General features: G+C 60.8%; 51 protein-coding genes, 4 tRNA genes and 1 pseudogene (1 of these 56 cut by a window edge). 26 read left to right on the forward strand and 30 right to left on the reverse strand.

What is annotated here, in order from left to right; translation table 11 throughout:
• Positions 1-112, forward strand: a pseudogene (locus K5E37_RS29430) (IS110 family transposase); the annotation flags it as partial.
• Between the two features lie 79 nt (positions 113-191).
• On the opposite strand, the gene K5E37_RS14080 reads toward K5E37_RS29430, so the two are convergent.
• Together K5E37_RS14080 and K5E37_RS14085 are read right to left on the reverse strand one after the other, a co-directional pair.
• Positions 192-1,364, reverse strand: a complete 1,173-nt coding sequence (locus K5E37_RS14080; protein WP_085608812.1) for a patatin-like phospholipase family protein — start codon at positions 1,362-1,364, stop codon at positions 192-194.
• A gap of 36 nt (positions 1,365-1,400) precedes the next feature.
• Positions 1,401-2,333: a lipid A biosynthesis lauroyl acyltransferase gene (locus K5E37_RS14085; RefSeq protein WP_007960061.1), complete on the reverse strand. Its 933-nt coding sequence runs from the start codon at positions 2,331-2,333 to the stop codon at positions 1,401-1,403.
• 117 nt (positions 2,334-2,450) lie between these two features.
• Between K5E37_RS14085 and minC the strand changes: the two genes are divergently transcribed.
• The 7 genes from minC to K5E37_RS14120 all read left to right on the forward strand — a co-directional run bounded on the left by minC (position 2,451) and on the right by K5E37_RS14120 (position 9,054).
• Entirely contained in the window at positions 2,451-3,188 is a 738-nt protein-coding gene (gene minC, locus K5E37_RS14090; RefSeq protein WP_007960063.1) for a septum site-determining protein MinC, read from the forward strand.
• Between the two features lie 169 nt (positions 3,189-3,357).
• Positions 3,358-4,170 carry a septum site-determining protein MinD gene (gene minD, locus K5E37_RS14095; RefSeq protein WP_007960065.1) on the forward strand — a complete coding sequence of 271 codons (813 nt, stop codon included), beginning with the start codon at positions 3,358-3,360 and terminating at the stop codon, positions 4,168-4,170.
• Positions 4,170-4,424, forward strand: coding sequence for a cell division topological specificity factor MinE (minE, locus tag K5E37_RS14100; protein ID WP_007960071.1), 255 nt, complete (start codon positions 4,170-4,172; stop codon positions 4,422-4,424). Before minD ends, minE begins: the two co-directional genes overlap by 1 nt.
• A 91-nt stretch (positions 4,425-4,515) precedes the next feature.
• Positions 4,516-5,151 (forward strand): RluA family pseudouridine synthase, encoded by a 636-nt coding sequence (locus tag K5E37_RS14105; protein WP_007960072.1) that lies wholly within the window; start codon positions 4,516-4,518, stop codon positions 5,149-5,151.
• A 68-nt stretch (positions 5,152-5,219) separates the two neighbouring features.
• Positions 5,220-6,509 (forward strand): M18 family aminopeptidase, encoded by a 1,290-nt coding sequence (locus K5E37_RS14110; RefSeq protein WP_085608813.1) that lies wholly within the window; start codon positions 5,220-5,222, stop codon positions 6,507-6,509.
• A 132-nt stretch (positions 6,510-6,641) separates the two neighbouring features.
• A complete protein-coding gene (locus K5E37_RS14115) occupies positions 6,642-6,818 on the forward strand; it encodes a hypothetical protein (RefSeq protein WP_165369545.1) in 177 nt (58 codons plus the stop codon).
• A gap of 76 nt (positions 6,819-6,894) precedes the next feature.
• Positions 6,895-9,054, forward strand: coding sequence for a mechanosensitive ion channel family protein (locus K5E37_RS14120; RefSeq protein ID WP_221534147.1), 2,160 nt, complete (start codon positions 6,895-6,897; stop codon positions 9,052-9,054).
• 367 nt (positions 9,055-9,421) lie between these two features.
• Here the strand turns inward: K5E37_RS14120 and K5E37_RS14125 are convergent, their stop codons facing one another.
• Positions 9,422-10,135 carry a UTRA domain-containing protein gene (locus K5E37_RS14125; RefSeq protein ID WP_007960207.1) on the reverse strand — a complete coding sequence of 238 codons (714 nt, stop codon included), beginning with the start codon at positions 10,133-10,135 and terminating at the stop codon, positions 9,422-9,424.
• Positions 10,136-10,486: 351 nt separating this feature from the next.
• Here K5E37_RS14125 and K5E37_RS14130 point away from each other — a divergent pair, with 351 nt between their 5' ends.
• The 6 genes from K5E37_RS14130 (at position 10,487) to K5E37_RS14155 (ending at position 15,842) form a co-directional block, all read left to right on the forward strand.
• Positions 10,487-11,551 (forward strand): ABC transporter substrate-binding protein, encoded by a 1,065-nt coding sequence (locus K5E37_RS14130; RefSeq protein WP_221534149.1) that lies wholly within the window; start codon positions 10,487-10,489, stop codon positions 11,549-11,551.
• Positions 11,552-11,732: 181 nt separating this feature from the next.
• A complete protein-coding gene (locus tag K5E37_RS14135) occupies positions 11,733-12,539 on the forward strand; it encodes an alkaline phosphatase family protein (RefSeq protein WP_221534151.1) in 807 nt (268 codons plus the stop codon).
• Positions 12,540-12,544: 5 nt separating this feature from the next.
• Positions 12,545-13,381, forward strand: coding sequence for an ABC transporter permease subunit (locus K5E37_RS14140; RefSeq protein WP_162130491.1), 837 nt, complete (start codon positions 12,545-12,547; stop codon positions 13,379-13,381).
• A complete protein-coding gene (locus K5E37_RS14145) occupies positions 13,368-14,168 on the forward strand; it encodes an ABC transporter permease (RefSeq protein WP_096822924.1) in 801 nt (266 codons plus the stop codon). Before K5E37_RS14140 ends, K5E37_RS14145 begins: the two co-directional genes overlap by 14 nt.
• Entirely contained in the window at positions 14,165-15,154 is a 990-nt protein-coding gene (locus tag K5E37_RS14150) for an ABC transporter ATP-binding protein (RefSeq protein WP_007960200.1), read from the forward strand. Before K5E37_RS14145 ends, K5E37_RS14150 begins: the two co-directional genes overlap by 4 nt.
• 34 nt (positions 15,155-15,188) lie before the next feature.
• Positions 15,189-15,842, forward strand: a complete 654-nt coding sequence (locus tag K5E37_RS14155; RefSeq protein ID WP_221534153.1) for an HAD family phosphatase — start codon at positions 15,189-15,191, stop codon at positions 15,840-15,842.
• A 45-nt stretch (positions 15,843-15,887) separates the two neighbouring features.
• On the opposite strand, the gene K5E37_RS14160 is transcribed toward K5E37_RS14155, so the two are convergent.
• A complete protein-coding gene (locus tag K5E37_RS14160) occupies positions 15,888-16,850 on the reverse strand; it encodes a zinc-binding dehydrogenase (protein ID WP_221534155.1) in 963 nt (320 codons plus the stop codon).
• Between the two features lie 181 nt (positions 16,851-17,031).
• On the opposite strand from K5E37_RS14160, the gene K5E37_RS14165 reads away from it, so the two are divergent.
• Positions 17,032-19,116, forward strand: coding sequence for a carboxy terminal-processing peptidase (locus K5E37_RS14165; protein ID WP_221534157.1), 2,085 nt, complete (start codon positions 17,032-17,034; stop codon positions 19,114-19,116).
• Positions 19,117-19,250: 134 nt separating this feature from the next.
• Positions 19,251-21,041, forward strand: coding sequence for a bifunctional diguanylate cyclase/phosphodiesterase (locus tag K5E37_RS14170; protein ID WP_221534159.1), 1,791 nt, complete (start codon positions 19,251-19,253; stop codon positions 21,039-21,041).
• Positions 21,042-21,167: 126 nt separating this feature from the next.
• Here the strand turns inward: K5E37_RS14170 and K5E37_RS14175 are convergent, their stop codons facing one another.
• From K5E37_RS14175 to K5E37_RS14205, 7 genes are all read right to left on the reverse strand, one after another.
• The gene (locus tag K5E37_RS14175) at positions 21,168-21,587 is read right to left on the reverse strand and encodes a hypothetical protein (protein ID WP_221534161.1); all 420 of its coding nucleotides are present in this window, start codon (positions 21,585-21,587) and stop codon (positions 21,168-21,170) included.
• Entirely contained in the window at positions 21,584-26,365 is a 4,782-nt protein-coding gene (locus K5E37_RS14180) for an RHS repeat-associated core domain-containing protein (RefSeq protein ID WP_221534163.1), read from the reverse strand. Before K5E37_RS14180 ends, K5E37_RS14175 begins: the two co-directional genes overlap by 4 nt.
• A gap of 225 nt (positions 26,366-26,590) precedes the next feature.
• The gene (locus tag K5E37_RS14185) at positions 26,591-26,998 is read right to left on the reverse strand and encodes an SEL1-like repeat protein (RefSeq protein WP_085608825.1); all 408 of its coding nucleotides are present in this window, start codon (positions 26,996-26,998) and stop codon (positions 26,591-26,593) included.
• Entirely contained in the window at positions 26,999-27,370 is a 372-nt protein-coding gene (locus K5E37_RS14190) for a hypothetical protein (protein WP_003223109.1), read from the reverse strand.
• A complete protein-coding gene (locus K5E37_RS14195; protein ID WP_007950435.1) occupies positions 27,367-27,708 on the reverse strand; it encodes a helix-turn-helix transcriptional regulator in 342 nt (113 codons plus the stop codon). Before K5E37_RS14195 ends, K5E37_RS14190 begins: the two co-directional genes overlap by 4 nt.
• A gap of 114 nt (positions 27,709-27,822) precedes the next feature.
• Positions 27,823-28,278: a YkvA family protein gene (locus K5E37_RS14200; protein ID WP_007950434.1), complete on the reverse strand. Its 456-nt coding sequence runs from the start codon at positions 28,276-28,278 to the stop codon at positions 27,823-27,825.
• A 294-nt stretch (positions 28,279-28,572) separates the two neighbouring features.
• Positions 28,573-29,289 (reverse strand): FKBP-type peptidyl-prolyl cis-trans isomerase, encoded by a 717-nt coding sequence (locus tag K5E37_RS14205; protein WP_007950433.1) that lies wholly within the window; start codon positions 29,287-29,289, stop codon positions 28,573-28,575.
• Positions 29,290-29,559: 270 nt separating this feature from the next.
• On the opposite strand from K5E37_RS14205, the gene K5E37_RS14210 reads away from it, so the two are divergent.
• Complete coding sequence (locus K5E37_RS14210) at positions 29,560-31,368, forward strand: di-heme-cytochrome C peroxidase (RefSeq protein WP_221534165.1); 1,809 nt, start codon at positions 29,560-29,562, stop codon at positions 31,366-31,368.
• A 26-nt stretch (positions 31,369-31,394) separates the two neighbouring features.
• Positions 31,395-32,531 (forward strand): catalase family protein, encoded by a 1,137-nt coding sequence (locus tag K5E37_RS14215; RefSeq protein ID WP_221534232.1) that lies wholly within the window; start codon positions 31,395-31,397, stop codon positions 32,529-32,531.
• 145 nt (positions 32,532-32,676) lie between these two features.
• On the opposite strand, the gene K5E37_RS14220 is transcribed toward K5E37_RS14215, so the two are convergent.
• From K5E37_RS14220 to K5E37_RS14235, 4 genes are all read right to left on the reverse strand, one after another.
• Positions 32,677-32,753, reverse strand: a tRNA-Asp gene (locus tag K5E37_RS14220).
• 19 nt (positions 32,754-32,772) lie between these two features.
• Positions 32,773-32,848, reverse strand: a tRNA-Val gene (locus K5E37_RS14225).
• A 190-nt stretch (positions 32,849-33,038) separates the two neighbouring features.
• A tRNA-Asp gene (locus K5E37_RS14230) sits at positions 33,039-33,115 on the reverse strand.
• 19 nt (positions 33,116-33,134) lie between these two features.
• Positions 33,135-33,210, reverse strand: a tRNA-Val gene (locus K5E37_RS14235).
• Between the two features lie 159 nt (positions 33,211-33,369).
• Here K5E37_RS14235 and rdgC point away from each other — a divergent pair.
• The 3 genes from rdgC to sugE all read left to right on the forward strand — a co-directional run bounded on the left by rdgC (position 33,370) and on the right by sugE (position 35,763).
• Positions 33,370-34,290, forward strand: a complete 921-nt coding sequence (rdgC, locus tag K5E37_RS14240) for a recombination-associated protein RdgC (RefSeq protein WP_007950430.1) — start codon at positions 33,370-33,372, stop codon at positions 34,288-34,290.
• A gap of 74 nt (positions 34,291-34,364) precedes the next feature.
• Positions 34,365-35,330 carry a bile acid:sodium symporter family protein gene (locus K5E37_RS14245; protein ID WP_085608827.1) on the forward strand — a complete coding sequence of 322 codons (966 nt, stop codon included), beginning with the start codon at positions 34,365-34,367 and terminating at the stop codon, positions 35,328-35,330.
• Between the two features lie 118 nt (positions 35,331-35,448).
• Complete coding sequence (gene sugE, locus K5E37_RS14250) at positions 35,449-35,763, forward strand: quaternary ammonium compound efflux SMR transporter SugE (protein WP_039769847.1); 315 nt, start codon at positions 35,449-35,451, stop codon at positions 35,761-35,763.
• A gap of 42 nt (positions 35,764-35,805) precedes the next feature.
• On the opposite strand, the gene K5E37_RS14255 is transcribed toward sugE, so the two are convergent.
• The 4 genes from K5E37_RS14255 to K5E37_RS14270 all read right to left on the reverse strand — a co-directional run bounded on the left by K5E37_RS14255 (position 35,806) and on the right by K5E37_RS14270 (position 40,600).
• Positions 35,806-37,680: an MFS transporter gene (locus K5E37_RS14255; protein WP_221534168.1), complete on the reverse strand. Its 1,875-nt coding sequence runs from the start codon at positions 37,678-37,680 to the stop codon at positions 35,806-35,808.
• 110 nt (positions 37,681-37,790) lie between these two features.
• Entirely contained in the window at positions 37,791-38,942 is a 1,152-nt protein-coding gene (locus tag K5E37_RS14260) for a TDT family transporter (RefSeq protein ID WP_221534170.1), read from the reverse strand.
• A 105-nt stretch (positions 38,943-39,047) separates the two neighbouring features.
• A complete protein-coding gene (locus K5E37_RS14265) occupies positions 39,048-39,359 on the reverse strand; it encodes a cupin domain-containing protein (RefSeq protein WP_115077071.1) in 312 nt (103 codons plus the stop codon).
• Positions 39,360-39,412: 53 nt separating this feature from the next.
• Positions 39,413-40,600 carry an MFS transporter gene (locus tag K5E37_RS14270; RefSeq protein WP_221534172.1) on the reverse strand — a complete coding sequence of 396 codons (1,188 nt, stop codon included), beginning with the start codon at positions 40,598-40,600 and terminating at the stop codon, positions 39,413-39,415.
• Between the two features lie 91 nt (positions 40,601-40,691).
• On the opposite strand from K5E37_RS14270, the gene K5E37_RS14275 reads away from it, so the two are divergent.
• Together K5E37_RS14275 and K5E37_RS14280 are read left to right on the forward strand one after the other, a co-directional pair.
• Positions 40,692-41,234 (forward strand): TetR/AcrR family transcriptional regulator, encoded by a 543-nt coding sequence (locus tag K5E37_RS14275; RefSeq protein WP_134825943.1) that lies wholly within the window; start codon positions 40,692-40,694, stop codon positions 41,232-41,234.
• Positions 41,235-41,368: 134 nt separating this feature from the next.
• Entirely contained in the window at positions 41,369-44,839 is a 3,471-nt protein-coding gene (locus K5E37_RS14280) for a hybrid sensor histidine kinase/response regulator (RefSeq protein ID WP_221534174.1), read from the forward strand.
• A gap of 9 nt (positions 44,840-44,848) precedes the next feature.
• Here K5E37_RS14280 and rmuC read toward each other — a convergent pair whose 3' ends face one another.
• Positions 44,849-46,213 (reverse strand): DNA recombination protein RmuC, encoded by a 1,365-nt coding sequence (rmuC, locus tag K5E37_RS14285; protein WP_221534233.1) that lies wholly within the window; start codon positions 46,211-46,213, stop codon positions 44,849-44,851.
• A 175-nt stretch (positions 46,214-46,388) separates the two neighbouring features.
• Entirely contained in the window at positions 46,389-46,712 is a 324-nt protein-coding gene (locus tag K5E37_RS14290; protein ID WP_081493545.1) for a hypothetical protein, read from the reverse strand.
• A 941-nt stretch (positions 46,713-47,653) separates the two neighbouring features.
• Between K5E37_RS14290 and K5E37_RS14295 the strand changes: the two genes are divergently transcribed.
• From K5E37_RS14295 to K5E37_RS14305, 3 genes are all read left to right on the forward strand, one after another.
• Positions 47,654-47,878: a hypothetical protein gene (locus K5E37_RS14295; RefSeq protein ID WP_007950419.1), complete on the forward strand. Its 225-nt coding sequence runs from the start codon at positions 47,654-47,656 to the stop codon at positions 47,876-47,878.
• 276 nt (positions 47,879-48,154) lie between these two features.
• Positions 48,155-48,637, forward strand: a complete 483-nt coding sequence (locus K5E37_RS14300; protein WP_007950418.1) for a hypothetical protein — start codon at positions 48,155-48,157, stop codon at positions 48,635-48,637.
• Between the two features lie 146 nt (positions 48,638-48,783).
• Positions 48,784-50,055 carry an OmpP1/FadL family transporter gene (locus K5E37_RS14305; RefSeq protein WP_221534175.1) on the forward strand — a complete coding sequence of 424 codons (1,272 nt, stop codon included), beginning with the start codon at positions 48,784-48,786 and terminating at the stop codon, positions 50,053-50,055.
• A gap of 97 nt (positions 50,056-50,152) precedes the next feature.
• Here K5E37_RS14305 and K5E37_RS14310 read toward each other — a convergent pair whose 3' ends face one another.
• The 9 genes from K5E37_RS14310 to K5E37_RS14345 all read right to left on the reverse strand — a co-directional run.
• Entirely contained in the window at positions 50,153-50,713 is a 561-nt protein-coding gene (locus K5E37_RS14310; RefSeq protein WP_039769833.1) for a glutathione peroxidase, read from the reverse strand.
• Positions 50,714-50,768: 55 nt separating this feature from the next.
• On the reverse strand, positions 50,769-50,891 hold the full coding sequence (locus K5E37_RS29435) for a hypothetical protein (RefSeq protein ID WP_007950415.1): 123 nt from the start codon (positions 50,889-50,891) through the stop codon (positions 50,769-50,771).
• On the reverse strand, positions 50,888-52,096 hold the full coding sequence (locus tag K5E37_RS14315; RefSeq protein ID WP_221534177.1) for an MFS transporter: 1,209 nt from the start codon (positions 52,094-52,096) through the stop codon (positions 50,888-50,890). Before K5E37_RS14315 ends, K5E37_RS29435 begins: the two co-directional genes overlap by 4 nt.
• Positions 52,097-52,150: 54 nt before the next feature.
• On the reverse strand, positions 52,151-52,555 hold the full coding sequence (locus K5E37_RS14320; protein WP_007950413.1) for a MarR family winged helix-turn-helix transcriptional regulator: 405 nt from the start codon (positions 52,553-52,555) through the stop codon (positions 52,151-52,153).
• A gap of 56 nt (positions 52,556-52,611) precedes the next feature.
• Positions 52,612-53,343 carry an adenosylcobinamide-GDP ribazoletransferase gene (locus K5E37_RS14325; RefSeq protein WP_221534179.1) on the reverse strand — a complete coding sequence of 244 codons (732 nt, stop codon included), beginning with the start codon at positions 53,341-53,343 and terminating at the stop codon, positions 52,612-52,614.
• Position 53,344: 1 nt separating this feature from the next.
• Complete coding sequence (gene cobC / locus K5E37_RS14330) at positions 53,345-53,920, reverse strand: alpha-ribazole phosphatase family protein (protein ID WP_221534181.1); 576 nt, start codon at positions 53,918-53,920, stop codon at positions 53,345-53,347.
• Positions 53,917-54,972, reverse strand: coding sequence for a nicotinate-nucleotide--dimethylbenzimidazole phosphoribosyltransferase (gene cobT, locus K5E37_RS14335; RefSeq protein ID WP_221534183.1), 1,056 nt, complete (start codon positions 54,970-54,972; stop codon positions 53,917-53,919). Before cobT ends, cobC begins: the two co-directional genes overlap by 4 nt.
• The gene (gene cobU, locus K5E37_RS14340) at positions 54,969-55,490 is read right to left on the reverse strand and encodes a bifunctional adenosylcobinamide kinase/adenosylcobinamide-phosphate guanylyltransferase (protein ID WP_085655475.1); all 522 of its coding nucleotides are present in this window, start codon (positions 55,488-55,490) and stop codon (positions 54,969-54,971) included. Before cobU ends, cobT begins: the two co-directional genes overlap by 4 nt.
• 99 nt (positions 55,491-55,589) lie before the next feature.
• Positions 55,590-56,983, reverse strand: the 3' portion of a protein-coding gene (locus tag K5E37_RS14345; protein ID WP_221534185.1) for a cobyric acid synthase. Its footprint extends 109 nt past the window's final position; 1,394 of the gene's 1,503 nt are visible here — the last part of the coding sequence; its start codon lies off the right edge, out of view; its stop codon occupies positions 55,590-55,592.

Consider the following 56,983-nt stretch of genomic DNA (forward strand, 5'->3'; position numbering starts at 1 on the left):
CCAGGCTTTGGTCATCCTCGCCCGTAAGCTTTGCCGGGTGGCATTCGCCCTTATGAAAAATCAGAGCGAATACCAACCCAATTTAAGGTTGCAGGGTTCCCCTGCAACATAGAATCTCCCACATTCGGTTTGTGTCGTTCACAAAACCAATGTGGGAGCGGGCTTGCTCGCGAATGGCGGCACCCCAAATCTCAAGCGGGAGCCACCGCCTCGTTAATCCCCAAAAACCGGCACAGTTCATCGCGCTTGGCCAGGGCATCGCGCCGCCCGAGGTCGATCAATTCGCTGCAATACCCCGCCTCGAACAGCAAGTAACTCAATACCCCTGCCCCGCTCGTCTTGGTCGCTCCCGGCCCACGCAGAAACAACCGCAACGCCGCCGGCAGTTCCTGGCGATGCCGCGCCGCGATTTCATCGATCGGCTGACTCGGCGAGATCACCAGCACTTCCACCGGCGCCACCCCCAGCGCACGGGTCGGCGTGCCTTCGGGCATCAGATGACTGAACTGGTTCAGACGCTGAAGCAACTCGATATCGCTTTCCAGGCTATCAATGAACGTACTGTTGAGCATGTGCCCGCCGATCTGCGCCAGCGTCGGCTGCTGCCCGGTGTAGGTGCGTTCCAGCGGTTGCGCCGGATCGAAACCACGCGGGTTGCCGCTGACGCCCACCACCAGCACCCGACTCGCGCCCAGGTGCAGTGCCGGGCTGATCGGTGCCGACTGCCGCACCGCGCCATCACCGAAATATTCATCGCCGATCTTCACCGGCGCGAACAACAGCGGGATCGCCGAACTGGCCAGCAAGTGCTCCACCGACAACTGCGTCGGCACACCGATGCGCCGATGACGCAGCCAGGAATCGATGGTGCCGCCGCCCTGATAGAAAGTCACGGCTTGCCCCGACTCGTAACCAAACGCCGTCACTGCCACCGCATGCAACTGCTTGCGCGCGATAGACTCGGCGATGCCGGGCATGTGCAGTTTTTCGTTGAGAAGATGACGCAGCGGCGAACTGTTGAGCAGCGCCACCGGCATTTGCCGGCCCATGCCCAACAGGCTGTGACTGACGAAACGGCTGGCCTGGCGGATCACCCCCGGCCAGTCGCTGCGCAACACGCGATGGCTGCGAAAGCCTTGCCAGAACAGCGTCAGGCGTTCGATGGCCGCGCGAAAATCCGTAGCACCGCTGGCCAGGCTGACCGCGTTGATCGCCCCGGCCGAGGTGCCGACAATCACCGGAAACGGATTGTCCGCCCCCAATGGCAGCAATTCGGCAATCGCCGCCAGCACCCCCACCTGATACGCCGCCCGAGCCCCGCCGCCGGAAAGAATCAAACCTGTGACCGGTTCAGCTGGGCTCATCGCAACGCTCCGTGGTGCTTATGGGGATGGGTCAAATCAACCGCGTTTGGCGTACAGCTTCGGCTCGCCCGGTGGCCGGCTCTTGAAGCGCCGGTGTGCCCACAGGTATTGCTCGGGGCACTCCCGCAACACGCCTTCGACCCACTGATTGATGCGGATGCAATCTTCTTCTTCGGTCTCACCCGGGAAACCTTCCAGCGGCGGATGAATCACCAGACGATAACCGCTGCCGTCGGCTAGACGCTCCTGGGTGAACGGCACCACCAGTGCCTTGCCCAGACGGGCGAACTTGCTGGTGGCGGTGACGGTCGCGGCCTGAATGCCGAACAGCGGCACGAAGATGCTTTGCTTGGCGCCATAGTCCTGATCCGGCGCGTACCAGATCGCCCGGCCTGCGCGCAGCAATTTGAGCATGCCGCGCACGTCGTCACGTTCCACCGCCAGGGAATCGAGGTTGTGCCGCTCGCGGCCCTGACGCTGGACGAAGTCGAACAGCGGGTTCTTGTGTTCGCGGTACATGCCGTCGATGGTGTGCTGCTGGCCGAGCAGCGCCGCGCCGATTTCCAGGGTGGTGAAATGCACCGCCATCAGAATCACGCCCTTGCCTTCGCGCTGGGCCTTTTGCAGGTGCTCCAGGCCTTCGACGTGGGCCAGTTTCGCCAGGCGCTGACGCGACCACCACCAGCTCATCGCCATTTCAAAGAAGGCGATACCGGTGGAGGCAAAGTTTTCCTTGAGCAGGCGTTTGCGTTCGGCGGCGGATTTTTCCGGGAAACACAGTTCCAGATTGCGCTTGGCAATGCGCCGCCGGTCGCCGGCGAAGCGATACATCAAGGCACCAAGAAAACGACCGATGGCCAGCAAGGCCGGATAGGGCAGCTGCACGATCAGCCACAACAGCCCGAGGCCGCACCAGAGCGGCCAGAAGCGTGGGGCAAGAAATGCTTTTCGAAAACGCGGGCGATCCATTAAAGCTTCCGTAAATACAGTGGCCGCGCATTCTACATCGTTCGACCCGGCTTGCGGCCTGCGGGCGTTCTCGTTATAAGTCTCGGCACTTTTAGTGACAAGCCGTTGTATGCCGACATGAGCCAAACCGAACCGAAAGACCAAGATCCCGTGTTCCAGCTGAAGGGCAGCATGCTCGCCATTACAGTGCTGGAGCTGTCCCGCAACGACCTGGACAGCCTCGATCGGCAATTGGCCGCCAAAGTCGCCCAGGCACCGAATTTCTTCAGCAACGCGCCGCTGGTTCTGGCGCTGGACAAACTGCCGCCAAGCGAAGGCGCCGTCGACCTGCCGGGCCTGATGCGCGTGTGCCGCCAGCACGGCCTGCGCACCCTGGCGATCCGTGCCAGCCGCATCGAAGACATCGCCGCCGCCATCGCCATCGACATCCCGGTGCTGCCGCCATCCGGCGCCCGCGAGCGACCTCTGGAAAGCGCCGAACCCGTCGCCCCGAAGAAACCGGAAAAACCGCCGGAGCCGGCCGTAAAACCGACCCGCGTCATCACAACGCCAGTACGTGGTGGCCAACAGATATATGCGCAAGGTGGCGATCTGGTGGTGGTTTCCTCGGTCAGCCCGGGGGCGGAACTTCTCGCCGATGGCAACATCCATGTATACGGCCCGATGCGCGGTCGTGCGCTGGCCGGGGTCAAGGGCGACACCAAGGCGCGGATTTTCTGTCAGCAATTGAGCGCTGAACTGATCTCCATAGCAGGCCATTACAAGGTTTCCGAGGACCTGCGTCGCGATCCGATGTGGGGTTCGGGCGTACAGGTCAGCCTGTCGGGCGACGTGTTGAACATCATTCGGCTTTAACGGATACTGCCGCATTTTCCAAGCATCTCTAAAACGTAGCGAAAACGGCTCAAACGAAGTAGGAAAAAGGCCAAAAGCCGAATTCCAGCCAAGGCTGTCCGACTGCAGTAGTTTTCTAGAGATGTTTTTCAGGGGCTGAACAGTCCTTCTTCCTTAGGGGTGAAACACCTTGGCCAAGATTCTCGTGGTTACATCCGGCAAGGGTGGTGTGGGTAAGACCACCACCAGCGCCGCTATCGGTACCGGCCTCGCTCTGCGCGGCCACAAAACAGTGATCGTCGACTTCGACGTGGGCTTGCGTAACCTTGACCTGATCATGGGTTGCGAGCGCCGCGTGGTGTATGACTTCGTCAACGTCGTGAACGGCGAAGCCAACCTGCAACAGGCCCTGATCAAAGACAAGCGCCTGGAAAACCTCTATGTACTGGCCGCCAGCCAGACCCGCGACAAAGACGCACTGACCGTCGAAGGCGTGGAAAAAGTCCTGATGGAGCTCAAGGAACAATTCGAGTTCGTCGTCTGCGACTCCCCGGCGGGTATCGAAAAAGGCGCCCACCTGGCCATGTACTTCGCTGACGAAGCGATCGTCGTGACCAACCCGGAAGTGTCCTCGGTACGTGACTCGGACCGCATGCTCGGCCTGCTGGCCAGCAAGTCCCGTCGCGCCGAACGCGGCGAAGAGCCGATCCAGGAACACCTGCTGATCACCCGCTACCACCCGGAGCGCGTAGAGAAAGGCGAAATGCTCGGCGTCGAAGACGTCAAGGAAATCCTCGCCGTACGCCTGCTGGGCGTCATCCCGGAATCCCAGGCCGTACTCAAGGCCTCCAACCAGGGCGTACCTGTGATCCTCGATGATCAAAGCGACGCCGGCCAGGCCTACAGCGATACCGTTGATCGCCTGCTGGGCAAGGAAAAAGAACACCGGTTCCTGAATGTCGAGAAGAAGGGATTCTTCGAGCGTCTGTTTGGAGGTAGGTAATGAACCTTTTTGACTTCTTTCGTGCCAACAAAAAGCCAAGTACCGCCTCGGTCGCGAAAGAGCGTCTACAGATCATCGTGGCGCATGAACGCGGCCAGCGCAGCACCCCTGACTACCTGCCATCCTTGCAGAAGGAACTGGTGGAAGTGATCCGCAAGTATGTCAACATCGGTAACGACGACGTACACGTGGCACTGGAGAGCCAGGGCAGCTGCTCGATTCTGGAACTCAACATCACCCTGCCAGACCGCTGAGTCGATCCGGCAGGAACGACGGCGGCTCAGGGCCCTTCCGACACCGGAGGGGCCCTGAGCCGCCGTTGGCATTTGTTACGAGGCTGTTTTAATGCCGTTGTCCAACGTCCAAATCATTCATCAGGACGCCGCCGTTCTGGTGGTGAACAAACCCACCCTGTTGCTCTCCGTGCCCGGCCGGGCCGACGACAACAAGGACTGCCTGATCACCCGCCTGCAGGAAAACGGCTACCCGGAAGCGCGTATCGTCCATCGCCTGGACTGGGAAACGTCGGGGATCATTCTGCTGGCCCGTGACGCCGACACCCATCGCGAACTGTCACGCCAGTTTCACGACCGTGAAACAGAGAAAGCCTACACTGCGCTCTGCTGGGGTCAGCCGGAACTGGACAGCGGCAGCATCGACCTGCCCTTGCGCTACGACCCACCGACCAAACCGCGCCACGTGGTCGATCACGAACTCGGCAAACACGCGCTGACCTTCTGGCGCGTGCTGGAGCGTTGTGGCGATTGGTGCCGCGTCGAGCTCACGCCGATCACCGGCCGGTCGCACCAGTTGCGCGTGCACATGCTGTCGATCGGTCATCCGTTGCTCGGTGACGGCCTCTACGCTCATGAACAAGCCCTCGCCGCCTGGCCTCGTTTGTGCCTGCACGCGAGCATGCTCAGCTTCACGCACCCTCAATCCGGTGAGCGTTTGCGCTTCGAATGTCCGGCGCCTTTCTGACGCGCCACAATGTCCCAAGCATCAGGCCGATGCGTTAAACTCCCGCCCATTGCTGTCTGGAGCTTCTTATGCGAGAAGAGTTGAACCAAGGCCTGATCGACTTCCTCAAGGCCTCCCCTACCCCGTTCCACGCCACCGCCAGCCTTGTTCAACGCCTGGAGGCCGCCGGTTATGTGCGACTCGACGAGCGCGAAACCTGGCACACCGAAGCCAATGGTCGTTACTACGTCACCCGTAACGATTCCTCGATTGTCGCGATCAAGATGGGCCGCAACTCGCCGCTGCACGACGGCATCCGTCTGGTTGGCGCCCACACCGACAGCCCGTGCCTGCGGGTCAAGCCACAACCTGAACTGCAACGCCAGGGTTTCTGGCAGCTCGGCGTCGAAGTCTACGGCGGCGCGCTGCTGGCACCGTGGTTCGACCGCGACCTGTCGCTGGCCGGGCGCGTCACCTTCCGCCGCGACGGCAAGGTCGAAAGCCAACTGATCGACTTCAAGGCCCCGATCGCGATCATTCCCAACCTGGCCATTCACCTCAACCGTGAAGCCAATCAGGGCTGGCCGATCAATGCCCAGACCGAACTGCCGCCGATTCTCGCGCAGTTCGCCGGTGACGAGCGCGTGGACTTCCGCGCGGTACTGACCGATCAACTGGCTCGCGAACACGGCCTCAATGCCGACGTGGTGCTGGATTACGAGCTGAGCTTCTACGACACCCAGAGCGCTGCGGTCATCGGCCTGCACGGTGATTTCATCGCCGGCGCGCGTCTCGACAACCTGCTGTCGTGCTACGCCGGCCTGCAAGCCCTGCTGACCGCCGACACCGAAGAAACCTGCGTGCTGGTGTGCAACGACCACGAAGAAGTCGGCTCCTGCTCGGCGTGTGGCGCCGACGGCCCGATGCTGGAACAGACCCTGCGCCGTCTGCTGCCGGAAGGCGACGAATTCGTACGCACCATCCAGAAATCCCTGCTGGTCTCGGCCGACAACGCCCACGGCGTGCACCCGAACTATGCCGAGAAGCACGACGCCAACCACGGCCCGAAACTCAACGCCGGCCCGGTGATCAAGGTCAACAGCAACCAGCGCTACGCCACCAACAGCGAAACCGCCGGCTTCTTCCGCCATCTGTGCATGGCCGAAGAAGTGCCGGTGCAAAGCTTCGTGGTACGCAGCGACATGGGCTGCGGCTCGACCATCGGCCCGATCACCGCCAGCCACCTGGGCGTGCGCACGGTCGACATCGGCCTGCCGACCTTCGCCATGCACTCGATCCGCGAACTGTGCGGCAGCCACGACCTGGCGCACCTGGTCAAAGTGCTGAGCGCGTTCTACGCCAGCCGCGAATTGCCGTAGGAAACAGCCGGGATCGCAGCGTGGAGCTGCGATCCTCCGGCCTGTAGAACCGGCTCATTTCTGATACACATCAGCACCGTCCATCGAAAACCCACCTAGACTTAAATCATTCCCTTCGACAAGGCTGTCGCCATGATCTCGATGTCTGCGTTCCACTCCATGCTCATTCCCATCCTCGGCGGAATGATTCTGCTGGCCATCGGTTTCAACTTCCGTGACAAGAACGCCGGTGTGTTCGCCATGTGGATCGGCATGCTGATGATCCTGGCCACCGTGGTCTACAAGATCCTTGCCAAACTCAACGAATAAATCCGCGCCCGGCTCGCATTGAATCTGGCGGGCTCGTACACTCGCCCGATCCGCCCCTTGCGAGGTTGACCGCCTAGTGTTCGCTCGTCTTTTTGCCCTGCCCTGCCTGCTCCTCATCTGCCTGATGACCCTGATGTCGCCGGCACCTGCCGACGCCGCCGGTCTGCCGGGACTGCTCACGGGCTCCGGCAAGGCTCAGCCCGAAGCTCAGGAACCGCTTGGCCAGTCGCTGGACGAAGTCATCAAGTCGCTGGAAAACGACAAGCAACGCGCCCAGTTGCTGAGCGACCTGAAAAAACTCCGCGACGCCACGAAAAAAGCCCAGGCCAGCCCGGAAGAAGGTGTGCTGGGACTGATCGGCGGCACCCTCGCCACTTTCGAAAAACAGTTCACCGGCGCCGACAGCCCGCTCAATCGCTGGTCCGCCGAATTCGACATGGCCCAGGATGAATTGAAAGGCCTGATGCTGCCGGCCAGCGAATGGCTGCCGATCATCTTTGCCTTCGCCGTGATCCTCGCGGTCTGGAGCCTGCTCGCCGCCGCGCTGATCTGGCTCGGCCACCGGGTACGCATGCGCTTCGGCCTGACCGAAGAACTGCCGCAAAATCCCCGGGCCCTCGACATGCTGCGCTTCGCCCTGCGCAAGCTCGGCCCCTGGCTGATCGCGTTGGTGATCACGGTCTACATGAGCTACGCACTACCCTCGTCACTGGGCAAAAGCCTGGCGATGGTGCTGGCTTACGCGCTGGTGGTCGGCACCTGTTTCTCGGCGATCTGCGTGATCGCCTTCTCCGTACTCGACGGCCCGCACCGCCACCGCGCGCTGTACATCCTGCGTCACCAGGCCTTCCGCCCGTTGTGGCTGATCGGCAGCTTCGCCGCCTTCGGTGAAGCTCTGAGCGATCCAAAACTGGTGGCCGCCCTCGGCGTACACCTGGCCCACACCGCCGCCACGGTTGCCAATGTCCTCGCGGCGCTGTCGACCGGCCTGTTCATCCTGCGCTTCCGCCGGCCGATCGCCCACCTGATCCGCAACCAGCCACTGTCCCGCCGCCTGACCCGCCGCGCCCTCAGCGACACCATCGAAATCCTCGGCACCTTCTGGTACATCCCGGCGCTGGTGCTGGTGGGCATCTCCCTGTTCGCCACCTTCGTCTCCGCCGGCGACACCAGCACCGCCCTGCGCCAGTCGCTGATCTGCACCGTGCTGCTGGTGTTGTGCATGGTCATCAACGGCCTCGTCCGCCGCCACGCCCTCAAACCGCAACGCGGGCCGAAACGTCATGCGCTGTATTCCGAACGCCTGAAAAGCTTCTTCTACACCCTCGCCCATTTGCTGGTGTGGCTGGCCTTCATCGAACTCGGCCTGCGGGTCTGGGGCATGTCACTGATCGGCTTCACCGAAGGCGAAGGCCACGACGTCAGCGTCAAACTGTTCAGCCTGATCGGCACGCTGATCTTCGCCTGGCTGATCTGGATCCTCAGCGACACCGCCGTCCACCACGCCCTCACCCGCTCCCGCAAAGGCCTGGCCAACGCCCGCGCGCAAACCATGATGCCGCTGATCCGCAACGTACTGTTCGTGGCGATCTTCATCATCGCCCTGATCGTCGCCCTCGCAAACATGGGCATGAACGTCACGCCCCTGCTGGCCGGTGCCGGCGTAATCGGCCTGGCCATCGGCTTCGGCGCCCAGTCACTCGTAGCAGACCTGATCACCGGCCTGTTCATCATCATCGAAGACTCCCTTGCCATCGACGACTACGTCGACGTCGGCGGCCATCTCGGCACCGTCGAAGGCCTGACCATCCGCACCGTCCGCCTGCGGGACATCGACGGCATCGTCCACACCATCCCGTTCAGCGAAATCAAAAGCATCAAAAACTACTCCCGCGAATTCGGCTACGCCATCTTCCGAGTGGCCGTGCCGTTCAACATGAGCATCGACGAAGCCATCAAACTGATGCGCGACGTCGGCCAGAAAATGCGCACCGACCCTCTGCAACGACGCAACATCTGGTCACCACTGGAATTTCAAGGCGTGGAAAGCTTCGAATCCGGCAACGCGATATTGCGCGCAAGATTCAAAACCGCACCGATCAAACAGTGGGAAGTTTCACGGGCGTTCAACCTGTCGCTCAAACGACACCTGGATGAAGCCGGACTGGACCTAGCGACGCCGAGAATGAATGTGCAAGTGATCACCGCAGGCGGTGGTGGCCAAACTCAAGAATAGGGCCACCGTCAAAGTCCTCTTCGCTGGCAAGCCAACTCCCACCACTCAACACGATGAGCGTTAGCTCGAGTACCGCTTTTGACGTGCCGGCCCCATCGGAAGGCTGAGTGGAGGGATTTATCCGGGGGTGGGAGCGCAGCGACCGTGCGGCGCAGCCGCATGCATCGAGAGGAGGTGCAGCGAAGCAAACCGTAGGCGATGCCCCCGGATGAATCCCGGAGCGAAGGGACGCCGAGCCAAAGCGAGGTGCCGAACGCCGGGGCCCAGACCTTTTGGTTACTTTTGGGGCGTTTGCCAAAAGTGACCCGCCGTAAGGGCGGAACCATAAGCCGCAACACCCGAAGAAACGGATATTCACCCAAAAAAATCAAACTACATCCACACCTACGTGAATCGCATCATGCCGCCAAAACTCCAGATCACAATCAATCAACCGCCCAAACTGATCATAATTAACCCGAGCAATCCTCAACCCCGGACTCCCCACCGAAACCCGTAACCCCGCCGCCGCCTCCACCGACAACGACGTCGGAACAATCTCGAACCGCACCCGCCCATAATGCAAATCGTAATGCCGCGCATACAGCTCGGTAATCGACTGATTCAAATCAAACTCCAGAATCCCCGGAAAAAACTGCGGATTCAGATAATGCTCCACATACAACACCAGCCGCCCATCGATCCGCCGCGACCGGCAAATCTGAATCACGCTCGACAACGCCGGCAACTGCAACCACGCACACACCGCCGCTGACGCCGGCTGCAAGCGCGCCGAAATCACCTCGGTCGACGGCACCCGCCCCTGCGCACTGACCATCGCGTGAAAATGACTACGCTGCATCAGGTTGTAAGCCAGACGCGGCGGCGACACGAACCAGCCCCGCCGCTCCTCGCGATAAATCTGCCCTTGCGCCTCCAGCTGCAACAAGGCTTCCCGTACCGTAATCCGCGTCGTACCGAACAGCTCACTGAGCTTGCGCTCGGCCGGCAACTTGCTCCCCGCCGCCAGCAACCCATGGTCGAGCTGCTCCTGAAGTATCTGGCCAATCGCTGTCACCGCTTTTGTTGCCTCATCGCGCATCAACGTTACCTATCTGGACTAGACCAGCACTGTTTCGGGGCAAAACCGCACAGCTATTGCGCCGTTTGGTCGTGTTGCAAGCCTAGGCAGTGCAGATGACCGAGAGATGACAAAACTACCGAACGGTCGCCCTGACAACTTGCAATACATCGGCCAAGTCCCTTGCCCACCGGGACTTTACGGGTGGTCTACGCTTAGCGGGCAGCCGTCGATACCGGGGAAATAAAACGCGGCCCTGGTATCCGCCGACATCAAAGTGTCATCCAGCCCCCCTACATTGGCTCAGGTATTGCTGACCTAGACCAACACAAACCGCAATCGCAGCGTTGAACGCGACCAAGGAGCTTCGGAATGAAACAGCTTTTCCTGGCAACACTGTTAGGCTCGACCATTGCCATGTGCACCGCCGCCATGGCGGCTGATGATCTGAAAACCCTCGAAGCCGCTGCGAAAGCGGAAGGCGCCGTCAACAGCGTCGGCATGCCCGATGACTGGGCCAACTGGAAAGGCACCTGGGAAGACCTGGCCAAGAAATACGGCCTGAAACACATCGACACCGACATGAGCTCGGCCCAGGAAATCGCCAAGTTCGCCGCAGAGAAAGACAATGCCACCGCCGACATCGGCGACGTCGGCGCGGCCTTCGGCCCGATCGCGGTCAAGCAAGGCGTGGTGCAACCGTACAAGCCGACCACCTGGGATCAAGTGCCAGACTGGGCCAAGGACAAGGATGGCAACTGGGCACTGGCCTACACCGGCACCATCGCCTTCATCGTCAACAAGAAGCTGCTGCACGGCTCCGAAGTACCGACCAAATGGGCTGACCTCAAAGGCGGCAAATACAAGGTTTCCATCGGTGACGTGAGCACCGCTGCACAGGCTGCCAACGGCGTACTCGCTGCTGCGCTGGCCAACGGCGGAGACGAGAAAAATATCCAGCCTGCCCTGCTGCTGTTCGCAGACATCGCCAAGCAGGGTCGCCTGTCGATGGCCAACCCGACCATCGCCACCATGGAAAAAGGCGAGATCGAAGTCGGCGTGGTATGGGACTTCAACGGCCTGAGCTACAAAGCCAAGATGGCCAACCCGGATGACTACGTGGTGCTGATCCCGTCCGACGGCTCGGTGATTTCCGGCTACACCACCATCATCAACAAATACGCGAAGAACCCGAACGCCGCCAAGCTGACCCGCGAATACATCTTCAGCGACGCCGGCCAGACCAACCTCGCCCGCGGCAACGCCCGCCCGATCCGCGCCGAGCATCTGCAACTGCCGGAAGACGTGAAAGCCAAGCTGCTGCCAAACGAGCAGTACAAGAAGGTCACGCCGATCAAGGACGCCGATGCGTGGGAAAAAACCTCCAAGGCCCTGCCGCAGAGGTGGAACGAAGAAGTCATCGTCGAGATGAAATAAAGCGGCTGATCACCCTTTTATGATCTGTTGAAGATCCAAATGTGGGAGCGGGCTTGCTCGCGAATGCGGAGTGTCAGTCAATCATTTTTCGACTGATCCACCGCTTTCGCGAGCAAGCCCGCTCCCACAGGGGGATCCGGGTTGAATCTGAAATTTATTGTTTCGCGGAGTTTTTGCCCCTATGAAGCACACCGTCATCCTTGTCGTGCTCGACGGCCTCAACTACGAGGTTGCGCGTCACGCCATGGGGCATCTGCAGGCTTACGTTGGCGCAGGACGCGCCGCGCTCTATCAGTTGGAGTGCGAGCTGCCGGCCCTGTCCCGACCGCTTTACGAATGCATCCTCACGGGCGTGCCGCCGATCGACAGCGGCATCGTCCACAACAACGTCTCGCGCCTGTCCAGCCAGCGCAGCATCTATCACTACGCCCGCGATGCCGGTCTGAAAACCGCCGCTGCGGCGTACCACTGGGTCAGCGAGCTCTACAACCGCTCGCCGTTCGTGGCAGCACGGGATCGGCATACCGATGACCCGACGCTACCGATCCAGCACGGCCACTTCTACTGGAACGATCACTACCCGGACTCGCACCTGTTCGCCGACGCCGAAAACCTGCGCCTGCGTCATGCCCCGGATTTTCTGCTGATCCACCCGATGAACATTGACGACGCAGGGCACAAGCACGGCCTCGACACCCCGCAATATCGCAACAGCGCGCGCAGCGCCGACATCATCCTCGCCGACTACCTGCAAGGCTGGCTCGACGCCGGCTGCCAGGTGCTGGTGACCGCCGACCACGGCATGAACAACGACCGCTCGCACAACGGCCTGCTGCCGGAAGAACGTCAGGTGCCGCTGTTCGTACTCGGTGATGCCTTCAGCCTGAACAGTGACGCTGCACCGAAGCAGACCGACATCTGCGGCACCGTCTGCGAACTGCTCGGCGTGCCCCACGACAAACCTGTGTGCAGGGAGTTGCTCAAGTGAACTCAATGACTCGCGGCAAATGGCTGGCGGCCCTGTGCCTGGTGCCTTTCGCACTGTTCTTTATCGTGTTCGAAATCGCCCCGCTGATCTGGGTGATGATCAACAGCCTGCAATCGGAAGAGTTCGGTTGGGGCTTCGCCAACTTCAGCAAGATCTTCAGTTCGAAGTTCTATCTGCAGGCGATCCAGTACAGCCTCGAAATCAGTTTCTGGTCGAGTGTGTTTGGCATCATCATCGCGGTGCTGGGTGCGTACTCCCTGCGCCGGGTCGATTCGAAACTGCGCAACTTCGTCAACGCCTTCGCCAACATGACCAGCAACTTCGCCGGCGTGCCGCTGGCGTTTGCGTTCATCATCCTGCTCGGCTTCAACGGCAGCATCACCATCATGTTGAAGCAGGCCGGGATCATCGAGGACTTCAACCTGTACTCGAAAACCGGGTTGATCATCCTCTACACCTACTTCCAGATTCCGCTCGGCGTGTTGCTGCTGTACCCGGCGTTCGACGCCCTGCGTGAAGACTGGCGCGAATCCGCCGCGCTACTCGGCGCTGACGGCTGGCAGTTCTGGCGCCACATTGGCCTGCCGGTTCTGACCCCGGCCCTGCTCGGCACCTTCGTGATCCTGCTCGCCAACGCCCTCGGCGCTTACGCCACGGTCTACGCGCTGACCACCGGCAACTTCAACGTATTGCCGATCCGGATTGCGGCGATGGTCTCTGGCGACATTTCCCTCGACCCGAACCTGGCCAGCGCCCTGGCCGTGGTGCTGGTGGCGCTGATGACCCTGGTGACCGTCGTGCATCAACTGCTGTTGAAGAGGAGCTACCATGTCTCGCGCTGAATCCGGCCCGGCCGGCGTCTACCACCGCGTCGTGGTCTATCTGCTGTTCGCCATCCTGCTGCTGCCGCTGGTGGGCACGCTGGTCTACTCGATCGCCAGCAGTTGGTCGGCCACCATCCTGCCCAGCGGTTTCACCTTCAAGTGGTACATCCAGTTGTGGAGCGATCCGCGCTTCCTGCACGCCTTCGGCCAGTCGCTGCTGGTGTGCGTCGGGGCGCTGATTCTGTCGGTGGTGCTGATCCTGCCGCTGCTGTTCGTGGTGCATTACCACTTCCCGAAACTCGATGCGCTGATGAACATCCTGATCCTGCTGCCCTTCGCGGTGCCGCCGGTGGTGTCGTCGGTGGGCCTGTTGCAGCTCTACGGTTCCGGGCCGTTCGCGATGGTCGGCACACCGTGGATCCTGATCGGTTGCTACTTCACTGTGGCGCTGCCGTTCATGTACCGGGCAATCACCAACAACCTGCAAGCGATCAACCTGCGCGACCTGATGGACGCCGCCCAACTGCTCGGCGCCAGCACTTTTCAGGCGGCCTTCCTGGTGGTGCTGCCAAACCTGCGCAAAGGCCTGATGGTCGCGTTGCTGCTGTCGTTCTCTTTCCTGTTCGGTGAATTCGTGTTCGCCAACATCCTGGTCGGCACTCGCTACGAAACCCTGCAGGTTTATCTGAACAACATGCGCAACAGCAGCGGCCACTTCACCAGTGCGCTGGTGATCTCCTACTTCTTTTTCGTGCTGGTCCTGACCTGGGTCGCCAACATCTTGAACAAGGACAAAAGCGAATGAGCTATGTCAGCGTCCAACACCTGCAAAAAAACTACGCGGGCACCACGGTGTTCAGCGACATCAACTGCGAAATCCAGAAGGGTGAATTCGTCACCCTGCTCGGCCCGTCCGGTTGCGGCAAATCCACCTTGCTGCGTTGCATCGCCGGGCTGACGCCAGTGGATGGCGGCAAGATTCTGCTTGATGGCGTCGACATCGTGCCGCTCACCCCGCAGAAACGCGGGATCGGCATGGTGTTCCAGAGCTATGCGCTATTCCCCAACATGACAGTCGAGCAAAACGTCGCCTTCGGCCTGCGCATGCAAAAGGTCAATGCCGACGACAGCCACAAGCGGGTTGCCGAAGTGTTGAAACTGGTTGAACTCAACGACTTCGCCAGCCGCTATCCGCATCAGCTCTCCGGCGGTCAATGTCAGCGTGTCGCCCTTGCCCGCTCGCTGGTCACCCGTCCGCGCCTGTTGCTGCTGGATGAACCGCTGTCGGCCCTCGACGCGCGGATTCGCAAACACCTGCGCGAACAGATCCGTCAGATCCAGCGCGAACTCGGCCTGACCACGATCTTCGTCACACACGACCAGGAAGAAGCCCTGACCATGTCTGACCGGATTTTCCTGATGAATCAGGGAAAGATCGTACAAAGCGGCGACGCCGAAACCCTCTACACCGCGCCGGTCGACGTGTTCGCCGCCGGCTTCATCGGCAACTACAACCTGCTGGATGCCGAGAGTGCCTCGAAGCTGTTGCAGCGGCCGATCAACCACCGCATCGCGATTCGCCCGGAGGCCATCGAGCTGAGCCTCAACGGCGAACCCGACGCGCAAATCCGCAGCCACAGCCTGCTGGGCAACGTGATCCGCTATCGCGTCGAAGCCCGGGGCGTGGAACTGGTGGTGGATGTGCTCAACCGTTCGGCGGCGGATCTGCATCCAGACGGCCAGCGCCTGTCACTTTCCATCGATCCCACCGCCCTGTGTGAGGTAGCCTGATGACTTTGCTGACACCCAAGAGGGAACTGAACTGATGGCCCTGGCAATTTTTGATCTGGACGAAACCCTGATCCACGGCGACTGTGCCACTCTCTGGAGCGAGCAGATGGGGCGCCTGGGCTGGGTCGATCCCGAGTCGTTCATGCGCAGGAACAACGAGCTGATGGACGCCTACAGCCATGGCAAGTTGCGCATGGAAGATTACATGGACTTCAGCCTCGAGCCGCTGATCGGCCGCACCCCGGAAGAAGTCGAGCATCTGGTCGGCCCATGGGTTGAAGACTTCATCGAACCGATCATCTTCAGCGACGCCACCAAGACCATCGCCGCCCACCGCAAGGCCGGCGACCGGATTCTGGTGATCTCGGCCTCGGGCACGCACCTGGTCAAACCGATTGCCGAACGGCTGGGCATCGACGAGGTGCTGGGCATCGAACTGGAAGTGGCGCATGGCGTGTACAGCGGCCACACCGTGGGCACCCTGACCTACCGCGAAGGCAAGATCACCCGCTTGCTGGAATGGCTGGATGCCGAAGAGGAAAACCTTGAGGGCGCGAGTTTCTATTCCGACTCACGCAATGATCTGCCGCTGCTGCTGAAAGTGGATTTCCCGCATGTGGTCAATCCGGATCCGGTGCTGCTTGCAGAGGCCGAGAAGTCCGGCTGGCCGATCCACCTCTGGAAATAAGCGATGGTCTTGTGGGAGCGAGCCTGCTCCCACAAGCATCGATGATCAGCTCAGGCTTTCGTCGATCACCAGCACCAGCTTCCCCGCCACCGTGTTGCTCGCCAGTTCGGCGAACGCTGCCTCGGCATCCTTGATCGGGAATGCCTTGGCCAGTTGCGGCTTTAGCCGACCTTCGGAAAACAGCGGCCACACGTGCTGGCTCAGATCGCTGAACAGATCGGCCTTGAACTGATCGTCACGGCTGCGCAGGGTCGAGCCCAGCAGTTGCACGCGCTTGGCCAACACCTGGGCCAGATCCAGTTTCGCCTCGCGGCCGCCCATCAGGCCGATCAGCACCCAACGGCCGTCCTGAGCCATCAGCTTGAGGTTCAACGCCGAATAGTTGCCGCCCACCGGATCCAGAATCACATCGAACGGCCCGAAATCCCGCAGGCTATCCAGATCGTCGGTGCGAACCACCCCGCCCTGGGCACCCAGCGATTCGCAGTAGGCCAGCCGCTCAGCCGAGCCAACGCTGACCCAGCAGGGATTGCCGAAAGCCTTGCACAGTTGAATGGCGGCTGAACCGATGCCACTGGCCCCGGCATGCAAAAGAACTTTCTCACCCGGTTTGAGCGCCGCAAGTTGAAACACATTCAGCCAGACGGTCGCGTACACCTCGGGCAACGCCGCAGCTTCGATCAGCGATACACCTTCCGGAACCGGCAGCACATGCCGTCCGTCGACGACCACCTCTTGCGCCATCCCGCCCCCGGCCAGCAAGGCGCAGACCCGGTCACCGACCTGCCAGGACGAACCTGCGCCGACCTCGCTGATCACCCCGGAACACTCAAGACCCAGCACCTGGCTGGCACCCGGAGGGGGTGGATAAAGTCCGGCTTTCTGTAATAAATCCGCGCGATTGAGGCCCGCTGCCGCCACCCGGATGCGAACTTGTCCTACATCACATGTAGGACTTGGTTCATCAACCCATGCCACTTGACCTTCAACGCCTTGCAATGCCTTCACAGTGCCTCCATAGTGAGTCTGGACTGAGCCCGAAGCTGTAGCGCCGGGCTTTTTGCATTATGCGACCGGCCCTGGGGTCTGAACGAACGCTGAACAGCAGTTATCGTACAGAGCGTAGAGGTACCGGCGACTTCAAAGACGGCCTAATATGCGTTATCAATTGTCCCCGCGTCGAATCAGCATGAAGCATCTGCTCCCCAGCACCGCCCTCGCTCTTTTCATCGGTATCGGTCTGTTGCCGGTGTCGGGCACCACATTCGCAGCCAACAGCTGGGACAAGTTGCAGCCTGATCGCGACGAAGTGATCGCCAGTCTGAACGTCGTCGAGTTGCTCAAGCGTCACCACTACAGCAAGCCGCCGCTCGACGATGCGCGCTCGGTGATCATCTACGACAGCTACATCAAGCTGCTCGACCCGTCGCGCAGCTACTTCATGGCCAGCGACATCGCCGAATTCGACAAGTGGAAGACCCAGTTCGACGACTTCCTCAAGAGCGGCGACCTCAACGCCGGGTTCACCATCTACAAGCGCTACCTGGACCGCGTGAAAGCGCGTCTGGACTTCGCCCTTGCCGAGCTGAACAAAGGCGTCGACAAGATGGACTTCACCACCAAGGAAACCTTGCTGATCGATCGCAAGGACGCTCCGTGGCTCAAGTCCACCGCCGAACTCGATGACCTGTGGCGCAAACGCGTCAAGGACGAAGTGCTGCGGCAGAAGATCGCCGGCAAAGAGCCGAAGCAGATCCAGGAAACCCTGACCAAGCGCTACAAGAATCAACTGGCGCGTCTGGACCAGACCCGCGCCGAAGACATCTTCCAGGCGTACATCAACACCTTCGCCATGTCTTACGATCCGCACACCAACTATCTGTCGCCGGATAATGCGGAGAACTTCGACATCAACATGAGCCTGTCCCTCGAGGGCATCGGCGCCGTGTTGCAGAGCGACAACGACCAGGTGAAAGTCGTGCGTCTGGTGCCGGCAGGCCCGGCCGACAAGACCAAGCAGGTTGCTCCGGCCGATAAGATCATCGGCGTTGCCCAGGGCAACAAAGAGATGGTCGACGTGGTCGGCTGGCGCCTGGACGAAGTGGTCAAACTGATCCGTGGTCCGAAAGGCACCGTCGTGCGTCTGGAAGTCATCCCGGCCAGCAATGCGCCGAACGATCAGACCAGCAAGATCGTGCCGATCACCCGTGAAGCGGTGAAGCTCGAAGACCAGGCCGTGAAGAAGTCCGTGCTGAACCTGAAACAAGACGGCCGCGACTACAAGCTCGGCGTAATCGAGATTCCGGCGTTCTACCTCGACTTCAAGGCCTTCCGTGCCGGCGATCCTGACTACAAGAGCACCACGCGCGACGTCAAGAAGCTGCTGACCGAACTGCAGAAAGAGAAAGTCGACGGCGTGGTCATCGACCTGCGCAACAACGGCGGCGGTTCCCTGCAGGAAGCCACCGAGCTGACCAGCCTGTTCATCGACAAGGGCCCTACCGTGCTCGTGCGTAACGCCGATGGCCGGGTCGATGTGCTTGAAGATGAAAACCCGGGCGCGTTCTACAAAGGCCCGATGGCGCTGCTGGTCAACCGCCTGTCCGCCTCGGCTTCGGAGATCTTCGCCGGCGCCATGCAGGACTACCATCGCGCGCTGATCATCGGTGGCCAGACCTTCGGCAAAGGCACCGTGCAGACCATCCAGCCGCTGAACCATGGCGAACTGAAACTGACCCTGGCCAAGTTCTACCGGGTTTCCGGTCAGAGCACCCAGCATCAGGGCGTACTGCCGGACATCGATTACCCGTCGATCATCGACACCAAGGAAATCGGCGAAAGCGCCCTGCCGGAAGCCATGCCGTGGGACACCATCCGCGCGGCGATCAAACCGGCGAGCGATCCGTTCAAGCCGTACCTGGCCCAGCTGAAATCCGAGCATGACAGCCGTTCCGCCAAGGACGCGGAGTTTGTGTTCATTCGTGACAAGCTGGCCCTGGCGCAGAAGCTGCTGGAAGAAAAAACCGTCAGCCTCAATGAAGCCGAACGTCGTGCCCAGCACGCCGACATCGACGCCAAGCAACTGGCGATGGAGAACATCCGTCGCAAGGCCAAAGGAGAAGAACCGCTCAAGGAGCTGAAGAAAGAAGACGAAGACGCCCTGGCAGCTGCCGAGCCGGACAAGGTCAAACCGGAAGACGATGCCTACCTGAGCGAGACCGGGCGCGTACTGCTGGATTACCTGAAGCTGAGCAACCAGGTCGCAAAGAAGTAAGGTGATGGCAATTTAATGCTGACGATCCCCGGATCGTCATCAAACAGTCATCATTCTGTCGTGCAATAAAGGACTGGGAGCTGTTCTCTTCATCGAGAACGCTCCCAGTCCTTTTTTTATCGCCAGAGATTGCCATGACCACGACCGAACAGCTGAGTGCCTTGAGCTCGATCCTGACTCAAAGCGGATTATACAGCCTGTTCCAGCCGATCATTTGCCTCTCCGAACGGCGCATTCTCGGCTACGAAGCCCTGACCCGCGGCCCGTCCAACAGCCCGCTGCACTCCCCCATCGCCCTGTTCGCCGTGGCCCGCCAGGCCGGGCGTTTGAGCGAACTGGAAATCGCCTGCCGCCAAAGCGCCTGCCGCCGTTTCAATGAACAACAATTGCCGGGCAAGCTGTTTCTCAACGTCTCTCCGGAATCCTTGCTCGAAGCCGCGCACCAGCCGGGGCGCACACTGCAGTTGCTTCAGGATTTTGGTATTCCGCCGAGCCAGGTGGTGATCGAACTCACCGAACAGACGCCGATCGACGACTTTCAGTTGCTGCAAACAGCACTGCATCACTATCGGGCTATGGGTTTTTCGATTGCCCTCGACGATCTGGGCGCGGGTTATTCGAGCCTTCGCCTGTGGTCGGAACTGCGACCGGATTACGTGAAGATTGACCGGCACTTCATCGACGGCATCCATCAGGACGCGTTGAAGCGCGAGTTCGTCGGATCGATCCTGCAAATCGCCAAGGCCTCCCGAGCTCAGGTGATTGCCGAAGGCATCGAATTGCCGGAAGAGTTGGCGGTACTGACCGAGATGGGTGTGGATCTAGTGCAGGGCTATCTGCTCGGCCGCCCTCAGGAACACCCGCCGCGCGATGCCCGCGCCTTGATGCCCAAGCACGACAGCAGCGCCGTTGCATTGAACGATGAAGGCAGCGACCTCAGCGCCCTGCTCAACGACCAACCGGCCGTGAATCGCGACACACCGACCGCCACCGTTCTGGAAGCCTTCCGCCGTCAGGCCAACCTGAACTCACTGGCGGTGCTCGACGAACAGGGTCAGCCATGCGGCATCGTCCATCGTCACTCGTTGTCCGATGCGCTGCTCAAACCGTTCGCCACTGACCTGTTCGCCCGCAAACCGATCAGCCGCCTGATGAACGACGACTTCCTCGCCGTGGAAATGAGCCAGTCGCTGCAACAGGTCAGCCGCCTGATCACCAGTCGCGCCCGGCAACGCATCGAAGAAGATTTCATCATCACCCTCAACGGCAGCTATCTGGGCCTGGGCCGGGTGATTGACGTGCTCAAGCTGATTACCGAACTGAAAATCCAGCAGGCCCGCTATGCCAATCCGCTGACCTTGCTGCCGGGGAATGTGCCGATTCAGCAATGCCTCACCCGACTATTGCAACAGGGGCGCGAGTCGGTCATTTGTTATGTCGACATCGACAGCTTCAAACCCTTTAACGATATCTATGGATATGGGCGTGGGGATGAGGTGTTGCTGTGTCTGGCGCAATGCCTCAACGAACGCGTCGACCCGTCCCGCGACTTTGTCGGGCATATTGGAGGGGACGATTTTCTGTTGGTGCTCGGCCCGGAGGATTGGCGCAAACGGCTGAACCAATTGCTTGATGACTTCCAGAGCCAATGCCGACGCTTCTATCGCCCTGAGCACCTTGAAGCTGGTTGTTTTGTTGCACCGAATCGTCAGGGGATTCGTCAGGAGTTTCCGTTGCTGTCATTGTCCATTGGCGTGGTGCATTTGCATCCTGAAGCGTGTGCGCAACTGGATGCGAGCCAGTTGGCGGAGATGGCTTCGCAGGCGAAGCATCATGCGAAGAATGTTCCGGGGTATAGCGTGCATTTGATTGATAGCCTTACGGCTCCCAACCTTCACTCTCCGCAAATAATGGGGCAACGCTGAGCCCCAGACCACGTACCCCGTGAAAGCAGGGCTGGGTAGATTGACGCGACTAACTACTTACCTTGACCTAACCCAGCAAACAAAATCAACAACATCCAATGTTTACTTTAATTTTAATAGTCGCACTCACCACATGGTTCTATCTTCACTCGCTGCGCGTTCAAGGTCTTCCCTCCAGACATCTCTAGCCAAACGGTATACCTCTCTAAAAAAACAACGCGAACTATTTAATGAATACCACTCCTCCCTAGGCCAACTAGACGTCTCCCACTCATCAATTTCAAAGAGACTACTAAAATCATAATTTGAATCATCTAACGCTACTTCTAAGGCCTCAAGCAAAACCAGCTTATGCCTATACGAAAGGTATGGCAGGTTCAGACAATACTTCCTGATGAGGATCTCTCTATCCTCAGGAGCATTCGGATTATATACACCGAGCTCTAAGCCTCGAGTCTCCTCTCGGTCATAAACATCAAAAACGCCAATAAACCAAGTAAATCTTGGTTCGAAGCGCTCATTCAAATAGGGATCTTTCAGCATCATTTTTTCTCCGACGGGAAGCCTGTAAATGGCTCTTGCGTGTTTATCTCATCAAACTTAACTTCAAACCAGTCCATGTTCTCATTCAGTATCGGATTTTGCGGATCGTTCCTATTTGGTTTATATCCCCGCCCCGCTCCAGGCAACTCAAACCTAACTATCGGATTATCATTCTGATCCTTTCCCGTATGCCTGATTAAGCCATTTTTATCCCTAGTCATCGCCTTATTTAATGCACCCAAATGCATTCGCCAGTTATGAAACTGTGAGCTTGGATTTCCTCTGGGCGGTGTTGGGGTGATGCCAGTGTGAGGATCAGTACCGTCGATGGCTCGCTGCTTAACCGCCCTATCAGGAATTTCAGAGCTATGTTTTTTGACGGTGTGCATACCATAACGGTCTTCATATTCAGTTACCCGTCGCTTGGCGTTTTCCTCAGCTACCTCATCAATCCTCGCCCGCCGCTCCTGTGCTGTCATCTTTGGCAGAGGAGGCGCCCCCTCTTCGACGACCACGCGACCTGCTTCGTATCGCATCGAACGGCGCGGGGTCGGCGGCGGACAAGTACAACTCAACCCCAACGGATCCACCCACCCCGTCGGATTCGGCACGTACCGGTACTGGTTCAGCCCACCCGCCAGCTTCACCGGATCCGGCGTCAGGTACCGTCCCACGTCCGGGTCGTAATACCGGTGCCGGTTGTAATGCAGCCCGCTTTCGTCATCGAAGTACTGCCCCTGAAACCGCAGCGGCTGGTTCAGGTAGTCCTCGGTCGCGAGCTCCAGCGAGGTGACCTTGCCGTAGGCGCTGTATTTGGCTGACCAGACGATGTCGCCGCTGTAGTCAGTCAGTTCCTGCGGAGTGCCGAGGTGGTCGAGTTGGTAGTAGAACGGGCAGGCGCGTTTCGGGCCTTTGCCGTCGAGCATGGCCAGTGGGCGGAAGGTGCCGGGTTCGTAGATGAAGCTGCGGTGCTGTTCCTTGCTGCTTTCGGCGATCAGGTAGTCGCCTTGCCAGAAGAACTCGGTGGTCTGGCCGTCGACGGTTTTGCGGATGCGGCGGCCGAAGGCGTCGTATTGGTAGGTGGCGCTGGTGCCGTCGGGACGGGTGAGGCCGATCAGGCGGTGCTGGCTGTCGTAGCGGTATTCGGTGACGAGGGTTTGTGCGCGGCCGCGGCGCTCGCGGATCAGGTTGCCGAAGGCGTCGTAGTCGTAGTGGCGGTCGCCCTGCATCAACAGGCGGTTGCCTTTGATCTGTGTCGGGCCCGGACGGTCCTGCATCAGCAGGTTGCCGGCCGGGTCGTGGGCGAAGTTTTCCGGTACATCGTCGCGGGTGTGGCGCACGCGGATCAGCCGGTCGAGGGCGTCGTACGTGTAGCTGCGTTGGCCGTGGCGGGTGTCGGCGATGTGTTCGAGGTTGCCGTTGGCGCTGTAGGCAAAGTCGCGGCGGTACAGTCCGCTGCGCTGATGGCCTACCGCGTGGGCGCTTAACCGGCCCTGTTCGTCGTAGGCGTATTCGCTGAGCAGCAGGCCTTGCTGGCGCTGCTGTTCGCGGCCGTGCTGGTAGACGTGGCGGGTGAGCAAGGCGCCGTTGAGGTCGATCGCGGTCAGCGCACCACCTTTGGCGTAGTGGTAGTCGAGCTTGCTGTTGTCCGGCAGACGCATGCGAGTGAGCTGGCCGCAGGCATCGTAGGTGTAACGCAAGGTGCCCCAGCCCTGATGCTCGCGCACCAGCCGGTCCTGCAGGTCGTATTCAAAGGCCAGTGGGTGATCCTGGCCGTCATCGACGCCGATCAAACGACCGAGGCGGTCATAGCGGTAGCTGACCTCGACCCCGTCGGGCAGGGTTTTGAGCAGCAGACGCCCAGCAGCATCACGTTGATAGCCGGTGACCAGCGTCGAGCCGTCATCGCCGAACTCGGTCTTTTCCAGCAGGTGACCGTTGCGGTCGTAGGCGTACGCGGTGCGCCGGCCATCGAAGCCGGTTTCCTGTCGGATCAGTCCGGTGGGGGTGTAGTCCAGCCGATACTTTTCGCCGGACTCGTTCTCGATTTCCGTCAGCAGCAGCTGCGCATGGTCGTAGCGGTATTGCAGCCGGGTGCCGTCGGGATTGATCCGCCGGCTGACCAGGTGCAAGTCGTCGTCATACTCGTAACGGGTGATGCGCCCCAGTTCATCGCGTTCGGCGGTGATCTGGCCGTAGGCGCTGTAAGACCAGGCGCGGGTGGCGCCGGTAGGCAGCATCGTCTGAATCAGCCGGCCAACGGCGTCCCACGCCTGATGGGTGACCGCACCGTGTTCATCCTGCGAAGTAATCCGCCGCCCCAAAGCATCGTAGGAAAACTTCCGAACCCCACCGTCCGGCAGACTTTCCTCGACCAGTTGTCCGAGGTCGTTCCACACGAACACGTGCCGACCCGAATCCGGATAACGGATCGACAGCAACCGCCCCTGCGCGTCGTAGTGGTAATGGGTGACATGGCCGTCGGGATCGACCGTTTCGGTGATGTCACCCTGGGGATTGCGCCGGTACGTCCACACCGCATCGCCACGCGAACGGCTGTGCAGGAAACCGTTGCGGTACTCGTAGGACGTCGGCGCATCGTCCGGCGGAATCAGCGCGATCAGCCGACCGGCGTCGTCATAGCGGTACTCGGTAACCGCCCCCAGCGCATCCTGCTCGGCAACCAGCCGGCCCGCCGAATCGTAAGCCTTGAGCTGTTCGCCACCGTCCGCCGCGACCTGACGCACCAATCGCGCCGTGTCGTCGTGGACGTAAGTCTCTTCAGTCCCATCGACGTAATGCACGGTGACACGGCCGGCGTCATCCCAGACGTAGCGCGTGTCCATCTGCGAAAACGACGCCCAATGCCGCACGCAGCGCGCCGCCTTGCCGGAACGTTCCCACTCCCAAAAGAAACTCGCACCACCGCTCAACTGCCGTTGCAGGATGACGTGCTGATCGTCGTAGTCGTAACGCTCAGTCTCGCCGACCGCGTTGGACGCCTCGATCAATCGATGGCGAGCATCAAAGCGGTAACTGGCCAGCGTCTGCTCGGTGCGCCAGGCAGACTCCCGAAAAACCTGATAATCGACCGCGACCAGATGCGCCCGCTCATAGCGCAACAGCAGCGAACGGCCAGTCCCGTTATCCAGCCGCTGAACCCGGTCGGAAAGATCCCGATGCACCGTCAGACGATTGCCATACGCATCGCTAACAGCCGTCAGACGCCCAGCCCGAAAGTGATAAAACCGCGCCGCCTCACCCGCCAGCGCAACGATCAACTCCTCCGGCTCATCCCCGAGAAAGATCGCCGCCCGCGACAAGCTGTTGTGAATCGCCGGCCGCTCAACGCTCGGCAACGGAAACCGCGTCCGCCGGTTCTCATGGTCAACCCAGACCACCGCAGCGCCATCAACCTCCAGCCGATGCGCCAGCGAATGACTCCAGCCAAACCCCAGCCCGACATCAATCTCGGCCGCGCTATTGCGGTACAACCGACTGAACTCAAACGGCAGCAGCCCGTCGAGCACACCGTCAGTCAGCGTCAACAATTCCTCACCGGTGACCATCGACACCGGACACCCATTGGTACAGGTCAGCGGTGCACAATCGGCGCTGTCACCATTGGGGTTCTTCGCCTGATCCGGCGTGTCGTCGTGGTGCTCGTCTTTTTTCAGGGAAGCATTGCGCCGGGCATCCCAGCGCAGTTGCATGCGGCCCTTTTTCACCCCGGCGGCGATGCCTCGTGCGACGACGGTTTTGTACTGGTTCACGTAGCCGATGAAGGTGCTGACGATGCCGAACATCGCCTTCACCAGGCGCGCCATTGCCGACAGCAACTGAGCGCCACGCTCCGCCAGACGCAAGGTCAGATACGCAATCCCCGCCCCGGCACCGACAAAGGTCAGCACAACGCCGATCAACACATCGATCAGCAGTTGAACCACCACCATCGATACCGCCTCGGCGGTTTTCCCGGCAATCTCATTGGGAGGCAGCATTTCCAGCCAGAGGCTGGCAGTACGCAGCAACAAACACAGCGCCGCCTCGTCACTGACCAGTAACTGAAGCTTCTCCATCATTTCAGGCGCTGTTTCTGCCAGCGCGATCAGCTGTGCGGCGCCACTGCCCAACCGCTCGGCAAACTTTCCGGGTTCCTTGAGAATCTCCGACAGCAACCCGATGCTGTCCCACACCCCCTCGATCGCCGCCCAGCTCCCGGCCAGCATGCCGTTCCCGGCCGCAGTGGCCACCGACTGCGACCACTGCGGCTTGAAACCCTGCCACTCGCTGCGCAGCCAGCCATCCAGCTGCCGGGTCAGGCCATCGTAGGACTCGAAAAGCGCATCAACCTGCTGCTCGCTGGCCTCGCCGTGCACCACCACCCGATAAAACTTGCCCGCCTCACCGGTGAACAGTCCCCTGCCCTGAGCATCGAGGGTGACCGACTCGACTGCACCGCCCTCCACCGCCACCACATCGACAACGATGTCGCCCAACGGAATGTCGTACGCCGACTCGAACTTGCTCTCGATCTCCATCGGCCCGGATTCCGGGCATTGCACGATCGCAGAGGAGAAACGGTAGTCGTCAGTCGCAACCGCCGTGCTGTGCTCGCCGAAACGGATGATCCGCTCCATCCCCATCAGCGACGGCAGATCGGCCGCATGACTGACGCGGTCTGCCGAGCGACTGAGCCAGCGCCTGAGCTGTTCGCGATAGAGATCGAGGGTGCGGGGGAAGCTGTCGAGCTCTTGCTCGATGCGGGTGACGGCATCCATCAGCGCATTTCCATGCGCATGGCGAAACGAAAAACCGGGTCAAACATGTGCGTTCCCTCGCGCAAAAATCAGGCGAGGGACTTTGCGGGGGATCAATCAGAAAAGAAGTCAGGCGAGTAGGCAGAGGATGTAGGAGAAGTCTGTAACTGTTTTTTATCGAACTGCAGACGCAAAAACGGGGCGGGAGGTGTCCCTCACGCCCCGTTCACGGAACAGATGATTTGCTTATTGAGAGGCGTCCCGGCCGGCCAACTCTTTCAACTTGAGCTCCGCCAACGGATGCCCGGCCTTCGCGGCCATGGTCCACCAGCGAGCGGCTTCCGAAGGATCTGGCGCTTTGCTCGGTGTACCTGCAAGACTGATGACACCGACTTGATACGCCGCCTTGCCATCCCCGGCCAGCGCCGCCAGTCGCAATAACCGCACACCTTCTTCACGTGCGCCCAAACCAACCCCGCGAAACGTCAGGATGTGCCCGTAAAAACTTTGCGCGCCGACATCGCCCAGATTGGCCATGCGCGCAAACTGCCCTTCGAGCCAGCGCCAGCCGCGGGGCTGACGGACAAACCACGACCAGTGAAACAGCCTACGGGCCAGCCAGTAACTTGCCCGCGCCTTGAGTCGTAAAAACACTCAGGCCTCCGCCGATTCCGGGTACTCGTACTCAAAGACCCGCACCACTTCCGAGGCATGCCAGGAGGCGGCGGCAACACCGTCGGACGGCCCGGAAAAGCGCCCTAGACGCTCGACACATTCAAAGAAACCGGTGCGTGGCAGGCGGCTTGCACCCTGGCTGATCACCAGCGAGCTGCGCAACGGTTGTTCGGCTTTCGCGTCCAGTGCTGCGAGATGCTCCAGTGCAGCGGTCAATGTCTGCATGGCCGGCGTGGGCAGTTGCAGGCGTTCAAGCAAGGCTCGATAAGTCAAAAGATGGCGCTGCCTGCGCGCCTGATCCAGCTCCCCCAGCAATCCGTCCCAATGTTGACGACTGATGCGTACGCTCACGATTGTTCCCTCCACCCTGGCACCGTCAACTCCCAGGCCAGGCTGCGGCGAATCGCGGCGTCGGGCAGACGCTCGCCACTTTCAATCATGGCCAGGTAAGACGGGCTGATGCCTACCGTGCGGGCCAGCGCCTCGATGGCGATGCCCTTCCCTTCGCGCAAACTGCGTAACTGATCCAGACCTGGAAGAATCGGGTCCGGGGTGGCCGCAAGCGGCGCTGGAGCCGGTTGCGACGGTGCTTCGTTAATGCCTGCTGCTTTCAGTAGAGCCTGATACTGAGCCCATGGCAGAACCGCATATTCGGGTTCGCCATCGCGTGCAATTATCTGAATATCCATGACTACCCCGTAGGACAACAACACTTAGCGAGTCGGCACTTTTCCCTAGAAGTGTAATCCTAACAGCGGCCAAGGTCGTGGGGGGTATCTATCTGTGTACGAGGCTGTCGCGATTCAGGACTTTTTCGGCCCCTGAAGCTGAAGTTGCTCGGGCGTATCGGGCAAACGCTCGACCACTCTGAGCTTTTCCGGCGCCTGGCGCTGGCGCCACAGGCGGAAGGCATTCAGTTCATCGTCGAGGGTTTTCATCAGCCAGGCGAGGACGGCGATGTCATCGAGCATGCCGAACATGGGAATGAAATCCGGGATCGCATCCACCGGACTGAGGAAGTACATCAGACCGGCCACCACCGAAACGATCGCCTTGGCGCTGATCGCACGGTACTCGCCGCGCCAGTACGCCAGACACAGTGCCTGCAACAGACGCAAATCGTCCTTCAGTTTGCCGAGGCGATTGCCTTGGGCGGCGCCTTTGCTGGCCACGGCGAACAACAAGGTCGGCAAGCGGCCTCGAGCCAGCAAGCGTCCGGCCAAAGGCAGGAATCGGGCGAAATTCCACGGCGCTTTCATTTATTTCTCCCGTTGAAATGTTATCCACACAAATTGTGGATAACCTTGTGAACAGAGCTGCATTTCAGCGCTGAGAGCCCCGTTTCATAAGGGCTGCGCTCAGATCGGGCGTTTTTTACTCACATAAAAAAACCCAATATTTCATTGACTTGGCGGCTCCGGGCGTCTAGCGCGGGCAACCTTAAAGTCTAGGACTGCCATGACCGGCATCGGTTCGGTCTGTTTACGCTGACCATCGTCCAGATGCAACAACGCCCCGCATAAGCGAGGCGTTGTTGTTGAGACCGGCGCAGATTACTTGGCGGCGGCGTCTTCTTTGGCTGGATCCTTGATGGCCAGCAGTTCCAGGTCGAAAACCAGAACCGAGTTGGCCGGGATTGCCGGGCTTGGCGATTGTGCGCCGTAAGCCAGATCGCTAGGGATGTACAGCTTGTACTTCTCGCCAACGTGCATCAGTTGCAGGCCTTCGACCCAACCCGGGATCACACCGCTGACCGGCAGATCGATCGGGCTGCCGCGCTCGACGGAGCTGTCGAATACGGTGCCGTTGGTCAGCTTGCCGGTGTAGTGAACGGTCACGACGTCGGTAGGCTTAGGCTGTGGGCCGTCGGCTTTCTTGACCACTTCGTACTGCAGACCGGAAGCGGTGGTGGTCACGCCAGCTTTCTTGCCGTTTTCTTCGAGGAATTTCTTGCCGGCGGCTGCCGACTCTTCGCTCATCTTGGCCATGCGCTCTTCGGCACGCTTTTGCAGCGCGGCGAAAGCTTCGACCAGTTCTTCATCTTTCAGCTTCTGTTCTTTCTTGCCGACGGCATCTTCGATGCCCTGGGCTACCGCTTTGGAGTCCAGATCATCCATGCCTTCCTGAGCAAGGCTCTTGCCCATGTTCAGGCCGATACCGTAGGAAGCTTTTTGCGCCGGGGTTTTCAGCTCTACGCTGGTCTGCGAATCACAACCCGCGAGTACCAGGCTAACCAGGGCAACCGCCGCCGCCAACCGATGCTGTTTCATGCTATTTCCTTGTTCATGCGCCGAAAGGGCAATCGAGTAAAGCCGCGAGCTTATCAGGCCGCCACGACCAATGGCTACCGGCATGAGAGCAGGAATCTTCCGATAAGTTCAGGGATTAAAAAGCATTTGGCGAAAGGCACGATGAAGCTTCTGTCATCTTTCGCCGACAGCGATTGATGCCGCTTCCCACAACACTTGGCGTAATGGCCACTTGCCGCACAGGACTCGGCTCAGGCATAACAGCGCAACAACTCGACAAGGATGTTCATCTTGCGCCTCTTATACCGTGTGCTGACGCTGATCGTGGTGCTGCTGGGACTGGTTCTGGCGGTGGTTCTTTACTATGTCGCCAATCCGAGATTGCCCTTCCCCGCACCCGCAAAACAGGTGCATTACCTGAACCAGTGGACTGAGCAAGAGCGCCAGATCTACTACTTCACTCCGCAGGGGACGCAGGTCAAAGGCCTTCGTTACGAATGGTTTCAGGCGCTGGAGCTGCCGTTCTCGCAGCAACGTTTTGCCTCCCCGGAATACCTCGCGCGCTTCGGATTTCTGATCGATCCGCAACAGAAAGCCACGCCGGACAACCCGGGCAATCTGCCGGTAGGTTTCGCCCGGCATCAGAATCCCGGCAGCTCCGAGCAATATCTCGACATCACTTGCGCGGCCTGCCACACCGGTGAACTGCACTTCAATGGCCAGGCAATACGCATCGACGGTGGCTCGGCCCAGCATGTGTTGCCTTCCAGCGTTCCTACATTGCGCGGTGGCAGTTTCGGACAGGCATTGGTCGCCAGTCTCACCTCGACTTACTACAACCCGTGGAAATTCGAGCGCTTCGCTCGCCAGGTGCTGGGCAACGACTATGACGCCCGCCACGAACAACTGCGCAAAGACTTCAAACGCTCATTGAACACCTTCATCAAAGTGGCCTGGAACGACACCCATCGTGGCCTCTACCCCACCGAAGAAGGCCCCGGCCGCACCGATGCGTTCGGGCGTATCGCCAACGCGACCTTCGGCGATGCGATCTCCCCGAGCAATTACCGCGTGGCCAACGCCCCGGTGGATTACCCGCAACTGTGGGACATGTGGACCTTTGACTGGGTGCAGTGGAACGGTTCGGCGCAACAACCGATGGCGCGCAATATCGGCGAGGCGCTGGGCGTCGGTGCCACCCTGAATTTTTTCGACGCCAACGGCCAGCCGCTGCAGGGCGATGAGCGCTATGCCTCCAGCGTACGTGTGCGTGATCTGCACAAGATCGAAGAAACCCTGCAAAGACTGCGACCACCGGCCTGGCCTGAAGAGGTGCTCGGCGTCGTCGACAAACCCTTGGCAGCCAAGGGGCGAGCCCTGTTCGCCGAGAATTGCGCCGGATGCCACGTCCCGCGTCAGACCCAGGAAGGCGAGCGCCGGGTGCAACATCTGCACATGCTCCCGGTGGACGTCATCGGCACCGACCCGAACGCCGCCAACAACATTGCCAATCACCGTTTCGACCTGACCGCCCTGCAATGGAACCCGGCGGAACTCGAACAGATGGACGTGAAGTTGCACCCCAAACCCAAGGAACCGCTGGACCTCAGCCAGCTGTCAGTGGCCAAGGGACTGGCTTACGTCACCGCCTTCGTGGAAAACCGTGCGTACCGTGAAGCGGGCGTCACCGCTGCCGAGAAACCACAGCTCGACGGCTTCGGTCTGCCGATTGGCGTTCGCGAAAAAGTCGCCTACAAGGCGCGTCCGCTTGCCGGCGTATGGGCCACGGCCCCGTTCCTGCACAACGGCTCGGTGCCGAGCCTTTATCAGTTGCTGTCGCCTCAGGACGAGCGCGCCACCACCTTCTATAAAGGCACCTTCGAATACGACCCGCGCCATCTGGGCTACCGCACCGAAGCCTTCACCAACGGTTTCCTGTTCGACACCCGCATCACCGGCAACCACAACAGCGGCCACGAATTCCGCGCCGGCGAGCGCGGCAACGGCGTCATTGGCCGACTGCTGCAGCCAGAAGAGCGCTGGGCGCTGCTGGAATACCTGAAAGTGCTGGGCGGCCCGCTGGAGGCGCAACTGCCATGATCTTCAATTCCTTCAAAAGACCTTCGATGCTGGCGCGTTTCTGGCTCTGGCTGGGACGGTTACTGGGCAAAACCCTGCTGATCCTGCTGGTGATCGGTCTGATCGGCTGGGCCCTGACCACCGCGTGGTTCGCCTGGCAGCACCGTGGCCCGGTGTCGGTACTGGAACAGATACCAGATGGCGAAGCCGCCATGACCCAGGACGTGATTCAGACCGCGGTGCGCATCATCGATCAGCACCGCGAAAGCACCCGCTACCTGCGCGATGCCCATGCCAAGGCCCATGGCTGCGTGAAGGCCGACGTGCAGGTGTTGCCGGATCTGGCTCAGGAATTGCGCCAGGGCGTCTTCAGCGAACCGGGCAAGCTCTGGAAAGCGACGATGCGCCTGTCCAACGGCAACGCCTATCCGCAATTCGACAGCATCCGAGATGCCCGAGGCATGGCGCTCAAATTGCTCGATGTGCCGGGCAAGCAGTTGCTGGGTGATCGTCAGGGGCTGCACGAGCAGGATTTCGTGATGTTCAGTCACCCGAACTTCTTTGTCAGCGATGTCGCCGAGTATCGTCAGAATGTGGCGGCGCAGGCTGACGGCAAGAAGGTCATGGCGTTTTTTCCGGGGTGGGATCCGCGCAGCTGGCAGATCCGGCATCTGTTCATTGCACTGGCGACCCTATCGCCACCGCCAGAAAGCCCGACCCGCACGACATACTTCTCGGTATCGCCCTACAAGTTCGGCAAGGCCAATGCCAAGTTCCGGGTAATGCCGGATCCGGAGCGCTGCCCCGCTTACACCTTGCCGAAACAGAACCAGGATCTGCCGAACTTCCTGCGCAGCGCGCTGAATCAACAGCTGTCGACTGACCGGATTCCGGCGTGTTTCGTGTTGCAGATCCAGCGACAGGACGCGAACAAGTACATGCCGATTGAAGACACCAGCATCGAATGGCGCGAACAGGACAGCCCATTCCAGACAGTGGCGAGGATCACCCTGCCCCCGCAGGACTTCGACACCCCGGCGCTGAACCTGCAATGCGACAACCTGTCGTTCAATCCCTGGTTCGGCATCGACGCTCATCGCCCGATTGGCGGGATCAACCGCTTGCGCAAAGCGGTGTATGAAGCGGTCAGCGATTACCGCCACAGTCGCAACTCGGCGCAATAGCAGCGCCAGAAACGAAAAAAGCGACCGTTAAAGGTCGCTTTCTCATGTTCAGGCCCGGCAAAAGCCAAATCCCGGACAGCAAAAAGCCCGCACCAGGCGGGCTTTCTGTGGTGATCTGGCGTTCAGTGTTCCAGATTACCGAATATGGCGCAGCGGACGGGACTCGAACCCGCGACCCCCGGCGTGACAGGCCGGTATTCTAACCGACTGAACTACCGCTGCGCGAAACGCTTGAAACGAATGGTGGGTGATGACGGGATCGAACCGCCGACATTCTGCTTGTAAGGCAGACGCTCTCCCAGCTGAGCTAATCACCCTTCGCTTCGTTACGGGGCGCATTATGCCACAGATTTTCGTAATGTGTTGATTTAATTGAAGTTTTTTTCAAATAAATCCGAAAACCGGTGAAACGACACATCCCGCATGTACAACTCGAGGCAGAAAAAAACCCGCCTTGGCGGGTTTTTCCGTGGTGACCTGGCGTTCAGTGGTCCAGGTTACCGAATATGGCGCAGCGGACGGGACTCGAACCCGCGACCCCCGGCGTGACAGGCCGGTATTCTAACCGACTGAACTACCGCTGCGCTAAACACTTGAAACGAATGGTGGGTGATGACGGGATCGAACCGCCGACATTCTGCTTGTAAGGCAGACGCTCTCCCAGCTGAGCTAATCACCCTTCGCTTCGGTGTGGCGCGCATTCTACGGAGCGACCCAACCTCTGGCAAGCACTTTTTTAATTAATTTTCTTAGCCCTTCCAAAGGCTTAGAGAAGGGTTGGCCTATGACCCGGCGAAGACAATAATGCCCCCCTTTGTATAAAGGAGAGACTCACCCCATGTGGTTCAAAAACCTGCTTATCTATCGCCTGACCCAAGACCTGCCTGTCGATGCCGAGGCGCTGGAAACTGCACTGGCCACCAAACTGGCGCGTCCATGTGCAAGCCAGGAGTTGACCACCTACGGTTTCGTCGCGCCGTTCGGCAAAGGCGAAGATGCTCCACTGGTGCACGTCAGCGGTGACTTCCTGCTGATCTCCGCCCGTAAAGAAGAACGCATCCTGCCGGGCAGCGTCGTGCGCGACGCGGTCAAGGAAAAGGTCGAAGAGATCGAAGCCGAGCAGATGCGCAAGGTCTATAAGAAGGAACGCGATCAGATCAAGGATGAAATCATCCAGGCTTTCCTGCCGCGCGCCTTTATTCGCCGCTCGTCGACCTTCGCCGCCATCGCGCCGAAACAGGGTCTGATCCTGGTCAACTCGGCCAGCCCGAAACGCGCCGAAGACCTGCTCTCCACCCTGCGTGAAGTGATCGGCACCCTGCCGGTTCGTCCGCTGACCGTGAAAACCGCGCCGACTGCCGTGATGACCGAATGGGTCACCACCCAGCAAGCCGCCCCGGACTTCTTCGTGCTGGACGAGTGCGAGCTGCGCGACACCCACGAAGATGGCGGCATCGTGCGTTGCAAGCGTCAGGACCTGACCAGCGAAGAAATCCAGCTGCACCTGAGCACCGGCAAGGTGGTGACTCAACTGTCGCTGGCCTGGCAGGACAAACTGTCGTTCATGCTCGACGACAAGATGACCGTCAAGCGCCTGAAATTCGAAGATCTGCTGCAGGATCAGGCGGAACAGGACGGCGGCGACGAAGCCCTCGGCCAACTGGACGCCAGCTTCACCCTGATGATGCTGACGTTCGGCGACTTCCTGCCGGCGCTGGTTGAAGCACTGGGCGGCGAAGAGACTCCGCAGGGTATCTAAGCCTCTGCGCAGTCTTTGGGTTATCTTCAAACGCCACCGCTTCGGTGGCGTTTTCACATAATAAGGAACAGGCCATGCGCGCACTGGCTGCACTGAGTCGTTTTGTCGGCAACACCTTCGCTTACTGGGTTCTGATTTTCGCGGTGATCGCGTTCCTGCAACCGGCCTGGTTCCTCGGCCTCAAAGGCGCGATCGTGCCGCTGCTCGGGCTGGTGATGTTCGGCATGGGCCTGACCCTCAAACTCGACGACTTCGCGGCCGTCGCCCGCCATCCGTGGCGTGTGGCCCTGGGTGTGGTCGCGCATTTCGTGATCATGCCGGGAATGGCGTGGTTGCTTTGCCAGATCTTTCATCTGCCGCCGGAAATCGCCGTCGGCGTGATTCTGGTCGGTTGCTGCCCGAGCGGCACCTCATCGAACGTCATGACCTGGCTGGCCCGTGGCGACCTGGCGCTGTCGGTGGCCATCGCCGCCGTCACCACCCTCCTCGCCCCGCTGCTGACCCCCGCGCTGATCTGGCTGTTGGCTTCGGCGTGGTTGCCGGTTTCGTTCATGGAGTTGTTCTGGTCGATCCTGCAAGTGGTGCTGCTGCCGATCATCCTCGGCGTGGTCGCGCAACGTGTGCTCGGTGACAAGGTCCGCCACGCGGTGGAAGTGTTGCCGCTGGTGTCGGTGGTCAGCATCGTGATCATCGTTGCCGCCGTGGTTGCCGCCAGCCAGGCGAAAATCGCCGAATCCGGCCTGCTGATCATGGCCGTGGTGATGCTGCACAACAGCTTCGGTTATCTGCTGGGTTATTTCACCGGACGCCTGTTCGGCCTGCCGCTGCCGCAACGCAAATCCCTGGCGCTGGAAGTCGGCATGCAGAACTCGGGGTTGGGGGCTGCGCTGGCCAGTGCGCACTTCTCGCCGCTGGCGGCGGTGCCGAGCGCGTTGTTCAGTGTGTGGCACAACATTTCCGGGGCGCTGCTTTCGACGTACTTCCGGCGGATGAGCGAAAAAGAAGACCGTGAAACGTTGGCGCAACAGGCGGCCGACTGATCCCGGATCAAGGCGCGGCGCACAATTTTAGGTAGTATGTGCGCCACGCGGGGACGACCCTGCGGCTCAATCGAGTTTTCAATCTGGGGACGGCCCCGTCAATCGATGGAGGTCTTTCATGTCCTGGATCATTCTGTTTTTCGCCGGCCTGTTCGAAGTCGGCTGGGCCGTCGGCCTGAAGTACACCGACGGTTTCACCCGTCCGCTTCCGACCGTTCTCACCGTTGCCGCCATGGCGGTCAGCCTTGGCCTGCTGGGCCTTGCGATGAAGGAATTGCCGCTTGGCACGGCTTACGCGATCTGGACTGGCGTCGGCGCCGTGGGCACGGTGATTGCCGGGATCATCCTGTTTGGCGAATCGATGGCGTTGATTCGCCTGGCCAGTGTGGCGTTGATCGTCACCGGATTGATCGGGCTCAAGGTCAGCGCCTGAGCCGTTGCCGCCATCCGTCAGGGATGGCGGCTTTCCAACCAACTACCTGACAGTCCCGCGCAACTCCCCGACCAACGCCTGCAACTCCGCAGGCTTCGCCGCTTCAACGGCGACCGGCGAACCCGCCACAAGCGTCACCCGCGACCACAACCGGTGAAAGAAACCTTTATCGGGATCGCGACTGAAGAAACTCCCCCACAACCCCTGCAACGCCAGCGGAATCACCGGTACTGGCGTCTCCTCGAGAATCCGCGTCAGCCCGCCCTTGAACTCGTTGATCTCGCCATCGGCAGTCAATTTGCCTTCCGGGAAGATGCACACCAGCTCACCGTCCTTCAGATACTGGGCAATCCGGGTGAAGGCCTTTTCGTAGATCTGAATGTCTTCCTGGCGTCCGGCGATAGGAATCGTCCCCGCCGTGCGGAAGATAAAGTTCAGCACCGGCAGGTTGTAGATCTTGTAGTACATGACAAAACGAATCGGCCGACGCACTGCGCCACCAATCAGCAACGCATCGACGAACGACACGTGGTTGCACACCAGCAACGCCGCGCCCTCATCGGGAATCGCCTCAAGGTTGCGATGCTCGACGCGGTACATGGAATGGCTGAGCAGCCAGATCATGAAACGCATGCTGAACTCGGGGACGATCTTGAAGATGTAGGCGTTGACGCCGATGTTCAGCAGCGACACCACCAGGAACAGCTGAGGAATCGACAACTTGACCACGCTCAGCAACACGATGGTGACAATCGCCGAAATCACCATGAACAGCGCGTTGAGAATGTTGTTGGCGGCAATCACCCGCGCCCGCTCGTTCTCGGCGGTGCGCGACTGGATCAATGCGTACAGCGGCACGATGTAGAAACCGCCGAAGATCCCGAGGCCCAGCACATCGATCAATACCGCCCAGGCATGGCCGAAACTCAGCACTTCGGTCCAGCTATGGCCAACAGCGCTTTCTGGAACTCCACCGGAATGCCACCACAGCAACAGCCCGAAAACGGTCAGACCGAACGAGCCGAACGGCACCAGGCCGATCTCGACTTTGCGTCCGGAAAGCTTTTCGCACAACATCGAACCCAGTGCGATGCCGACCGAAAACACGGTAAGAATCAGGGTGACCACGGTTTCGTCGCCGTGCATCCATTCTTTGGCGTAAGCCGGGATCTGCGTCAGATAAATCGCCCCGACGAACCAGAACCACGAGTTGCCGACGATCGAGCGCGACACCGCTGGCGTCTGCCCCAAGCCGAGTTTCAAGGTCGCCCACGACTGACTGAAGATGTTCCAGTTCAGGCGCATTTCCGGAGTAGCCGCTGCGGCGCGAGGAATGCTGCGACTGGCCAGATAACCCAGCACGGCGATGCCGACTATCGCGGCGGACACCACCGGCGCGTAATTGGCCGACGACATCATCACACCGGCGCCGATGGTCCCGGCCAGGATCGCCAGGAACGTGCCCATCTCCACCAGCCCGTTGCCGCCGACCAGCTCATCGTCGCGCAATGCCTGCGGCAGGATCGAATATTTCACCGGCCCGAACAGCGCCGAGTGCGTACCCATGGCGAACAGCGCCACCAGCATCAATGACAGGTGATCGAACAGGAAGCCGACGGATCCCACGGCCATGATGGCGATTTCTGCCAGTTTGATCAGACGGATCAACGCATCCTTGGCGAATTTTTCCCCGAACTGTCCGGCCAGCGCCGAGAACAGAAAGAACGGCAGAATAAACAGCAGCGCACACAGGTTGACCCAGATCGAGCGGTCACCTTCGATGGTCAGCCGATAGAGAATGGCGAGGATCAGCGACTGCTTGAACACGTTGTCGTTGAACGCGCCCAGCGACTGGGTGATGAAGAACGGCAGGAAGCGCCGGGTGCGCAGCAGGTTGAACTGTGAGGGGTGACTCATCTTCCGTGTGACCCTGTTGTTTTTGGAAAGAGAAGGTAGCGAGTGGCCTGGCTACGCTTATAAGAATCTCGAACCGCGATCCAGGCCACACATTACCTAATCTTTGCAGGTTATTTCTTCAAACCTGCAATGCACGGTGAAACAAACAGCTCGCCGCGCCACGCACCTTGCAGCGTGCGCTTGCCGACGATCAGCCACATCACCGCCAGCAACGTCACCAGTACACAACCGGCCACACTGAAGAACGTCAGGTGCAACGTGCTGCCCAGTTTCAGGGTTGCCAGCGAATAAACGCCCAGCGGGAAGGTGAATCCCCACCAGCCAAGGTTGAACGGGATGCCGTCACGCAGGTAACGCACGGTGATCAGCAGCGCCATCAGCATCCACCACAGACCGAAGCCCCACAGCGTGATCCCGGCGACCAGCCCCAGCCCCGAAGCCATCTCGCCGATGCCTGGCAAGCCGTTGGCCGCGAAGATCGCCGGGGCATCGCCGCCCAGCAGCAACATGCCCAAGGCTCCCGTCCCGATCGGGCCGAGAGCCAGCCAGCTCGACGCCGCCATGTTTTCGTGGGGCAGTTTGTGCAAGGCCATGCGCAACAACAGGATGGTCAGGATGCTGAACGCCACCGGCAGGGAAAAGGCCCACAGCACATAGCTGGTCACCAGCACCACCAGTTGCGAGTGCGCATCGGCGAGATGCGGCGCCAGCAGTCCACCGCTGGCCGCCGCCACTTCCGCGGCCACCACCGGCAGCAGCCAGACGGCGGTCATCTGATCGATACTGTGTTCCTGACGGGTAAACATCATGTAGGGAATCAACACACCGCAGGCCAGCGACATCGCCACGTCCAGCCACCACAACACCTCGGCCAGCTGAATCACCCCGTCGCCCCAACGCGGCAGACCGAACAGCAGAAAGCCATTGATGATGGTCGCCAGGCCCATGGGAATGGTGCCGAAGAACATCGAAACCGTGGAGTGGCCGAAGATCCGCCGCGCTTCGTCGAAGAACAGAATCCAGCGCGCGGCGTAGGCAGCGGTAAACAGCACGAACAACAGAATGTTGAACAGCCACAGCCCTTCGGCCACGGCGTGCAGGCCGGGAATGGACACCGGCAATTGCGCCAGCGCCAACGCCAGCACGCCGGTGCCCATGGTCGCGGCGAACCAGTTCGGGGTGAATTGGCGAATCACTTCACGCGGGTGCTGAAGCTGACTGAATGGCTTGATGCCGGGTTTGGCGCTGTTGGGGCAAATCATCATGAACTCCTGTCCTCAGGTGAGGTTGGGCTCATGGTAGAACCGAATCGAATATCTATATAACGGGTAATATCTCTAACTGTTATCTGTTTTGCAGATATGCAGTCAAACACTGCCTTCGGTTTCGATCACCAGAATCCGCGCCGCGCCCTGCGGATGAGCGACGTGTTCAGTGCCGATGGACGCGTAGAAGATGTCACCGACATCGAGCAAGACTTGTTTCTCCTCGCCCTCTTCGCGGTAGTGCATGAGCACCTGACCGTCGAGCACCACAAACACTTCTTCGCCATCATTGACGTGCCATTTGTACGGCTGATCAGTCCAGTGCAGGCGCGTGGTGATGCCGTTCATGTTGGCGATGTCGAGCGCGCCCCAGGCGCGCTCGGCGGTGAAGGTCTTGCTGCGGATAATCTTCATGCGTTGATCCGTGAGAAGAATGGGCTGGCCAAGGCTAACCGAATCCAGAGTTGTTATGGAGCGCTGCAAGTCTTGGCCGCTTGCGCCCGGAAACTCATCAGCAGCGCACCGACCGCCAGCACAATCAGCACCGCGCCATACACATCGGTGGTGGTCAGCAGGCCCACGCTGTGGGTGAAATGTCCGGCCAGCAACGCCGGCAGGCAGAACGCCAGGTAACTCAGCACATAAAACGCCGACATCAATCCGGCGCGCTCATGAGGCAATGCCAGCGGCACCAGGCTGCGCACTGCACCGAGAAAACCGGAGCCAAAGCCACAACCGGCCACCAGCGTGCCAAAGAAGAACAGCGACAGACTGGCACTGTGCACGCCCAACAGAATCAACACGATACCGGCCGGCAGCAGGCTCGCCCCGAGTTGCAGCGCCCGGGAGGCAGGACGATTGCGCAACGTGAAGATCATCAATGCACCGGTCACGGTCAGCGCCGCCACGGTGGCGCCGCCGATCAAGTTGGAGGTGGAACCGGTGGCCGTGCGCACCAGCGACGGCGCCAGCGAGGCATAGAAACCGCCGAGCGCCCAGGTCGCGGTGTTCAACGGCAACACTCGCCACAGCGTCGAACGCGCCTGAACCGGCACATGCAGGGTCGGCCGCAACGAGGCCCATGCCCCGGCCTGCGGCGAGACGCTTTCCGGCAGTCGCCAGACATAAATGCCCTGCAACACAAACAGCGCGAGCAGCAACCAATAGGTCAACTGCAACGGCGCCGGGGCGAACTCGGCCAGCAAGCCGCAGCCCATGCCGCCTAAAGCCATGCCCAGCAACGGCGCAACGCTGTTGATCAACGGCCCTTGCTGGCGATCAGTGTCCAGCAGCGTCGCGCTCAACACCGCGGTGGCCATGCCGGTGGCGAAACCTTGCAGCACTCGCGCGCTGATCAGCCAGCCCACGCTGTCGGCGTAGATAAACAGCAGCATTGCCAGCGCATTGAGCGTCACGGCGGTGAAGATCACCGGTTTGCGTCCCAGGTGATCCGACAGCGAACCGACCGTCAGCAACGCGGCCAGAAGACTGAGGGCGTAGACGCCGAAAATCAGGGTCAGTACCGCTGCCGAAAAATACAGCTGATCCTGATACAGGTGGTACAACGGCGTCGGCGCAGTGGAAGCGGCAAGAAAACTCAGTAAGGTAATCGCCAGAAACCACAGGCTGGAACGGTGGGAAGCAAGGCTGGTCATGGGCACACTCCGCAAAAGCTAATTTTTTGCTTTTGCGGAGTGTGCTCTTGGCTTGCGCTTAAAGCAAATTCTTTGTGTTAAGGTCTGCCGCATGGCTATTAAAGAAGGTTTACGCCCCGGCGGTCGCAGTGCCCGGGTGCAGGAGTCGATTCACTCGGCGGTCCGCGCTCTTCTGCAAGAACAGGAGCGCTCGACGGTGACCGTCCCGCAGATCGCGGCGCGCGCCGGGGTGACGCCGTCGACGATTTATCGGCGCTGGGGAGATCTGGCGGCCTTGCTCGCGGACGTCGCCCTCGCCCGCATGCGCCCCGACAGCGAGCCGGCTGAAACCGGCAGCCTGCGCAGCGATATCCGCGCGTGGGCGGAACAATATCTCGACGAAATGAGCTCGGAACCCGGTCGCAATATGATGCGCGACGTGCAGGCGAGTGCGACGCCGGGCTATTGCGTGACGATCATCGGCGCGCAATTGCAGACCATCATCGAGCGCCACCCCGAGGAGCCGGCGCCGAGCGTGGATCGGCTGATCAATCTGGTGGTGTCCCCGGTGGTGTTCCGCATTCTGTTTTCGGCAGCGCCGCTGGAAGTCGAAGAACTGCACCGGCTGATCGACATCGCGCTCAAACCGGACTGACCACAGAACTGCCCGGTTCTGTTCCTGCGACACCCCGCCGCGCCACGACCTTGGTCGACACTGACTAACCGCCGCGCCCGTGCGAGACTGTCTGACCGGGCGCGAGTCCGGTCGTTTTCTGTCGGGAGTGTTCCATGTCGTTGTCCACCGGGCTGATCGCCGCCGTCGCCCTGGCCTATATGGCCATCATGTTCGCCATCGCCTTCTACGGCGACCGTCGCAGCACACCGCTGCCGCCACGGGTGCGTGCCTGGGTGTACAGCCTTTCGCTGGCTGTTTATTGCACCAGTTGGACATTCTTCGGCGCGGTCGGCCAGGCCGCCGAACAACTGTGGTCGTTCCTGCCGATCTACCTGGGGCCGATCCTGCTGCTGCTCGGTGCACCGTGGGTGCTGCAGAAAATGGTGATGATCAGCAAACAGGAGAACATCACCTCCATCGCCGACTTCATTGCCGCCCGCTACGGTAAATCCCAGTCGTTGGCGGTGGTCGTCGCGCTGATCTGTCTGGTCGGCGTCCTCCCCTATATAGCCTTGCAGCTCAAAGGCATCGTCCTCGGCGTGAACTTGCTGATCGGCGCCGGCGCCGACGCCATGGGCACCCGCGCCCAGGACACCGCGCTGATCGTGTCGCTGGTGCTGGCGCTGTTCACCATCGTTTTCGGTACGCGCAACCTCGATGCCACCGAGCACCACCGGGGCATGGTGCTGGCGATTGCTTTCGAGTCGCTGGTCAAACTGTTCGCCTTCCTTGCCGTCGGCGCCTTCGTCACCTATGGGCTGTATGACGGTTTCGACGACCTGTTCAATCAGGCAATGCTCGCGCCGCGTCTAGAGGAATACTGGAAAGAAACCATCAACTGGCCGTCGATGGTGGTGCAGACCGGCGTGGCGATGATGGCGATCATCTGCCTGCCCCGGCAGTTCCACGTGACGGTGGTCGAGAACATCGACCCGCAGGATCTGCGTCTGGCCAAATGGGTGTTCCCGGCCTACCTCGCACTGGCCGCGTTGTTTGTCGTCCCGATCGCCTTGGCCGGTCAGATGATGCTGCCCAGCTCGGTCATCCCCGACTCCTTCGTTATCAGCCTGCCATTGGCCCAGGCCCATCCGGCACTGGCGATGCTGGCGTTTATCGGCGGCGCTTCGGCGGCCACCGGCATGGTGATCGTGGCGAGTGTGGCGCTGTCGACCATGGTCTCCAACGACATGCTGTTGCCGTGGCTGCTGCGCCGCAACAATGCCGAGCGCCCGTTCGAAGTGTTCCGCCAGTGGATGCTCTCGGTGCGTCGGGTCAGCATTGTGGTGATTCTGTTGCTGGCTTACGTCAGCTACCGCTTGCTCGGCTCGACCGCGAGCCTGGCGACCATCGGCCAGATCGCTTTCGCGGCGGTCACTCAACTGGCCCCGGCGATGCTCGGCGCGCTGTACTGGAAACAGGCCAACCGGCGTGGTGTATTCGCCGGTCTCGCCGCCGGTACGTTTCTGTGGTTCTACACCTTGATCCTGCCGATCGCTGCACGCAGCCTCGGCTGGTCGCTGGACAGTTTCCCCGGCCTCGCCTGGCTGCACAGCAATCCGCTGAACCTGCCGATCACCCCGCTGACCCAAGGTGTGGTGCTGTCGCTGGCGGGCAACTTCACGTTGTTCGCCTGGGTCTCGGTACTGTCGCGCACCCGGGTGTCGGAGCACTGGCAGGCCGGACGTTTTATCGGTCAGGAAATCAGCGCACGTCCGAGCGCGCGCTCGATGCTGGCGGTGCAGATTGATGACTTGCTGCAACTGGCGGCGCGGTTTGTCGGTGAAGAACGTGCGCGGCAGAGTTTCATCCGCTTCGCCTACCGACAGGGCAAAGGCTTCAACCCGAATCAGAACGCCGACGGCGAATGGATCGCCCACACCGAGCGATTGCTGGCGGGTGTCCTTGGCGCCTCTTCGACGCGAGCTGTAGTAAAAGCCGCCATCGAAGGTCGGGAAATGCAGCTGGAGGACGTGGTCCGGATCGCCGACGAAGCGTCGGAAGTGCTGCAGTTCAACCGTGCGCTGCTGCAAGGCGCCATCGAAAACATTACCCAGGGCATCAGCGTGGTCGACCAGTCGCTGAGACTGGTGGCCTGGAACCGCCGCTATCTGGAGCTGTTCAACTATCCGGACGGCTTGATCAGCGTTGGCCGACCGATCGCTGACATCATTCGCCACAACGCCGAACGTGGCTTGTGCGGCCCCGGCGAAGCGGAGGTCCACGTCGCCCGGCGCCTGCACTGGATGCGTCAGGGCCGAGCCCACACTTCCGAGCGGCTGTTCCCCAACGGCCGGGTGATCGAGCTGATCGGCAACCCGATGCCCGGCGGCGGTTTCGTCATGAGTTTCACCGACATCACCGCGTTCCGCGAAGCCGAACAGGCCCTGACCGAAGCCAACGAAGGGCTGGAGCAACGGGTCAGCGAACGGACTCAGGAACTGTCGCAACTCAACGTCGCGTTGACCGAAGCCAAGAGCAACGCCGAGGCGGCCAACCAGTCCAAGACCCGCTTCCTTGCCGCCGTCAGCCACGACTTGATGCAGCCTCTGAACGCCGCGCGGCTGTTCTCCGCCGCCCTCTCCCATCAGGACGACGGCCTGAGCGGCGAAGCGCAGAAACTGGTGCAGCATCTGGACAGTTCGCTGCGTTCGGCCGAAGACCTGATCAGCGACCTGCTGGACATTTCCCGCCTGGAAAACGGCAAGATCAACCCGGATCGCAAGCCGTTCGTGGTCAATGAGTTGTTCGATATTCTCGGCGCGGAGTTCAAGGCACTGGCCCAGGAACAGGGCTTGAGTTTCCGGGTACGCGGAAGTCAGTTGCGCATCGACAGCGACATCAAGCTGCTGCGGCGCATTCTGCAGAACTTCCTCACCAACGCGTTCCGCTACGCAAAAGGCCCGGTGCTGCTGGGCGTGCGTCGGCGAAAAGGTGAAATCTGTCTGGAAGTGTGGGATCGCGGGCCGGGGATTCCTGAGGACAAACAGCAAGTGATCTTCGAGGAATTCAAACGCCTCGACAGCCACCAGACCCGCGCCGAAAAAGGCCTGGGCCTGGGCCTGGCGATCGCCGACGGTCTGTGCCGTGTACTCGGCCATACCTTGCGCGTGCGCTCATGGCCGGGGCGCGGCAGCGTGTTCAGTGTCCGCGTGCCGTTGGCCAAAGCGCAGACCGTGCAGGCGCCGGCGACGGTGGAAATCAATGGCAAACTGCACAGCGGCGCGCAGGTGCTGTGCATCGACAACGAAGACAGCATTCTGATCGGCATGAACAGCCTGCTCACGCGCTGGGGCTGTCAGGTCTGGACCGCGCGCAACCGCGAAGAATGTGCGGCGCTGCTCGACGACGGCGTGCGCCCACAATTGGCATTGGTCGACTATCACCTCGATCACGGCGAAACCGGCACCGATCTGATGGCCTGGTTGCGCACAAGGCTGGGCGAGCCGGTGCCGGGCGTAGTGATCAGCGCCGACGGGCATCCGGAAACGGTGGCGCAGGTGCACGCGGCGGGACTGGATTACCTGGCCAAACCGGTAAAACCGGCGGCTTTACGGGCGTTGTTGAGTCGCTATTTGCCGCTCTAGCAGCGCGGCTTATTCAGGCAGTTCGACCAGGCCGTCGGCGTCAGTCATTGCGCGTTCCAGCAGATCCGCCGGCAGACTTTTGCTGGCTCGCGCGCCGAGCAACTTGAGCTGTTCGCTGCGGCTAACCAGGTTGCCCCGCCCTTCCGTCAGCTTGTTGCGCGCCGCGCTGTAGGCTTTGTCCAGTTGCTGTAGACGATTGCCGACTTCATCCAGATCCTGAATGAACAACACGAACTTGTCGTACAGCCAACCGGCACGCTCGGCGATTTCCCGGGCGTTCTGGCTCTGGCGTTCCTGCTTCCACAGGCTGTCGATGACTCGCAGCGTCGCCAGCAATGTGGTCGGGCTGACGATCACGATGTTGCGGTCGAAAGCCTCCTGGAACAGCGTCGGCTCGGCCTGCAACGCGGCGGAAAACGCCGCTTCGATGGGCACGAACAGCAAGACAAAATCGAGGCTGTGCAAACCTTCCAGACGCTTATAATCCTTGCCGGCCAGGCCTTTGACGTGGCTGCGCAGGGACAGCACGTGCTGCTTCATGGCGATCTGGCCGATGGCCTCGTCGTCCGCCGCGACGTACTGCTGATACGCGGTGAGGCTGACCTTGGAGTCGACCACCACTTGCTTGTCGCCCGGCAGGTAGATGATCACGTCCGGCTGGAAACGCTCGCCGTCCGGGCCCTTGAGATTGACCTGGGTCTGGTACTCGCGGCCCTTCTCCAGCCCGGCGTGCTCAAGCACACGCTCGAGAATCAGTTCGCCCCAGTTGCCCTGGGTTTTCTGGCCCTTCAGGGCGCGGGTCAGGTTGGTCGCTTCGTCGCTGAGGCGCAGGTTCAGTTGCTGCAAACGCTCCAGTTCCTTGGCCAGCGAGAAGCGCTCGCGGGCTTCGGCCTGATAGCTTTCCTCGACGCGTTTTTCGAACGACTGGATGCGTTCTTTCAAAGGATCAAGCAACTGCCCGAGGCGTTGCTGGCTGGTTTCGGCGAAGCGTTGTTCGCGCTCATCGAAGATCTTTCCGGCCAGTTCGGCGAACTGGGCGCGCAGCTCGTCGCGGGAACCTTGCAGGTCATCCAGGCGTTGTTGATGGCTTTCCTGTTGCTCGCGCAATTCGGCATTCAGCGAAGCCGCCTGGGCGTCCAGGCGCCGCAATTCAGCTTCCTTGTTGGCGCGTTCGAGGTTCCAGGCGTGGGCAGCGTCACGGGCGTCATCGCGCTCGATCTGCAACAGTTCGACTTCCCGGCGCACGGCCGCGAGATCCGCTTGTTTGGCGGCATTGGCCTGGCCGAGGTCGGCGATTTCATCGCGGCTGGCTTCAAGTTGTGCAGTGAGGCCGTCCTGGGCCATCTGCGCCATGGCCAGCCGCTCCTCGAGCAACGCGACTTCAGACTGGTTCTGACTGGCCCGGCGTTGCAGTTGCCAGGCCAGTGCCAGCAGCGGCACGGCTGCGCCTGCCAGCCCCAGCAGGATGCTGGTCAAGTCCATCGCCATAGTGATTCCCGCCGATCCGATAAAGCCTGAAGGTTAACCAAGGCGCCAGGTCTTGGACAGCTCAGTCTTCGATCAGGCCGAGTTCCTGTTGCGCGCGGCGGTCACCGGCGCGGGCGGCCTGGCGCAGCAGGTCCTGGCCGATCCGGCGATCCCGGGCATTGCCGCACTCGCGGCACATCAACTGACCGAGACGACTTTGCGCGGCGACCACCCCTTCCCGGGCCGGTTGCTTGAGCAGGCGGCCGGCGAGATGCTTGGCATTCTGGCTGTCGCCCAGGCGCGGGCTGTCGAGCAGCCATTCGGCCACGCGCACGGAAAATCGCTTGGGAGCGGTAACACGAGGGGGTTGGGAGGTAACAGATTCTGGAGCTGAACGAAACTTCATAAAGCACTGTGGGACAGATCGGAAGGCGCGCCACTCTACTCTTTTTTTCGCACAGGTAAAGTCGAAAAAACCCGGCACGCCCGTGCTAGAGCAAGCGCTCGGGACAATCCACAGAAGCTGTGGATAACTCAGTGGACAACCGTCCTCCAGTCGCCGCAAAGCCTTGTGGAATGGGGCTCGCAGTCAAACTGACGATTTTTTCACCAGTTAAAAAAAGCGATGTTTTTCATTGACTTAAACTTTCGATGCAGGCAGCCATCGGGGTCAGGATCGTTGTGACAGCGCCGTTACAGTCTGCGCAACTAATGTGCACAAGTACCTGTTACGCGGTTATATCGATGCGCCTTTTCGGGTCGTTTTGGCATTCGGACTGGGGATAAGCCCCTGCGCCGAGCTTCAGCGCCGGTCATGTCGTGGCGACCGACGGTCATGATGTGAGCCAGATCGGGGCAGACTCGATGACACCGGAATTTTTTTGACCAGCGGGTTTGCCTTCTGCAGATCGTTCCGTTAGTATCCGCGGCGTTAGTACCAAGCTGAAAGTCAATTCCGGTCGAACACACCCCACGGTCAGCCTTCTCTCACAGAAGCCTCCACCGACAAAAGCGGGACCGACCCCTCGATGGTTTCCAGGTAAATCTTGTGACAACACAGCCTTTGAATCGAATGCAAAGGGTGTTGCGAAGACCACTTACTCTGACCGAACCAACCTGCAAATTGATCAGGATCTTCACCCCGGGCCCAGAACCTCTGCCCTCGATGTGTTGCCTGTCCTCCTAAGTACCTACCTGCCAGCCCAAGCGCGCCAACTTTTATAGCGCTCGAACTGGCTGCCTTGTTCCAGTCGGGTTCTTCGTTCGACCAATGGTGGTTGACGTTACTGGAACGTTTTAACGTTGCACGGTTCTTATCCGTGTCATTTGTAGGAACACCTAATAACTATGTCGACTCAAATCCAGACTCAGGATGCCATTCGCACCCTAACCAACGCTTTTGCTCCAATGAACTGCCTGATCATGGCCGCTCGCAAAGGCTGCTTCAGCTTCACCGTGGTCAATGAACACGGGATCGCCCGCCACAGCGAGCGTCTGTACCCCGATCAATACTCCAGCGCCGAACCGCTGCAGGCCGTAATTGATCGCACCCGTCAGGCATTGATCGCCTGAGAGGCCGAAATGGCTGCAAAAGCAAAAGCCCCGCTGAGAATGCGGGGCTTTTTATTGCCCGATGTTTCACTTCTGCCACTTTCTGCCTAATCACTAACCGATATAACGGTTATAACGCCTCGCCGGAAATATTTTAAAAACAGGCCTTTACGTCGCGAATATGACACTACACTTCAACTTAAGCGGCGTGATCCGCTTCCGGCGAGCCTGAGTCGATCCACAGCTGCCAAGCTCCCCTTCAGGTCTCGCCGCCCGATAACAAGATCCGAGGGTTTTATGGGTATCGCTGCCAGCGAACTGTGCCGCTATGTGATCCGTCCTACGCTGATCTACCTGGGACGCCACTGCGCAACTGCCGAATCCCTTCTGCTGGGCATTGCCGCCAGCCAGTCCGCCCTCGGTTCCGCCCTGCATGACCGCCGTGGCCACGGCCTGTACCGGATTGCCGAACACCGTCACCAGGCCCTCTGGGATCATTACCTGGCGCTGGATCCGGAACGCGCCAGCCTGGTTCGCGGCCTCGCCAGCCAGCATGCTTTCCTCAGCGGCCCGCACCTCGAACTGACCGTCAACCTGCGGTACGCCACGGCCATCGCCTGGCTGCTGGTGGAAGAACAAAACCCCGTCCTCCCCGAGCCGGATGATCTGCTGGGCATGGCGCGCATCTGGCGTCAGACCTTCCAGCCTCAAGGTCGTCTGCGCGATTTCACCTGCGCCTGGCAAACCTGTGTTTCACCGCTGAATCAGGTCGCTTGCTGACCCACCGGTTTCGCAACATCGCCTAACGAGCAGCGAATCTGGTCGGATTGTCCTACAAAACCGCTCTAACTCAAGGCATACGGACTATAGCGCTGGGACGAAAATGTTGGTAATTTTCGCCCCGGTGATCACCAGGAGTTCTAATAATGAAAAAAGTCATGCTCAAAACCACCCTTAGCCTTGCCGTAACCGTGGCATCCACCCAGATCTTCGCAGCTGGCTTTGCCATCAACGAACACAGCATCAGCGGGATGGGGACTGGGTACGCCGGGCGATCTTCTTCTGCCGACGACGCAAGCACTGTTTATGGCAACCCTGCCGGCATGTCGCGCATCACGCGCGAACAAGTCACTGGCGGTGTTGCATTCCTCGACGCAAAAACCGATATCAGCGATGGCAGCTCCAGCCCGAACGGCGGCAGCAACAAAGGCGATATGGTGCCCTTCACCTCCGTACCTATGGGCTACTACGTCAAGCCGATCGACGAGCATTGGGCATTCGGTCTGGGTGTGTACGTACCCTTCGGCCTGATCACCGACTATGAAAACGGCTTCGCCGGCCGTTACTTCGGCAGCAAGTCAGAAGTCAAGATCATCACCTTCCAGCCAACCGTCAGCTACAAGTTCAACGATGTCGTGTCGATCGGTTTCGGCCCGACCATCAACCGCATCGACGGCTCGCTGGAATCCAACCTGTCGATCACTCAGGCAGCGCCGGACGGCAAGGTCAAGATCAAGGGCGACGACACCGCACTGGGCTACAACATCGGCGTGCTGGTACAGGCTACCGACAGCACTCGCCTGGGTCTGACCTATCACTCGAAAGTCGACTACAAGCTCGAAGGCAACACCAAGGTCAACTACGGTGTGCTGGGCGCGATCGGCCTGGGTGCGAACCAGAAGTACGACGCTTCGCTGAAGATCACCACGCCTGAATCCGTGGACCTCTCGGTCACCCAGGCGATCAACGATCGCTGGAACGTCTACGCCGGTACCACCTGGACCCGCTGGAGCCAGCTGGAAAAGATCACCGTCAAGAACTCCGGCGTTCAGCCGCTGCTGGCTGGCCAGTTCGGCGAGATCACCGAAGAACAGAACTGGCATGACACCTGGGCTTACGCCATCGGTACGTCCTACCAGCTGAACAAGGAATGGGTACTGCGTACCGGTCTGACGTTCGACCAGTCGCCGACCAACAACGTCGACCGTTCGCCACGCATCCCGACCGGCGACCGGACCATCTTCAGCATCGGTGCCGGCTGGAGCCCGACTGAAGACCTGACCATCGACGTTGCCTACTCGTACCTGAAGGAAGAGAAGGTCAACATCCGCAACGAAAACGATCGTGGCCAGAGCTACAACTCGCAGTATGAAAACTCGGCAAACGGCTTCGGTGTCGGCGCAACCTACCGCTTCTGATGCTGTACGGCGAGGCTGAGCTCTTTACCATTTGAGGCCTCGCCCATTAAAAAGCCCCGCTCTCTTCACAGAGGCGGGGCTTTTTGATGGGCGTCGATCAGGGTTTCAGCGGCTGGGACGCAATGGCTTTCTCGATGGCTGCGAGAAATTCCGGATCATCCGGTTTGGTCAGGCTGGAGAAGTTGGCGATCACCTTGCCCTGGCGGTCGATGACGTATTTGTAGAAATTCCACTTCGGTGCGCTGCTCTGCTTGGCCAGCACCTGGAACAAGTGAGTGGCATCGTCACCTCGGACCTTTTGCGGTTCGGTCATGGTGAACGTCACGCCGTAGTTGGCGTAGCAGACCTTGGCGGTCTCGGCGCTGTCCTTGGACTCCTGCTTGAAGTCATTGGACGGTACGCCGAGCATTTCCAGGCCCTGGGCCTTGTAGCGCTGATTGAGCGCTTCGAGCCCCTCGAACTGCGGCGCGAAACCACAGAAGCTGGCCGTGTTGATCACCACCAGCGGTTTGTCGGCGTAGCGCTGACACAGGTCGATGGATTCCTTGGCCCGCAACTTGGGCAACGAGCCTTGCAACAGATCCGGACAGTCCGCGGCCTGGGCCAGTCCGGTCAACGCCATCAGCAACGCGGGAACAGCACACCAGCGCTTGAGCATGTCGGGCATCCTTGAGCAATCGTCAGACCCCGACGTTACTCGCCCTTCCGCCGGTCTAGCAAGCACCCATGCCCAACTGCATCAGCGCCAGCCCGCCCTGATGCCAGCCCCACCACACCAGCGCCAGCAACGCGGCGCCGAGTGCGGTGACGACGATCTGCGGCCAGAAACGGTTCATGCAGCGCTCGCACGCGGTTGCAGGCGCTCGACCGGACGCTCGCGCACCGGCCAGTTCAGCGCGGCCGCCAGCAGACTCAAGAGAACCGCCACTTGCCAGATCAAGTCATAACTCCCCGTTCGGTCATACACCACCCCGCCCAGCCAGCCGCCAAGGAACGAACCCAACTGATGGAACAGGAACACGATACCGCCGAGCATGGACAGGTTTCGCACGCCAAACAAGGTCGCCACCGTACCGTTGGTCAACGGCACCGTCGACAGCCACAAGAAGCCCATGGCCATGCCGAACAGATAGGCCGAAGTCGTCGTCACCGGCAGCCACAGGAACAGCACGATCACCACCGCCCGCAGCAGGTACAACCCGGTCAGCAGACGCGGTTTGGACATCCGCCCGCCGAGCCAACCGGCGGTGTACGTACCGAAGATGTTGAACAGACCGATCAACGCCAGCACCGTGGTGCCGACACTCGCCGGCAAATGCTGATCGACCAGATACGCCGGCAGGTGCACGCCAATGAACACCACCTGAAATCCGCAGACGAAAAAACCGAACGCCAGCAACCAGAACCCGGAATGCGAGCAGGCCTCACGCAGCGCTTCGGACAGGGTTTGCTCATGCCCGAGCACCGGCAGCGGTTTGTCCTTGAGCATGCTCACCAATGGCACGATAAACGCCACCAGCAGGCCCAGCACCAGCAACGCCGCCGACCAGCCGAGCCAGCCAATCAGCCCGAGGGTGCCCGGCAACATGGCGAACTGGCCGAAAGAACCGGCAGCACTGGCGATGCCCATGCCCATGCTGCGCTTCTCCGGCGGCACAGCGCGGCCGACCACGCCGAGGATCACCGAGAACGAGGTGCCGGACAGACCGATGCCGATCAGCAAACCGGCACTCAGGGACAGGCCCAGCGCCGTTTCCGACAGGCCCATGAACACCAGGCCCAAGGCGTAAAGCACACCACCGATCAGCACCACTTTTGCCGCGCCGAAGCGGTCAGCCAGTGCGCCGGTAAACGGTTGCGCCAGACCCCAGATCAGGTTCTGCAAGGCGATGGCGAAGGCGAACACTTCACGGCCCCAGCCAAACTGGGCGCTCATCGGCGACAGAAACAAACCGAAACCGTGCCGCACGCCCAATGACAACGCCAGAATCAGCGCGCTCCCCAGCAACACCCAACCGCACGTACGCCACATCGAACTCATTGTTATTCTCCAGTCGCGGGTATATACCCGCTTAGATTCGGAAAAAACCGGCCCTCAGGCCAGTTCATCCAACAGCCGCAGCAAGGTTTCACGCTTCTCGGCGCCCAGTCGGTCGATTAACCGCTGTTGCGCCGCTTCCCAGGCCGGAAGGGCTGCTGCCAGGCGTTGCGCACCGGTTTCGGTGAGCCGGACGATGCGGTTGCGCATGTCCTCGCCCTCGGCCAGCGCCACCAGGCCCTCGCCTTCCAGCACCCGCAGATTGCGCCCGAGGGTGCTGCGATCCAGGCCCATCGCTTCGGCCAGTTCGGAAATGCTCGGCTGATCCAGCCGCTGCAAATTGCACAGCAAAGAATACTGGGCAACGTTGATCCCGAAGCCGTCGAGAGCGCCGTCGTAATGCCTGCTGACGCCACGCGCGGCGCGTCGCAGGTTGGTGCACAAACACTGAGAAGGAAGCATGATGCGTGTATATACCCGCGACTGTGTTAAATCAAGTTACAGATCAAAGTTACTTATCAAAACAAGGCCAGCCCGACCAGCACTGACATCTCCAGCAATTCCAGCAAAGCACCAGCGGTATCACCGGTGGTTCCACCCAGTCGCCGCACCATCAAATGCCGTAGCCAGATGAACACGACAACCGCCAGCAGCAGCGCCACGACGGCGTTGAACCCGGCGATCACCACGCATACCGCCGCGCTCACCGCCAGCACCTGCCAACCCGTCTTGCGCGGCAGATGATCGGCCAGCGCCTGCCCCAATCCACCGGCCCGCACATAAGTCGTGGTGAGGAACAGTCCAAGCAGCGCCGCACGCCCGATCATCGGCACGATGATCAACGCCAGGCCTTGCTGTTGTTCGATCAACACCAGCAACGCGGCGAACTTGAGCAGCAACACCAGTACCAGCGTCACCACCGCGATCGGCCCGCTGCGCGGATCCTTCATGATCGTCAGCGTACGCTCGCGGTCACCGAAACCGCCGAGCCACGCATCGGCGCTGTCCGCCAGGCCATCAAGGTGCAACGCGCCGCTGAGCAGCACCCACACCGTCAACAGGAGCGCCGCTTGCAGCAACAATGGCGCGCCGGCCAATGCGATATTCAGCGCCCAGAGAATCACGCCGAACAGCAAGCCCACCAACGGATAAAACAGCAGCGACCGGCCGAGCTGTTCAGGCGCCGGCATGCCCGGCAGACGAATCGGCAGGCTGCTGAGAAATTGCAGGGCGATCCACAGGGGCAGCATGTCAGAGCACTTCCCTGAGCGAACCGTCGGCCTCGACGATCAGCGAAAACAGCGCGCCGTGGCCGACTTCGACATTCAGCAACTGCTCACGGGGCAAACCACGGGCCCGCGCCAGCAGCAGACGCATGACGCCGCCGTGGCTGACCAACAACACCCGCTCCCCCGCGTACGCCGCGTGCAGTCGCATGACCGCCGCCAGCACCCGTGCCGAAAAATCGCTGACCGGCTCACCCTGCGGCGGAGTAAACCCATACGGATCCGCCCAGAACAGCCCAAGCGCTTCGGCATCAGTCTCCATCAACGCCGCCGCGCTCTGCCCTTCCCAGGCACCGAAATGCAGCTCTTGCAGATTCTTGTCCAGAGACACCGGCAGATCCCGCTGCGCGCTCAACGCTTCAGCAAACCGCGCGCAACGCTGCAACGGCGAACTGACCAGCCGATTCCACGGCCCCTGCCCGCTCACCGCCTCGCGCATCTGCGCCCAGCCTTTTTCGGTCAGCGCATCGTCGAGGCTGCCGCGCAGGCCGCCGCCGAGTTCGGTTTCACCGTGGCGCAGCAGATCCAGACGCAAAGTCATGCCGGGCGATCCGCCACCGCGGCTTCGGCGAAGGTCGCCATCTGCCCGTGCAGGTCGCAGGCCAGACGCAACAACGGCACCGCCAGCGCCGCGCCACTGCCCTCGCCCAGGCGCAGGCCCAGTTCGAGCAGCGGTTCTGCGCCAAGAGTTTCCAGCACATGTCGATGACCCGGCTCGGCACCGCGATGACCGAACAGCAGCCACTCACGGCAGGCGGGATTCAGGCGTACCGCCACCAGTGCGGCGACCGTGCAGATAAAACCGTCCACCAGCACCGCCACACCTTCCTGAGCACAGGCCAGATACGCGCCGACCAGTGCCGCAATCTCAAAACCACCGAGATTGAACAGGGTCTGCAACGCGTCGCCACGTTGCGCCGCATGCAGTGCCAGCGCCCGCTCGATCACCTGCGCCTTGTGGCTGACGCCTTCGGCATTCAACCCGGTGCCCGGACCGGTCAGATGCGCCACCGGGCAATCCAGTAAGGCACAAGCCAGCGCACTGGCGGCGGTGGTGTTGCCGATGCCCATTTCACCGCCGATGAACAATTGCGCGCCCGCCGCCTTCGCGCGCAGCACGCTATCGCGGCCGCCCTGCAAGGCGAGTTCGCCCTGGGCCTGAGTCATCGCCGCGCCCTTGGCGAAATTCGCCGTGCCCGGGCCGATGTTCAGGTGACGCACGCCCGGCAGGTTCAGCGACGGGGTCACCGTGCCCAGATCCACCACTTCCAGCTGCGCGCCGAGTTGCCGCGCCAGCACGCTGATCGCCGCGCCGCCGCTGACGAAATTCAGCAGCATCTGCCCGGTGACTTCCTGCGGGAACGCGGAAACCCCTTCGGCGACAACGCCGTGATCGCCAGCAAAAATTGCGATCCAGACCTGATCGAGTGTCGGCTTGACCTGGCCCTGCAATCCGGCCAGTTGCACCGCCACCGATTCGAGCTGCCCGAGAGAGCCGGCGGGTTTGGTCAATTGCTGCTGACGCGCCGCGGCGTTTTCAACGGCGTCCGTATCCACCGGTTTGCACGGGTTCAGCCACCAGGCTTGAGTCATAACGCAGGTCCTTTCAGAGTCAGGGGCAGGCCGGCGACCGTCAGGACGACTCGCTGACAACGCTCGGCCAGAGCTTGATGCAGCCAACCGGCTTCATCGACGTAGCGGCGAGTCAATTCGCCCAGCGGCACGACACCCATTCCGGTCTCGTTGCTGACAAAAATGATTTCACCCGGCAGCGACGCCAGGCATTCGAGCAGGGCTTCGCGTTCGGCGGCGAGGCGTTCGGCGTCGTCGAGCATCAGCAGATTGGTCAGCCACAGCGTCAGGCAATCCACCAACAGGCAACGCTCGGGACCGGCGTTTTCGCGCAGGACACGGGCCAGTTCCAGCGGCTCTTCGATCAACGCCCATTCGGCGGGACGACGGGCGCGGTGATGGGCAACGCGTTCATTCATCTCGCCATCCAGCGGCTGGCTGGTGGCGATGTACGTCACGGCCAGCGCGCTGTCGGTGGCGAGTTTTTCCGCCAGGCGACTTTTACCGGAACGGGCGCCGCCGAGGATCAACTGGAGCATGGAGGCATCCTGAAAAAAATTCGTTGAGACAACTGGCCTCTTCGCGGGCAAGCCCGCTCCCACAATGGATGTCGGCCGGACATGGCACTTGAGTACACCTCAGCCCCCTGTGGGAGCGGGCTTGCCCGCGAAGAGGCCATCACATCCAGCCTGGATGCCACAGAGTTCACACAACAGATCGGTATCGAGATGCTTCTCCACCAGATCCGCCAGCCGCTCGATATCGCGTTCGCGCAGGCCGTGGTAATCCACCTCCTGCACATCGTTCAGACCGGCCCAGCGCAACAGCGCCGCACTGGCCGCCGGCGATTCGAACAGGCCATGCAGGTAGGTGCCGAAAATCTGCCCGTCGAGACTTTGCGCGCCGTCGCAACGACCGTCGTCCAGATGCACGGCAGCATTTTCCAGCGCAGATCCCGTCGTCACGCCGGCATGAATTTCATAGCCGCTGACCTCGGCATCTTCCAGCGCCAGACGTCCGCGCACATTGCGCAACTGTTTCTCGGCCTCGAGCTGTGTTTCAAACGCCATCAGCCCCAGACCGGCGCTGGAACCCGGCGCGCCTTCAAGGCCCAGCGGATCGTGCACTTGCTCGCCGAGCATTTGCAGGCCGCCGCAGATCCCCAGCAATTTACCGCCGTAACGCAGATGACGGCGGATGGCGGTCTCCCAGCCATTTGCGCGCAGATACGCCAGGTCACTGCGCACGCTTTTCGAGCCTGGGAGAATGATCAGATCGGCCGGCGGAATCGCTTGCCCCGGGCCGATGAATTGCAGATCCACCTGTGGATGCAGCCGCAGCGGATCGAAATCGGTGTGATTGCTGATGCGCGGCAGCACCGGCACCACCACTTTCAGGACTTGCTCGGCCTTGTCGGTCTGGCGCTGGTCGATGCCGTCCTCGGCTTCCAGATGCAGATCCATCACGTACGGCAGCACGCCCACCACCGGTTTGCCGGTGCGCTGCTCCAGCCAGTCGAGGCCCGGTTGCAGCAAGGCGATGTCGCCGCGAAAACGGTTGATGATGAAGCCTTTTACCCGTGCCTGTTCGCTCGGTGACAGCAGTTCCAGCGTGCCCACCAGATGGGCAAACACGCCGCCACGATTGATGTCGGCGATCAGCAACACCGGGCAATCCACCGCTTCGGCGAAGCCCATGTTGGCGATGTCGCCGGCACGCAGATTGATCTCTGCCGGCGAGCCCGCGCCTTCGACCATCACCAGCGGATACGCGGCGCTCAAGCGCTCGTGGGAAGCGAGCACGGCCTGCATGGCGACGGCTTTGTAGTCGTGATAGGCGACGGCGTTCATGCTGGTAACCGCGCGGCCGTGGATGATGACCTGGGCGCCGGTGTCGCTGTTGGGTTTGAGCAGCACCGGGTTCATGTCGGTGTGCGGCTCGAGAAACGCCGCCTGCGCCTGAACCGCTTGCGCGCGGCCGATCTCGCCGCCGTCGGCAGTCACCGCGCTGTTGAGCGCCATGTTCTGCGGCT

Origin of the sequence: Pseudomonas sp. RIT778 (assembly GCF_019718735.1) — a bacterium.
Taxonomy (GTDB): domain Bacteria; phylum Pseudomonadota; class Gammaproteobacteria; order Pseudomonadales; family Pseudomonadaceae; genus Aquipseudomonas; species Aquipseudomonas aphyarum.

Coding starts and splice junctions, on each gene's coding strand:
- K5E37_RS29435 (WP_007950415.1), bottom strand. CDS start 50,891: ATGAACCGTTTCTGGCCGCAGATCGTCGTCACCGCACTCGGCGCCGCG.
- K5E37_RS14085 (WP_007960061.1), bottom strand. CDS start 2,333: ATGGATCGCCCGCGTTTTCGAAAAGCATTTCTTGCCCCACGCTTCTGG.
- K5E37_RS14145 (WP_096822924.1), top strand. CDS start 13,368: ATGTCTCGCGCTGAATCCGGCCCGGCCGGCGTCTACCACCGCGTCGTG.
- K5E37_RS14115 (WP_165369545.1), top strand. CDS start 6,642: ATGATCTCGATGTCTGCGTTCCACTCCATGCTCATTCCCATCCTCGGC.
- K5E37_RS14195 (WP_007950435.1), bottom strand. CDS start 27,708: ATGGATATTCAGATAATTGCACGCGATGGCGAACCCGAATATGCGGTT.
- minC (WP_007960063.1), top strand. CDS start 2,451: ATGAGCCAAACCGAACCGAAAGACCAAGATCCCGTGTTCCAGCTGAAG.
- K5E37_RS14260 (WP_221534170.1), bottom strand. CDS start 38,942: ATGATTTGCCCCAACAGCGCCAAACCCGGCATCAAGCCATTCAGTCAG.
- K5E37_RS14245 (WP_085608827.1), top strand. CDS start 34,365: ATGCGCGCACTGGCTGCACTGAGTCGTTTTGTCGGCAACACCTTCGCT.
- K5E37_RS14180 (WP_221534163.1), bottom strand. CDS start 26,365: ATGGATGCCGTCACCCGCATCGAGCAAGAGCTCGACAGCTTCCCCCGC.
- K5E37_RS14170 (WP_221534159.1), top strand. CDS start 19,251: ATGACCACGACCGAACAGCTGAGTGCCTTGAGCTCGATCCTGACTCAA.
- K5E37_RS14105 (WP_007960072.1), top strand. CDS start 4,516: ATGCCGTTGTCCAACGTCCAAATCATTCATCAGGACGCCGCCGTTCTG.
- cobU (WP_085655475.1), bottom strand. CDS start 55,490: ATGCTCCAGTTGATCCTCGGCGGCGCCCGTTCCGGTAAAAGTCGCCTG.
- cobT (WP_221534183.1), bottom strand. CDS start 54,972: ATGACTCAAGCCTGGTGGCTGAACCCGTGCAAACCGGTGGATACGGAC.
- K5E37_RS14165 (WP_221534157.1), top strand. CDS start 17,032: ATGAAGCATCTGCTCCCCAGCACCGCCCTCGCTCTTTTCATCGGTATC.
- K5E37_RS14080 (WP_085608812.1), bottom strand. CDS start 1,364: ATGAGCCCAGCTGAACCGGTCACAGGTTTGATTCTTTCCGGCGGCGGG.
- rdgC (WP_007950430.1), top strand. CDS start 33,370: ATGTGGTTCAAAAACCTGCTTATCTATCGCCTGACCCAAGACCTGCCT.
- K5E37_RS14295 (WP_007950419.1), top strand. CDS start 47,654: ATGTCGACTCAAATCCAGACTCAGGATGCCATTCGCACCCTAACCAAC.
- K5E37_RS14275 (WP_134825943.1), top strand. CDS start 40,692: ATGGCTATTAAAGAAGGTTTACGCCCCGGCGGTCGCAGTGCCCGGGTG.
- K5E37_RS14300 (WP_007950418.1), top strand. CDS start 48,155: ATGGGTATCGCTGCCAGCGAACTGTGCCGCTATGTGATCCGTCCTACG.
- K5E37_RS14155 (WP_221534153.1), top strand. CDS start 15,189: ATGGCCCTGGCAATTTTTGATCTGGACGAAACCCTGATCCACGGCGAC.
- K5E37_RS14320 (WP_007950413.1), bottom strand. CDS start 52,555: ATGCTTCCTTCTCAGTGTTTGTGCACCAACCTGCGACGCGCCGCGCGT.
- K5E37_RS14255 (WP_221534168.1), bottom strand. CDS start 37,680: ATGAGTCACCCCTCACAGTTCAACCTGCTGCGCACCCGGCGCTTCCTG.
- K5E37_RS14280 (WP_221534174.1), top strand. CDS start 41,369: ATGTCGTTGTCCACCGGGCTGATCGCCGCCGTCGCCCTGGCCTATATG.
- K5E37_RS14200 (WP_007950434.1), bottom strand. CDS start 28,278: ATGAAAGCGCCGTGGAATTTCGCCCGATTCCTGCCTTTGGCCGGACGC.
- K5E37_RS14290 (WP_081493545.1), bottom strand. CDS start 46,712: ATGAAGTTTCGTTCAGCTCCAGAATCTGTTACCTCCCAACCCCCTCGT.
- K5E37_RS14130 (WP_221534149.1), top strand. CDS start 10,487: ATGAAACAGCTTTTCCTGGCAACACTGTTAGGCTCGACCATTGCCATG.
- cobC (WP_221534181.1), bottom strand. CDS start 53,920: ATGACTTTGCGTCTGGATCTGCTGCGCCACGGTGAAACCGAACTCGGC.
- minE (WP_007960071.1), top strand. CDS start 4,170: ATGAACCTTTTTGACTTCTTTCGTGCCAACAAAAAGCCAAGTACCGCC.
- K5E37_RS14150 (WP_007960200.1), top strand. CDS start 14,165: ATGAGCTATGTCAGCGTCCAACACCTGCAAAAAAACTACGCGGGCACC.
- K5E37_RS14125 (WP_007960207.1), bottom strand. CDS start 10,135: ATGCGCGATGAGGCAACAAAAGCGGTGACAGCGATTGGCCAGATACTT.
- K5E37_RS14205 (WP_007950433.1), bottom strand. CDS start 29,289: ATGAAACAGCATCGGTTGGCGGCGGCGGTTGCCCTGGTTAGCCTGGTA.
- K5E37_RS14325 (WP_221534179.1), bottom strand. CDS start 53,343: ATGCTGCCCCTGTGGATCGCCCTGCAATTTCTCAGCAGCCTGCCGATT.
- K5E37_RS14305 (WP_221534175.1), top strand. CDS start 48,784: ATGAAAAAAGTCATGCTCAAAACCACCCTTAGCCTTGCCGTAACCGTG.
- K5E37_RS14315 (WP_221534177.1), bottom strand. CDS start 52,096: ATGAGTTCGATGTGGCGTACGTGCGGTTGGGTGTTGCTGGGGAGCGCG.
- K5E37_RS14110 (WP_085608813.1), top strand. CDS start 5,220: ATGCGAGAAGAGTTGAACCAAGGCCTGATCGACTTCCTCAAGGCCTCC.
- K5E37_RS14175 (WP_221534161.1), bottom strand. CDS start 21,587: ATGATGCTGAAAGATCCCTATTTGAATGAGCGCTTCGAACCAAGATTT.
- K5E37_RS14270 (WP_221534172.1), bottom strand. CDS start 40,600: ATGACCAGCCTTGCTTCCCACCGTTCCAGCCTGTGGTTTCTGGCGATT.
- K5E37_RS14140 (WP_162130491.1), top strand. CDS start 12,545: ATGACTCGCGGCAAATGGCTGGCGGCCCTGTGCCTGGTGCCTTTCGCA.
- sugE (WP_039769847.1), top strand. CDS start 35,449: ATGTCCTGGATCATTCTGTTTTTCGCCGGCCTGTTCGAAGTCGGCTGG.
- K5E37_RS14215 (WP_221534232.1), top strand. CDS start 31,395: ATGCTGGCGCGTTTCTGGCTCTGGCTGGGACGGTTACTGGGCAAAACC.
- K5E37_RS14265 (WP_115077071.1), bottom strand. CDS start 39,359: ATGAAGATTATCCGCAGCAAGACCTTCACCGCCGAGCGCGCCTGGGGC.
- K5E37_RS14310 (WP_039769833.1), bottom strand. CDS start 50,713: ATGCTCAAGCGCTGGTGTGCTGTTCCCGCGTTGCTGATGGCGTTGACC.
- K5E37_RS14135 (WP_221534151.1), top strand. CDS start 11,733: ATGAAGCACACCGTCATCCTTGTCGTGCTCGACGGCCTCAACTACGAG.